Genomic DNA, 57,671 nt, shown 5'->3' with positions numbered 1-57,671 from the left:
TCGATGACGACGGGCATCGCCATCGGATCGGCTTCGGGCGTGATGCGGATTGCGCCGCGGGCGAGGCGGCCGGCGTCCTCGTCGGTGTCCATGACGGTGACGTGGGGATCGTCGAGCCGGAACGTGGCCGGGCGGCGCGTACGGTCGGTCATTGCAGCCTGTCTCCGATCAGGAACTGGAGCGCGCGGTCGAGGCGGATATGAGGCAGCGCCGGCTCCTCGCCGCCGTCGCGGGTGAGCAGCGGCGGACGGAAGCGCAGAAAGCGATAGTCGGCCTTGTCGGCGGCATCTGTCGAGAGGCCCTTGAAAGAACCGCCGGTGAACAAACCATCGAGATCGGTCGGCAGATCGCCGGGGAAGGTCGCGACTTCGGTTTCGCCGTCGAATGTCTCGCCATTGGCGACCTCGCCGGCGGCCGGCGTGCCCAATATCGACGGCAGTTTGTCGCGGCCGCGTTGCACCAGCGCTTCCCTGGTGGCGCGGACTGCCGCGATGGCGACCACGTCGACGGATGCACCGGCCAGTTCCGAGCGTGCAACGGCCTTGGTTACGGTGCGCCTGAGCACATCCTCCAGCCGGTCATGGCTGAGGTGATGCAGGTGATCGGCCTTGGTCGCCGCAAACAGGATGCGATCGACGCGCGGGCGGAACAGCGTGCTGAGGATCGTGCTGCGGCCGATGCGGAAACAATCGAGAATGCCGGCCAGCGCCGCTTCGAGATCGTGCAGCGCTTCGGGTCCCGCATTGAAGGCAGAGAGCGCATCGACGAGTACGATTTGCCGATCCAGCCGCGAGAAGTGATCGCGAAAGAACGGGCGGACGACCACATCCTTGTAGGCCTCATAGCGTCGCTTCATCATCGCCCACAGCGAACCATCCGGTGCGCTGCCATCGGCGGCGACGTCGAGCGGCGCAAAGGTCAGCGCCGGCGAGCCCGCAAGATTGCCCGGCATCAGAAAGCGGCCCGGTGGCAGCAGGCTCATGGCGAAGCGTTCGTCGCGGCAGGCGCGCAGATATTCGGTGAAGAGCTTCGCGGCGATCAGCGTCGCCTGCTCGTTTTCCGGCGCATTGGGATCGAGCGTGGCGAGATGCGCGTGAAACGCCGCAGCCAGCGTTGCGCGCGGTCCCTGCCGTGACAGCGCAAGGCTCTCCGCCGACCATTCCTCATAGCTCTTGTTGAGCAGCGGCAGATCCAGCAGCCATTCGCCGGGATAGTCGACGATGTCGAGCGTGAGCGTGCGGTCGGCGCCGCTCGCACGCTGATAGTCGATGACCAGACGCAGCTCGCTGATATCGGTGGTGGAGTTCGGCCAGCGCCGCTCGTCGATCAGCGTGCGCAGATGTTCTTCGTAGGCAAAACGGGGAACGGCATCGTCGGGCTGCGGCGCAAGGCGGGCCTTGGCAATGCGTCCGGTGGCGAGCGACTCGAACACCGGAAAACGCCCGCCGCGCGTCAGCCCATGCACGAGTGCGGTGATGAAGACCGTCTTGCCGGCGCGCGACAGGCCTGTGACCCCAAGCCGCACCGTGGGGTTGAACAGACCATCGCCATAATCGAGCAATGCGCGCGCGGACAGCCGTGCTTCTTCGACGAGTTCGGACAGGCTGGGCATCGTGCGGAAAAGCTCATCATGGTGAACGTGAAGGGTATTGGCCTGCCTTCAAAAATGGCGATTGTCTGGCTGAAATCAAGTTCGTCACGAAAGCGTCGTCACTTCGTCGTTTGGCGTTCGTTGACGATCTCCAACCTATGATCTATCGCTGATTTCAGGGGAAGTCACAGGCGGGCTTACGGGGCAAGCTCACCGCATCGCACCGGCCGGGTTGACGCCACCATGACCGTTTTCCGCATCAAAGAACTGACCACCAATTCCGCTCACATGGTGGCCGGCGCGATCCGCTGGAATTACGACCGTGCCGAACTGATTGCCGACGGCATCGTTCACGGTCTCGGCGTGTTCTCCGGCCTGATCGCTGCCACCGTTCTCATCGTGCTCGCCGCCGTTTTCGCCACCGCCTATGAAGTGGTGACCGTCTCGGTCTATTCCGTGGGCCTGCTGGCGATGCTGGTGCTGTCGGCCATCTATAATATGTGGCCGGTGTCACCGCGAAAGTGGTTCCTGCGCCGCTTCGATCACTCCGCGATCTATCTTCTCATTGCCGCCACCTACACGCCGTTCTTCGCGCAGATCGCCAACACACGGCTCGCGATCTCGCTGCTCGCTGGCGTGTGGAGCGTCGCCATCACTGGCATCGTCATCAAGCTCGTTTATCCCGGCCGTTTCGATCGGCTCGCCGTGGTACTCTATCTCGCCATGGGCTGGAGCGGCCTGATGGCTTATGATGCCGTGTTCACACCGCTGCCGCCGCTTACCATGTGGTTCGTCGCCGCCGGCGGCACGCTGTATACGCTGGGCGTCGTATTCCACGCCTGGCAGCGGCTGCGTTTCCAGAACGCCATCTGGCACGCATTTGTCCTGCTCGGCGCTGCATGCCACTATACGGCCGTGCTCGACATGGTGCTGAGCACCTAGAGCATGATCCCGAAAAGTGGGTAAGGGTTTTCGGATCAGATCATGCTCTAACAAGAAACAAAAACATCAAGGGGGAGTGCGGCATGCAGGTGACCGGCAAGGTCGTCGTCGTGACCGGTGGCGCCAATGGCATCGGCCAGGCGCTATGCGAGACATTTCATAAAGCGGGCGCAGCGAAAGTCGTCGTCGTCGATCTCGATGGCGAGCGCGCAGCCTCCGTTGCAGAGTCCATCGGTGGCGCTGCATTCCAGTGCGATGTCGGCAAGGAAAAAGATATCCAGCATGTGATCGAACTGACCGAACGGCATTACGGGCCGATCGCGCTATTCTGTTCCAATGCCGGCATCGGCGGCGGCTTCGATCCGATGAGTCCGAATGCCGGTGGCACATCGGATGAACCATGGGCGCGGAGCTGGGCGATCCATGTGATGGCCCATGTCTATGCGGCGCGGCATCTGATCCCGCTCTACAAGGCGCGTGGCGGCGGCTACTTCCTCAACACGATCTCGGCGGCCGGTCTGCTGTCGCAAGTCGGCAGCCCGGCCTATTCGACCACCAAACATGCCGCGGTTGGCTTCGCCGAAAATCTCGCGATCTCCCACCGGGCAGACAACATCAAGGTCTCGATCCTGTGCCCGCAGGGCGTCGATACCAACATGCTGAAGAACATCCCAAAGGGCCCGCAATCCAATGACGGCAATCTCTCGCCGGAGCAGGTCGCGCAGGATGCGTTGGCGGGGATCGAGGCGGAGACGTTCCTGATCCTGCCGCACAAGCAGGTCATCGATTACATGCGCAAGAAGACCGAGAATTACGACCGCTGGATCGGCGGCATGACCAAGATCCAGGCGAAGATGCGGGAGACATTTGGGAAGTAAGAAGTGTAGTTAGGGTGGCACCTGCGAGCGCTGGCTCTTATCCCTCCCCCCGCGCGAAGCGAAGCTTCGCTAGGCGGGGAGGGTGGCCGGCCGTCAGGCCGGTCGGGTGGGGGTGCCCCACGGTAGGTCGGCGCGTGGGGCACCCCCACCCCGGCCTATCGGCCGACCCTCCCCGCAAGGGGGAGGGAGCCCATGACCGCCTCAGCGCAACAAGTTCACAAGCTAAAGAACCAGCTTACTCCGCCGCTTCGAGCTTCGGAGGCCTTGGCCAGATCACCGGCACCGGGGGATCATAGGCCTGGATCGGCGGCAGGTTGCCGGTGAACTTCTCGACATTCACCACCGTGAGCTGTCCGGTGCAGCCCTGCGCGAGGCGCGACGTACCGGTGTCGCGCGTGAGCACGTTCGGATTGCCGTGCACGCAGAGCGGCTTTTCCTCGTTCGGATCCTCGGGATCGTAATAGGCGCCGGTCGGAAGCTGCACAACGCCGGCCATCACGTCCTCGGTGACGACGACGGAGGCGAGGCAGGCGCCGCGCTGGTTGAACAGCCTGATGATGTCACCGTCCTTGATGCCACGCGCATCGGCGTCGACCGGATGCATGCGCGCAACCTCGCGGCCGCGGCGCTTTTCGGCGCTGCTATGCCCACCAAAGTCGAGCTGGCTGTGCAGGCGTGACGCCGGCTGGTTGGCGACGAGCTGCAGGGGATTGGTTGCATCGACCGCGTCTTCCAGCGGCAGCCAGACCGGATGGCCGGGGCAGTCGTCGTAATTGAAGCTGGCGATGGTGTCGGACGTGATCTCGATCTTGCCGCTGGTGGTGGGCAGCGGTTTGCCCTCGGGATCGTCGCGGAAGGCGCGCAGCGTGCCGCCATCCAGCGGCAGTTGCGGCAACAGCACTTCGCCGGCTGCCCAGAAGGCGTCGAAGTCCGGCGCGTCCAAGCCCTTGGCCTTCAGCCCATCGTAAGTAGGCTGATAGAGATGCTGCAGCCACTCACGCGGCGTGCGGCCTTCGGTGAATTCATCGGCCTTGCCGAGACGCTCCGACAAGCCGGTGAAGATCGTATAGTCGTTGCGTGCGTCGCCGAACGGCTCGGCCATCTGGTGCATCGCGACCATCAGCGGATCGGTCTGCGACGAGCCGATGTCCTCGCGCTCCAGCGACATGGTGCAAGGGAGCACGAAGTCGGCATGGCGCGCCGACGCGGTCCAGGCGAGGTCGTGCACCACCAGCGTATCGACGCGCGCGAAGGCCTTGCGCAGGCGATTGAGGTCCTGATGGTGATGGAACGGATTGCCGCCGGCCCAGTAGACCAGCTTGATATCCGGATAGGTCATGTGCGCGCCGTTATATTCGAACGGTGCGCCGGGATTGAGCAGCATGTCGCTGACGCGCGCCACTGGGATGAATTCGCTGACGCCGTTCTTGCCCTGCGGCAGGCCGGCGATCGGCACCGCGTTCTGGCGGCGTCCGTAATTGGCGATGGCGCCGAGCGCATAGCCGAAGCCGCCACCGGGCAGGCCCGCTTGGCCGAACATCGCCGATAGCACCGAAGCCATCCAGACCGGCTGCTCGCCATGCTTCGCACGCTGCAGCGAATGCGCAACAACAAAGAGCGCGCGCTTGCCGGGCAGGCGGCGCGCGAGCGTGAGGATGGCGTCGGCCTTGAGGCCGGTGATGCCGGCAGCCCAGGCCGCATCCTTCGGTTGGCCGTCGCTGCGGCCCATCAGATAGTCTTCGAAAGTATCCCAGCCGTGCGTATGGCTGTCGAGGAAGGCGCGGTCATGCGTGCCATCCATCACCGCGGTGTGCGCGATGCCGAGCATCAGCGCCACGTCGGTGCCGGGACGCGCGGCGACCCAGTCCTGGTTTACTTCATCGGGCAGATCGCTCTTCAGCGGCGAGATCAGCACGAGTTCGCCACCGCGCTTGGACAGCGCCACCATGTCGCGATGTTCGGTATGCTTGCTGATGCCGCCGCCGGCGACGCGCGAATTCTTGGTGTTCATGCCGCCGAAGGCGAGAATGATATCGGTGTGCTCGACGATCTCGTCCCAGCCGATATTGCGGCGGGTCATGTCTTCGTAATTGCCGAGGATATGCGGGATCAGCACCGTCGATGCGCCGGCCGAGTAGCTGTTGACCGAGCGTACATAGCCGCCGAGCGCGACGTTCAGAAAACGATGGATCTGACTCTGTGCGTGATGGAAGCGTCCGGCACTCGACCAGCCATAGGAGCCGCCATAGATCGCCTTGGCACTGTGCGTATCCTTGACGCGCTTGAGTTCGCCGGCGAGCAGGTCGAGCACCTCGTCCCATTCCATCTCGACGAATGCATCGCGGCCGCGGCGGTCGTCCGGGCCGGGGCCGTTCTCGAGCCAGCCACGACGCACCATCGGCTTGGCGATGCGCGCCTTGTGGCGGAGCGCCTCGGGAAAATTCTGGATGATCGGATTCGGATCGGGATCGATCGGATGCGGTGTGATGACGAGCTTGCCGTCGACCCATTGTCCGGAAAAGGCACCCCAGTGGGAGCTGTGCGTTTTCTTCGAGGAGTCGCCTGCCTGCTTCGTCATGCCTGAGCTTCCGTTATGATCCCGTCATATCAGTGCTTCTGTCCATAAAGCACGGGAACGGCTGAGTCGACGATGACTTCGACAAGGCTGACGCCCGGATGTTGCAGAGACTGCGCGAAAGCACCCGCAAGTTCCGATGATTTGTCGACGCGGACGGCATGCGCGCCCATGCCTTCGGCCAATTTGACGAAATCCAGACCGGGCAGATCCAGCCCGGGAACATTGCGCACCTGCATCACCTGGCTGAACGAGCGCATCGCGCCGTAGCCGGAATTGTTGATGACCACTACAGTTAAAGGCAATTTGCGCTGTGCGGCGGTCCACAATGCCTGGATTGAATACATCGCCGAGCCGTCGCCGATCAGGCACACGGTGCGACGATCCGGGTAGCCCAGCGCCATGCCGACAGATGCCGGCAGTGAGTGGCCGAGGCCACCCGAGGTCATGGTGTAGAAACTGTTCGCACCACGCATCGGAAGATACTTCTGCATCGCCGGGCGATGCGACGGCGCTTCTTCCACCAGCATCGCATCTGCAGGCATGGCCCGCGATAGCGTGTGCAGCAGATAATCTATCGGGATCGGGTCACTGGCCACCGGCGGCGGCGGCAGGATGCGGCCCTTGGCGATTGCGCGTTTGGTATCAGGCAGCAGCTCAAGCAGCAGCGTCAACGCCGGCTTCATGGTCGCGATGATGCTGGTACCGATCGGCGCGACGGCCGCGGAGTCCGCATCATCCGTGATCTGGAAGATCGTGGTATCGCCGTCGAAGATCGCCGCATGGCCTTCGACGTGGAACGTGAAGACCGGCGCGCCGATCACGACGACGAGGTCGTATTCCTTGAGGGCATCCGAGAGCTGTGCCGGCGAGGCATGCAGGAAGCCCGCGAATTGCGGATGACGTTCCGGGAAACTGCAGCGCGCCGAGAACGGACTGACCCAGACGGCGGCTTTGGTCTTCTCTGCGACTGATACCATCAGATCGACAGCCTCTGCACGGTCGATCCCGGGGCCGACGATCAGCGCAGGGTTCTTGCTGTTGCCGAGTGCGGCGACCAGTTCCTGCATCGCCTTCGGATCTGGCCCGAGCTCGCGGCTCACATAACGCGCCTCAAGAGGTTGGGCCTGATGCGTCCAGTCGTCGATCGGCACCGATACGAAAGTCGGCCCGCAGGGCGGCTGCATCGCCACGTAATAAGCGCGGGCGATCGCAGCGGGCACATCCTCGGCACGCGCGGGCTCGACGCTGTATTTCACATAGGGCCGCGGAAATTCCGACGCGCGCTCGGCATAGAGAAACGCCTGCAGCGGCAAAATGCTGCGTGCCTGCTGGCCCGCGGTGATCACCATCGGCGTCTGGTTACGATGCGCGGTGTAGATATTACCCAGCGCATGGCCGACGCCGGCCGCCGAATGCAGATTGACGAAAGCGGCATTGCGCGTCGCCTGGGCATAGCCATCGGCCATGCCGATGACGGAGGCTTCCTGCAGGCCGAGCACGTAGTCGATATCGTCCGGCCAGTCGGAGAGGAACGGCAGTTCCGTGGAGCCGGGATTGCCGAACACTTTGCTGATGCCGAAGCCGCGCAACAGGTTCAGCGTGGCGTCCTTGACGGTCACGGGAGTACGGGCGGCGGGTTTGTTGCTGTCGCGGGCCAAGGCGGTTTCCTCACGTTATCGGGCAGTGGTCTGCCGTGTGCTGTTGACTCATCAACAGCAGGAGGGGGCGGGGAGTCAATCGGGGAGGGGGGGAACCGCGCCAACGGAGCGGAGGCGCGCCGTCGCTCCCTCTCCCCGCATCTTGCGCGGGGAGAGGGGTGGGGTGAGGGGCTTGGCGCCGAGCCTGCGAAATTCGCAGGATGCTCGGGTCGAAGAATTGAGCGCTCCGAAAGCGGAGTGAGTTGGGCTCTTACAGCGCAATGCCCCTCACCCGCCGCGAAGTCGCGGCGACCTCTCCCCGCCTAGCGAAGCTTCGCTTCGCGCAATGCGGGGAGAGGTTAGGTCAGAGCGTCGCTGCGATTACCAGCTCGCCGTCGCCTTCATGGTCGGCGCGCCCTTGTCGTTGGCGGTCCAGACCTCGAGTCCGTCGGCTGTCTCGTTCGCATTCACCGAAAAATTCGCGCCATCGAACAGCGGTGACACGCCGCGATAGCTGAATTTCGCTGGTGCCTTGCCACCCCTAAGCTTCGCCGCGAATTCCACCAGCATGGCCGCCTGCAGCGGCCCGTGAAACACCAGGCCCGGATAGAATTCGACCTTGGTGACATAGTCGCGATCGTAATGGATGCGGTGGCCGTTGAAGGTCAGTGCCGAGTAGCGAAACAGCAGAACGGGATCGGCATAATGCGTTTCCTGATGCTGGGCCGCGGGCACGTCCTTCGGCGCTGGCGCAGGGGGCGCCATGCTGGTCGGCATGTCCCTGTAGACGATGTCCTGGCGCTCGCGAATGGCGAGGCCGCGCTTGGTGGTGATCAGGTGCTCGACATTGACGAAGCACAGCGCACCGGTGGAGCCGGTCTTCAGATTGACGTCGAGGATCTTCGAGGAGCGCGTCACCTCGTCGCCGACAAGCAACGGCTCGATGAACTGCACTTCGCCGCCCGCCCACATGCGGCGCGGCAGCGGCACCGGTGGGAGAAAGCCGCCGCGCGCGGGATGACCGTCAGGCCCGAGCTTGTCCATCGCCGCCACCGGCTGCGCCAGGCACCACTGCGTGGTGAAGGGCGCGGCGTCGCCGGGCTTCGGCGTGTCGATGTCGAGAAACAATGTCGCGCGCAGGCCCTTCACGAGCTGCGCGGTAACCACGTCGGAAGCCTCGTCGGTGCGACCGATCCACTGCTTGAGATGATCGATGTCGAGCTTGTCGGTCATGATGACCTCCGTGTGATCTTGAAGATTATTTCTGCACTTCGCCGATGCCGGGCACGGCGCCGTAGCTGCGCGGCGCGTCGACCCAGATCGCGGCCGGTGCCGGATAGGACACTTCGCCATTCGGCGTATTGACGGTGATGCGGCGCAGATGCGGATGGGTGGTGAGGTCCGCCATGGTGTTCACCTCCGCAAATGCGATGTCGGCGTCGGTCAGGCGCTTCAGCAGTTCGTCGCGGCTGAGCGAGCCGAAGATGTCGCTGACGGTCTGGTCGGTGAAGGCGCGGTTGCGCACGCGCTCGACGCCGTTGACGAGGCGCGGATCGGCGGCGAGCTCGGCATTGCCCAGCACCTTGGCGCAGAGGATCTTCCACTCGCGCTCGCTCTGGATCGAGATCAGGATGTCCTTGCCGTCCCTGGAGCGAAACACGCCATAGGGTGCGATCGAGGGATGCGCGAGGCCCATGCGCTTCGGCTCGTTGCCCGCCTCGGCATTGAGCAGCGGTACGGTGAGCCAGTCGGCCATGACGTCGAACATCGAGATGCGGATATCGGCGCCTTCGCCGGTCACCGAACGCCCGATCAGCGCTTCCAGGATCGCCGCATGCGCGGCGGCGCCCGTGGCGACGTCGACGATGGAGACGCCGACGCGCGACGGGCCTTCGGGTCCGCCGGTGATCGACGCCAATCCGCTCTCGGCCTGGATCAGCAGGTCATAGGCCTTGCGATGGGCATAGGGGCCGGTGTCGCCATAGCCGGTGATGGTGGCGCAGATCAGCCGCGGATAATCCTTGCGCAGCCGTTCGCGGGTGAAGCCGAGCTTGTCCATCGAGCCGGGCTTGAGGTTCTGGATCAGCACGTCGGCGGTGGCGATCAGCTCTTCCATGGCCTTGCGGCCTTCGGGCGTGGCAAGATCGACCACCACGGAATCCTTGCCGCGGTTGAGCCAGACGAAATAGCTGCTCTGGCCCTTCACCGCGGCATCGTAGCCGCGGGCAAAATCGCCTTCGGGGCGCTCGATCTTGATCACATGCGCGCCGGCATCCGCGAGCCGCGAACTGCAGAATGGTGCAGCCACCGCCTGTTCAACGGCGATGACGGTCAGTCCCTTGAGCGGCAGCATGTGTCTATCTCAATACGAGCGCGGCATGCCGAGCACATGCTCGGCCACGAAGGACAGGATCAGGTTGGTCGAGATCGGCGCAACCTGATACAGACGCGTCTCGCGGAATTTGCGCTCGACGTCGTATTCCTCGGCAAATCCGAAACCGCCATGGGTCTGGATACAGGCATTGGCCGCCTCGAAGGACGCATCAGCCGCGAGCATCTTGGCCATGTTGGCCTCGGCGCCGCATTCCATGCCGGCTTCGTATTTGCGCAGCGCTTCCTTCACCATCAGCTCGGCTGCGCGCATATTCGCATAGGCCTTGGCGATCGGGAACTGGATGCCCTGGTTCTGGCCGATCGGGCGGCCGAACACCTGGCGCTCCTTGGCATAAGCGCTCGCCTTGGCGATGAACCATTTGGCATCGCCAACGCATTCGCTGGCGATCAGGATGCGCTCGGCATTCATGCCGGAGAGGATGTAGCGGAAGCCCTTGCCCTCTTCGCCGATCAGGTTTTCCGCCGGCACCTTCATGTCGGTGAAGAACACTTCGGTGGTGGCGTGGTTCATCATGGTGCGGATCGGGCGGATCTCGAGGCCGTTCTTCTTGGCCTCTTTCATGTCCACCAGAAACACAGACAGACCGTCGGTGCGCTTCGCGGCCTGTTCCTTCGGCGTGGTGCGCGCGAGCAGCACCATCAGGTCGGAATATTCGGCGCGGCTGGTCCAGATCTTCTGGCCGTTGACGATGTAGTCGCCGTTATCGTCCTTCTTCGCCACAGTCTTCAGCGAGGACGTGTCGGTGCCCGAGGTCGGCTCGGTGACGCCGAACGCCTGCAGGCGAACTTCGCCACTGGCGATCTTCGGCAGCCACTTGGCCTTCTGCTCGTCATTGCCATGACGCAGCACCGTGCCCATCGTATACATCTGCGCGTGGCAGCCGCCGCCATTGCAACCGGCGCGCTGGATCTCTTCGAGGATCGCCGCTGCAGCCGACAGCTTGAGGCCGGAGCCGCCATATTCCTCGGGGATCAGAACCGACAGGTATCCGGCTTCCGTCAATGCATCGACGAAAGCCTTCGGATAGGCCATCTCGCGGTCGAGCTTGCGCCAGTATTCACCGGGGAACTGTGCGCACAGTTTGGCAACGGCATCGCGGATATCGTGGAATTCGTCCTGTTCCGCGGGATGGTGTTTCGTCAAGGAATTGAGCTTCTCTTCTTGAGGGGAAAATTATGAATCCTGACCGGCATTACGAAATCCTCCGGTCTTACGTAATTTTAACCGGGAGGGTCTCGTAGCCTTTAACGAAGCTCGAATACACGCGCTTGGGTTCCCCCACAACTTCGATGTTCTCGAACCGTTTCAGTATCTCCTCCCAAACGATCCTCAATTGCAACTCCGCCAGGCGCATGCCCACGCAGCGGTGTATGCCAAAACCGAATGACAGGTGAATCTTCGGCCGCGCGCGGTCGATGATAAATTCGTTCGGGCGCTCGATCACCTCCTCGTCGCGGTTGCCCGAGACGTACCACATCACCACCCGGTCGCCCTTCTTGATGATCTTGCCGCCGAGTTCAGTATCCTGCATGGCGGTACGGCGCATATGCGCCAGCGGCGTCTGCCAGCGGATCACTTCGGGGACCATGGTCTCGATAAGCGACGGATTGTCGCGCAACTTCTGATACTGGTCGGGGTTCTCGTTCAGCGCCAGCACCGAGCCGGTCATGGTGTTGCGGGTGGTATCGTTGCCGCCGACGATGAGCAGGATGATATTGCCCATCAGCGTGTCGGGATCCATGAAGCGTGTGGCGTCGCTATGCGCCATCATGGAAATCAGGTCATTCCGCGGGTCGGAATTCACGCGCTCGTTCCAGAGCTTCTGGAAATAGGCGGCGCATTCATCCATCTCGCGGCGGCGCTCTTCCTCTGAGGACACGATTCCACTTTTTGGCAGCGCGGTGGACACGTCAGACCAGCGCGTCAGCTTGCGGCGCTCTTCCCACGGGAAATCGAACAGGGTCGCCAGCATCTGCGTGGTGAGTTCGACAGAGACGCGTTCGACCCAGTCGAAGGTCTCACCGCGCGGTAATCCGTCGAGCACCTTGCAGACGCGCCCGCGGATCAGCACCGCCATCTCGTCGAGATGTGTTGGCGTGAACATCGGCGTCACGGTCTTGCGCTGCGCGCTGTGCTTCGGCTCATCCATGGCGATGAAGCTCGGCCAGTCATAGCCTTCCGGCACGTCGCGGATCGCGATGCCGCCATGCTTCACGTCGGAGGAGAAGATGCCGTGATTGGTATCGACATGCATGATGTCGTGATACTTGGTCACCGACCAGTAGGGCTCGATCGGTGCATTGGTGCAGTAATGCACCGGCTCTTCCTTGCGCAGCCGTTCGAAGAACGGCCACAGCGTATCGGTCGCGAACAATTTCGGCGCGCCGGGATGGAAGTCCTTCAGCGGCGTCGAATAGGCGATCGCGCGCGCGACGCGCTGGATCTCAGCTTTGTCAGGATTGATCCTGGCTTGGATATTCATGGCGTCTGCTCTCCAAAAAATCGATCCTGAGCTGTTGCGGTCGCCGGTTCAGCCAGCGATCCGCACAGGCAGTGTCTCGTAGCCCTTCACGAAGCTCGAAAAGACGCGGCGCGGCTCGCCGACGACTTCGATCCTGTCGAACCGCTTGATGATCTCTTCCCACACAATCTTCAATTGAAGTTCGGCAAGTCTGAGGCCGACGCAGCGGTGGATGCCGAAGCCGAATGACAGATGGCGGTTCGGCCTGATGCGGTCGATGATGAATTCGTTGGGGTTTTCGATGACCTCGTCATCGCGATTGCCCGAGACGTACCACATTACGACCTTGTCACCCTTCCTGATCTGCTTGCCGCCGAGCTCGGCATCCTGCACCGCCGTGCGCCGCATATGCGCGAGCGGCGTCTGCCAGCGGATGATCTCTGGCACCATGCTCTCGATCAGCGCCGGGTTGGCGCGCAGCTTGTCATATTCGCTGGGGAATTGATTGAGTGCGTAGACGCCGCCGGACATCGAGTTGCGCGTTGTATCGTTGCCGCCGACGATCAGCAGAATGATGTTGCCGAGAAAACTCTCCGGATCGAGATGCCGCGTGGCCTCGCTATGCGCCATCATCGATATCAGGTCGCTCTTCGGCGGCGCATTGAGTCGCTCCTGAAACAACCGGCCGAAATACTCGCCGCATTCGCGCAGCTCTTTCTGCCGCTGCTGCTCGGCCTCTGGCGTGGGCGGCAACATTGTGGCGACATCCGACCAGTGGGTGAGTTTCCGGCGCTCCTCCCACGGGAAGTCGAACAGGGTCGCCAGCATCTGCGTGGTCAATTCGATCGACACGCGATCGACCCAGTCGAAGGTCTCGTTGCGGGGCAGGGAGTCCAGCACCTCGGCAGTACGACTGCGGATCAGACTGGAGAGCTCGTCCATGTGGTGAGGTGCGAACATCGGCGCCACCGTCTTGCGCTGGGCGCTGTGATGCGGCGGATCTGTGGCAATGAACATCGGCCGGCGAAACTGCACACCGGCATCGCGGATAGTGATGCCGCCGAAAGCCGCGGCGGACGAGTAGGTGGCGTGATTGGTCTCGACCTGCATGATGTCGTTGTACTTGGTCACCGACCAATACGGTCCGAACATGCTGTCCTTGCAGTAGTGGACGGGATCCTCGCGGCGCAGCCGTTCGAAATAGGGCCAGAACGTATCGGTGCGGAACAGTTCGGGATTGCCGGGATCGAACTCATCGAGCGACATCCCGTAAGCTTGGGCGTGAGCGGCGGCTTGGGCGGATTTGCTGCTGTCGGAATCCTGGACGCGATCGAGCATCGGTTCTCTCCCTGGCATGCCTTCCGTGGTTGGGTCCCGGAGGGCTTATTTGGATGAATTACAACCCGTTGCGCGGCCAAGAGCAAGGACCACTTTATGCCCCTTCTCAGCCCGTTCGGCCCGTGACATGGTGACTTCAATCAACAAGACCGGTGCGTTTGCGCGCCGTTCTGACCGGAGGCGACCCTTTGATTTCGAACGCTCAACGGATGTTTAATTTCGATCTCGGCGAGACGGCTAACGCGATTCGCGAGACCGTGCGTGATTTCTCGCAGAACGAGATCGCGCCGCGCGCCGAAGCCATCGACAAGACCAATCAGTTTCCACTCGATCTCTGGCCCAAGATCGGCGCGCTCGGCCTGCACGGTATCACGGTGGAGGAAGAGTTTGGCGGTGCCGGGCTCGGCTATCTCGAACACGTCATCGCGGTGGAAGAGATTTCGCGCGCTTCGGCGTCGGTGGGCCTGTCCTACGGCGCGCATTCGAACCTCTGCGTCAATCAGTTGCGTCGCAATGGTAACGAGGCGCAGAAGCGCAAATATCTGCCGAAGCTGATCTCCGGCGAACATGTCGGATCCCTTGCGATGTCCGAGCCGGGTTCCGGCTCGGACGTGGTGTCGATGAAGACCCGCGCCGACAAGAAGGGCGATCGCTACGTGCTCAACGGCAACAAGATGTGGATCACCAATGGCCCGGTGGCGCAGACGCTGGTGGTCTATGCTAAGACCGATCCGGCGGCCGGATCGCGCGGCATCACCGCCTTCATCATCGAAAAGGGGATGAAGGGTTTTTCGACGGCGCAGAAGCTCGACAAGCTGGGCATGCGTGGCTCGGATACGTGCGAACTCGTCTTCGAGGATTGCGAAGTGCCCGAGGAGAACGTGCTCGCGGAGGTCGGTCGCGGCGTCAATGTCCTGATGTCCGGCCTCGATTACGAGCGCGCGGTGCTCGCGGCAGGCCCGCTCGGCATCATGCAGGCCTGTCTCGATGTCGCGCAGCCTTATGTGCACGAGCGCAAACAGTTCGGCGAGCCGATCGGCAACTTCCAGCTCGTGCAGGGCAAGATCGCCGACATGTATGTGGCGCTGAGTTCGGCGCGCGCTTACGTCTATGCGGTGGCGAAAGCCTGTGATCGCGGCGAGACCACCCGCGAGGATGCCGCCGGCGCCATCCTCTACGCGTCGGAACGCGCCACGCAATGTGCGCTCGACGCGATCCAGCTGCTCGGCGGCAATGGCTATATCAATGACTATCCCACCGGCCGTCTGCTGCGGGACGCCAAACTCTACGAGATCGGCGCCGGCACCAGCGAGATCAGGCGGATGCTGATCGGGCGGGAGTTGTTTGCGAAGAACGGGTGAGGGGAGAGGCGAGCAATCTGAAGCTCTGATCTCTCCACTGTCATTCGGGACGCACGAAAGCGGCGAAGCCGCGAAAGTGCGAATCTCAGCCACTGCACTTGGAGTGGCGGGAATCCCGAATTGTTCAGCGTAAAACACATCGGGATTCCGGGTTCGGTCCCGCCGCCTGCGGCGTCGGTGCCGCCCTCAGGCACACCAATGGTGTGCCGGGGAATGACGAGCTTTGCCGCAACCATGACCCGCGGAATGACAGCGACCTACAGCAGCCCGCTCTCTTCGCCCTCGGCCTTCTCGATCATCTCTTCCGTCACCACCACCTTGCGCCGGGGCACCAGGAAGATCATCGCGGCTGCGCAGCCGCAGGACAGCACGACGAGCGCAATGTTGAGCGGCACCGGTGTCGCGAAATGGCCGCCGAGCCAGGCGCCGAATTGCGAACACAGCGAACCCAGGCCCATCTGCAGGAAACCCATCATGCCGGATGCCGTGCCCGCGGCCTGCGGCCGAATGCTGAGGGCGCCGGCAGCGCCGTTCGACATCACGAAGGCATTGCCGAACATCACGATCATATGGGTGAGGAACAGCCAGGCCGGATTCTGGTTCAGCCCGGTGAGACCCCAGACCACATTGAGCATCGCGCCGCCGAATTGCAGCGCGAGACCAAACCAGATCAGTTGTTCGATGGCCCGGCGCGGCGCGAAGCGCACGCAACACAGATTGCCGACGAGATAAGCCAGGCCGGAGGTCGCGAACCACGCGCCATATTCGGCCGATGTCCGGCCCATCTGCGTGACCACCACATAGGGACCGCCGCCGGCAAAGGTGAAGATGATCCAGGAAGCCACGACATAACAGAGGAGATAGCCGATAAACGTGCGGCTGCGCAGCAGGACGCGGGAGTCGGCGATGAAGCCGCCGCCGCTGCTGTCAGTGGCTGTGCGCCGTCTGGTCTCTGGCAGGAAGAATGCGATGGCCAGCGTGACGATCAGCGAGGAGGCGGTGACCACATAGAAGATCGCGCGCCAACCGAAGCCGGTTTCCAGGAGACCACCGGCCAACGGGCTCAGCATCTGCGCGATCATCATGACGGCGATGACGAGGCTGATCATCGCGCCGACGCGTTCGCGTGGATAAAGGTCGCGGATAATGGCGCGGCTCATCACCATGCCCGTCGCGCCGCCGAGCGCCTGGAAGAACCGCGCCGCGATCAGTTGCGGCAATGTGAGCGCAAAGCTGCTGCCGATGCCGGCGATCACCATCAGGCCGAGACCGGCAAGCAGCACTGGACGCCGGCCGAACTTGTCCGACAGCGGTCCCATGATCAGTTGCGAGAAGGCGAGGCCGACCATGTAGAGCGACACCGTCATCTGCGCGATCGAGATGTCGGCTTCGAAGGTGCGCGCGAGTTCGGGCAGCGCCGGCACCAGCATATAGAGTGAGATCGGCGCGATACCGGTCATCACCACCAGCAACAGCAGCATCACCCGCGATTTGGAGAGGTCGACGGTGTCGACTTTTGGAAAAGGCGGGCTGTAGTTCACGTGATGGCTGTTCTCTTGCTGTTATTGCGGCTGAACCAGCGGCTCGGTCGCGGCTTCGAGCCAGCTCCGCGTCGCTTCATCGTCGAGCAGTGGCATCACCTCGCGGCGGACGCGGGCGTGATAGTCGTTGATCCACTTGAGCTCGCGCTTGCTGATGCGATGCGCATTGATAAGCCGGCGGTCGATCGGCGCCAGTGTCAGCGTTTCGAATGCGTTCATCGGCTGCTCGGCGCCCTCGATATGGGCTTCGACAACCAGTTCGAGATTCTCGATGCGGATGCCGAAGGCGTCGGTCTTGTAGTAGCCGGGCTCGTTGGAGAGGATCATGCCACGCTTGAGCGGCGTGGTGCCGAGCTTGGAGATCCGTGCCGGGCCTTCATGGACCGAGAGATAGCTGCCGACGCCGTGGCCGGTGCCGTGGGCGAAATCGAGCCCGGCATGCCAGAGGAATTGCCGCGCCAGCGTATCGAGCTGCGCGCCCGTCGTGCCGTCGGGAAACGCGGCGCGCGCAATTGCGATATGGCCACGCAGCACGCGGGTGAAGCGGTCGCGCATCTCGTCGGTCGGCTCGCCAATCGCGATGGTGCGGGTGACATCGGTGGTGCCGTCTTCGTACTGCGCGCCGGAATCGATCAGCAGCAGATCGCCGAGTGCGATACGGCGATTGGTCTTGCGGGTGACGCGGTAATGCACGATGGCGCCGTTCGGCCCGGTGCCGGCGATGGTCGGGAACGAGACATCCTTCAGCGCGCCGGTCTGGCGGCGGAACGTCTCCAGCGCCTCGACGGTGTCGATCTCGGTGAGCTTGCCCTTCGGCGCCTCGCGGTCGATCCAGGCGAGAAAGCGCGCCAGCGCCACAGCATCGCGGCGGTGCGCGGTCTGCGTGCCCTTGATCTCGATGGGATTTTTTACGGCCTTGAGCAGCGCGACGGGGTCATTGCCGCGCACCGGCTTGCCGCCTGCAGCCGTGATCAGCCGGCTCAGTGCATCGGCGGCGGTAGCATTGTCGAGCGCGATGGATGCACCGGAGGAAGCGAGTTCGCTGAGCGCCGATATCAGCGCATCCCGCTCCTGCACATCGGCAGAGACTTCCAGATGGTTGCGCGCGCTGTTGGAGAGCTTGCGGTGATCGATGAACACCTGCGGGCGGCCGTGTTTCGGCACGAGCGCATAGGACAGCGGCAGCGGCGTATGCGAGACGTCGGCGCCGCGGATGTTGAAGGTCCAGGCCACCGCGTGGGAATCCGACAGCACCAGTGCATCGACGCGCAGGCGCTCCATCTCGCCGCGGATCTGGGCGAGCTTGTCGGCTTCGGGAACGCCGGCATAGTTGAGCGGATGAATCGATACGGCGCCGAGCGGCGGCGCCGGACGCTCGGCCCAAACCGAATCGAGCGGATTGCTGTCGACCGCCACCAGTTCGGCGCCGGCCTTGGCGCAGGCGGTAGCCAGCCGCTCCGCTGCCGCAGAAGTGTGCAGCCACGGATCAAATCCGAGGCGATCTTCGGGCTTCAGGTGATCGGCGAGCCAAGTCTCCGGCGGCGGCTCGACCAGCGACTGGATGCTCCACGCATTCACATCAACTTGTTTGGCCGCCTGCAGCGTATACCGGCCATCGACGAACACGGCGGCTTCCTGCAGCAGCACGATCGCCATGCCGGCCGATCCGGTGAAGCCGGTGAGCCAGGCCAGCCGCTCGTCGGAGGGCGGCACATATTCATTCTGCTGCTGATCGGCGCGGGGAATCACGAAGCCTGTGAGTTTCCGGCGCAGCAATTCCTCGCGAAATGCGGCCAGCCGCGCAGTCAGCGCCACGCCGCTTTCGGGCTCTTCGAACGTCTGGAAATGGGCTTCGAGCATCGCGGGATCATCCTATGGGTGCGCTGTCAGGCCTGCAATCGAGGGGCAGGGTTGCGCAGATTTGGCACAAGTTATGCTTGAAATCTGATGGTTGTGTTCAACCGGATGGAACAACGTCCCCCGGCTTGTGTTGTCGGTGCGATGCTTGGCCATTCAGAGTGTCTCAACTCAACGAAGAGGGGATACACAATGCCTGCTTTTACGTTCGAGAAAATTTCGCCACCCCCCACGCTTGGCCATTCCCAGCCTACCCAGGTGCAGTCCACCCAAACTCCGCCCAGTCAGCCAAATCAACGCAGCGGTATCATCCAGATTCTGGGCCGTTTCGTCGAAGCCCGCGTGACGCGCGTCGAGCGGCTGGAAAATGCAACGCTTCGTCGCCGCGACGTGCCGCCCCCGAAGTAGCAAACCCAACCGTCAGCTTTGGCCAGATCGCCCATCGTTATTCCGGAGTTCGGAAAATGACGACTAGCGTATCAGCCTGCGCGTTGCATCAATAGACTGCTCCAGCCCTCAACGATCTGATGCTTGCGTAGTACCAGCCCGCGGGCGCGATAGGCGGCGATCACGCTCATCGCCTGATGCGGCAACAGGCCGGACAGGATCACCATTCCGTTACGCGTGAGATGTCGGCTCATGTCGGTCGACATCGCGCGCAGCGGATTGGCGAGAATGTTCGCCAGGATCAGATCGAACGGCGCGCGATCACCGAAGGCTGGCGACGAGAAACCCGTTGCGCAGACGGTATCGACGAGATTGCCGACGCCGTTGAGCCGCATGTTCTCGCGCGCCACCTTCACAGACATCGGGTCGATATCGGTCGCGAGCACGCGGCGTTTCGTGGCCTTCGCAGCAGCGATGGCCAGCACGCCTGTGCCGGTCCCCAGATCGAGCATCCGTTTCGGCGCCTTCGCGCGCAGCACATAATCAAGATAGATGAGGCAGCCGCGCGTGGTGCCGTGATGGCCGGTGCCAAACGCCAGCGCGGCCTCGATCTCGATGCCCAGCTGATTGGGCCGCACCTTGTCGCGATCGTGCTGGCCGTGAACGATGAAGCGGCCGGCGCGGACCGGAACGAGGCCTTCGAGACTCTCTTTGACCCAATCCTTGGCCTCGATGCTGTCGAACACGATGCTCGCCGCCACGGCGTCGTCCGAGGCGAGGCTGACGAGGTCGCGGATCGAGGCCTCGTCCGGCGGGTCGGCGAAATGCACGGTGACGTCCCAGCGGCCCTCGGGGCTCTCGAATGCAGCAATCGCGGCCTGGCCTTCCTCAAAACTCTCGGTGAGGAGATCGACAATGCGCTTGGCGCTGAATTCGTCGCCGACGGCGAAGGTGGCGCGGCTGGTTCCTTGGGGCGTGGTCATCGCGGGTCCGGGTGGCGTCGTGAACAGGGTCTGCACATCTTAGGCGCGCTTGGTACAGGGTTTATACCGGCGGGGATACAGGGGCGATACAGCGGCTGCGCACAGGGTTATGAGCCGATTATACCCCCGTCCTCCCGAGCTTCCGCACAGGCTTGTTCAGGACTCATCCACCGCCTGTCCACAGGCTTATCCACAGGATGTCCTCAACCGAACAGCGCCCGGTGGTCCCTGAGGATCGCCTTGGCCGCATTGTGACCGGGGGCACCTGTGACCCCGCCGCCGGGATGCGCGCCGGAGCCGCAGTGATAGAGCCCCTTCAGCGGCCCGCGATAATCCGCATGGCCGAGCATCGGGCGGGCCGAGAACAACTGGTTCAGCGAGAGCGCGCCATGGAAGATGTCGCCGCCGAGCAGGCCGAAGTCGCGCTCCAGATCGAGCGGTGACAGCGCCTGTCGGCCGATCACGCTGGCGGCAAAGCCCGGTGCATAGTCATCGACGGTCTTGATCATCAGGTCCGCGACTTCGTTCCGATGGTCATCCCACGATGCGCCGTTGGGGAGTGTCGGCGCAACATGCTGGCAAAAGAGACTGGCGACGTGCTGGCCCGGTGGGCTGAGGCTGTCATCGAGAGTGGAGGGGATCAGCACTTCGACAATCGGCTGGCGGCTCCAGCCGTGCTGCTTCGCATCCAGCCAGGCGCGGTCCATGTAGTCGAGACTCGGCGCGATGATAATGCCGGCCGAGAGATGATCGCCGTTGCCGGGCAATGCGGTGAATGAGGGCAGGGCATTCAGCGCGACATTCATGCGGAATGTGCCGGAGCCGTTGCGCCAGTTGCTGATACGATCCAGGAACGGCTTGGGCAGCGCATCCACCGGCATCAGCCGCGTATAGAGCAGCTTTGGATTGACGTTGGAGGCGACATATCTGGCGCGGATGCTTTCGCCGTTGTCGAGGATGACGCCGACGACCTTGTCGCGCTCGACCAGCACTTCGCGCACGCCATTGTCGAGTTCGATCTGCACGCCGTGCGATCGTGCCGCGGCGGCCATGGCCTGTGTGATCGCGCCCATGCCGCCGATGGCATGACCCCAGACGCCTTTCTTGCCGTTCACCTCGCCAAAGGCATGATGGAGCATCACGTAGGCCGAACCCGCCGCATAGGGACTGGCATAGTTGCCGACCACGGCATCGAATCCGAACAGCGCCTTGACCAGATCATGCTCGAACACGTCGTCGAGCATATCGCCGGCGGAGCAGGTGAACAGATCGAGCAATACGCGCTGCTGTTCGATGGTCAGGGCGTTGAGAATTTTCGCTGTGCCGAGCGCATTGATGGCTTCGTTGATCGCGCCGAGACCGAAACCTTGCATGACGTTCGGCGGTGAACGCAGCACGAAATCCCTGAGCACATCGGCGATGACCTCGAGTTCATACGAGAACGCGCCGATCCGCTCGGCATCGCGCGCGCTGAGTTTGGCGACCGACTGCTGCGTGCGGCCTTCGCCGGTCAGGAGATAGCTGCCGTCCGGCGCGGGGATGAAGTTCTGCGCCTTGCGCTCGACGATCCGCAGGCCGTGCTCGGCGAGCTTCAGATCAGAGGCGATCTGCGGATTGAGCAGGCTGACGGTGTAGGCCGCGACCGAATTGCGGAAGCCGGGATGAAACTCCTGCGTTACGGCAGCGCCGCCGACCATATGGCGGCGTTCGACGACCTTCACGCGCAGCCCGCTCATGGCCAGATAGGCCGCGCAAGTGAGGCCGTTATGGCCGGCGCCGATGATCAAAACGTCGGTGTCTGACATGTCCGCTTCAACAAAGCCTGTGAGAGCGTTTTCGCGCGAGGTGGCGACCGGTTCGCATGAAGAAAACGCGTCAACGAAAATAGGGCCCTCTTTATCGAAGAGGCGCGCGCGCGGCACAAGGCCGCCCATCACGATTGTGGGTCCATAGTTAGCGCGCATTGCCCGAAACGGTGCCATATGCTCCATTCCCGCCTGCCGGTTACCGGCCGGATTCTCGCTTTTCTGCCGCGCAATATGCTGGAGCCTTCATGAGTTCGTCGCAGCCCGTCGCCGCCCCAAACTCGGCCTCCCGCAATCGGCTCCTTCTGGTGGTTTACACCGCGGCGATCTTCACCAGCGCACTCCTTTTATTCTCGGTGCAGCCGCTATTCACCAAGATGGTGCTGCCGCGGCTCGGCGGGTCGCCGGCGGTGTGGTCGGTGGCGATGGTGTTTTTCCAGTCGTTGCTGCTCGGCGGCTACGCTTATGCCCACTACCTGATGCAATTGCGAAGCCGGCTGGTGCCGATCGTCGTTCATCTCCTGTTGCTGGTTGTTGCGCTGCTGACGCTGCCGCTGTCCATCGCATCGGGCTGGGGCACGCCGCCGGAGAGTGGCTATGCGTTCTGGCTGCTCGGCCTGTTCGCGGTGTCGATCGGTCTGCCGTTCTTTGCGCTCGCTGCGAACAATCCGCTGCTGCAGGCCTGGTTCGTGCGCACGGGTCATCCCAATGGGCACGATCCCTATTTTCTCTATGCCTCCTCCAACATCGGAAGCTTCCTCGCGCTGCTGTCTTATCCGGTGCTGCTGGAGCCGATGTTTTCGCTGCGGACGCAGAACGTGATCTGGACATCGGGTTATGGCCTGCTGATCCTCCTGATCGCCGGCTGCGGCGTGTTGCTGCTGAAGTCGCCGCCGGTTGCCGTCGCTGCGCCGGGTGCTGATGTCGTCGACGCGCCGGCGCCGAGCTGGGCGTTGCGTGCCCGCTGGATCTTCCTCGCGGCTGTCCCATCCGGCCTGCTGATCGCGGTCACCGCGCATATCTCGACGGACGTCGCTGCCGCGCCGCTGCTCTGGGTGCTGCCGCTGTCGTTGTATCTCTTGACCTGGGTGCTGGTGTTCCAGTCGCGACCGCTATTGCCGCATAGGCGGATTCTGACGTTACAGCCGCTAGCGATCGCCGGCGTGGTTGTCCTGCTTGCGGTCGGCGGCGAGCAGAACTTGCTGCTGACCCTAGGCGGTCACCTGCTATGTTTCTTCATCATCGCCATGGCCTGCCACGGCGAGCTGGCCCGGCAGCGTCCGGCAGCCCGGTATCTTACAGGCTACTATGTCGCGCTCTCATTCGGCGGCATGGTCGGTGGTCTGTTTGCCGGCCTGATCGCGCCGTTCACATTCTCGTGGATCGCTGAATATCCGATCCTGATTGCACTGGCCGTGCTGTGCCGGCCGTCTTTGCCGGAACGCTATTCCGGCTGGGCGCGCTGGTACTGGATCGCGCTCGTGGTTGCCGCAATCGCGTTGATCGTGCCGAGCTATACGACCGGCAAGCTGTTTACCTGGATCGATACCCAGCGCGTCTATGTGGTCAGCACCGTTGCCGTTGTCGGCATCATCGCGGCGATCCTGCTGCGCGCCGATCGGCTGAAGCTCCTGGCGATCGCTGCCCTCGCTCTGGCGCTGATCCGTTTCTACCCGGCGGATGATGGCCGGGTTGAAACCGTGCGCAGTTTCTTTGGCGTGCACAAGATCGTGGTGACGCCGAACGGGCAGTATCACGTGCTGATGCACGGCACGACCATTCACGGCGCCGAGAAGTATCTCAACGACGACGGCACGCCGGTCACCGGACGGCCGGAGCCGATCTCCTATTATTACAAGGACGGTGGCATCGGGCAGGCCATCACGGCCATGCGTGCGCGCAAGGGAGCGCCGCTGCGCGTGGCGGTGATCGGGCTGGGCTCGGGGTCACTGACCTGTGCGTCAGCGCCCAGCGAGGATTGGAAGTTCTTCGAGATCGACCAGTCGATGGTTGATACCGCCAAGGATCCGAAATATTTCAGCTACATCCAGAAGTGTGAGCCGGACGTCAAGCCGGTGATCGGCGATGCGCGGCTGACCTTCGCGAAAGAGCCTGACGGCGTCTACGACCTTATCATCGTCGACGCCTATTCGTCGGACGCGATCCCGATCCATCTGGCGACCGAGGAGGCGATGGAGATCTACAAGGAAAAGCTCGCCCCGCAGGGCGCGGTCGTCATGCATGTTTCGAACCGGCATCTCGAACTCGCCAGCGTCGTCGTCGGCATCGCCGATGCGAATGACATGAAGAGCTGGGTGTATTCCGAGGATTCAGGCCGCGACAACGAATATATCTTCTCGACCAATGTGGTCATCTCAGCCCATGACGCTACCGACGTCGGCTCCATCGCGACGTCATCGCAATGGGCCCTGACCGAGGCGAACGACAATCAACGGGTCTGGACCGACGACTATTCCAACGTGCTCGGCGCCGTGTGGCGCCGGCTACGGGACGGGGACAACTAACCCTCAGTAATCGCCGAAGAAGCCGCGCGGCTGATAAGGCCGCGGCGCGTAGGCTTGCGGCGGATACTGCCGGCTGTAATAGCCGCGATTGGCGTAATACTGCTGCGTCTCGGCTTCGGTCATGCGGCGATAACCGGGAGGGGCCGGATAGCGCTGACCGTCATTGCCATCGGCCGGATAGATGTAACGATCATCATCCGCGGGCTGGACCTGACGCGCGACACGGCGGCTTGGTGCCACGGCCTGGGGCGTGAGATCCATGGGATTGCCGGCGGCGTCATAGGATGGTGAGGCAGGAGCGATATCGCGGCGGGCGACGGCAGACGGCTTCGCCGGGCGCGGGTTGCGGGCAAGGGCGACCTGCGAGGAGCCGGTCAGCGTAACCGTAGTGTTGAGCACTCCGTCGGCCTTGACCATGGCAAACAAGGTCGCGGCGTTCTCGCGCGACAGTCGCACGCAGCCATGGGAGGCCGGCGAGCCCAGACGGCTCACGGAATCGGTGCCGTGGATGGCGTGGCCCTTCTTCGTGAAGAAGATGGCATGGGGCATCGGTGCATCATCGAATTCCTTGGAGAAGTGATCCTCCTCCATACGGAATGTCTGGAAGCTGCCATTCGGGGTCTCATAGGAGGGAATGCCTGACGACACCGGCCAGCGATATTTCTCGACGCCGTCCTGAACGACGGTGAGCTGCTGGGCATCCTTGTCGACGGTGATGGCAATCTTGGCTTGCGCAGTGCTGGTGGCGGCGAAAAAAGCGAGACCCGCAAGGGTCATATAAAACGAACGCATCTTGCTTGGCCTCCGGGCCGCAACCTGTTGTACCGCCTGCCGTCCCACTCCCAATATGCATATCGGGTCGCCCGGGTGCCAGTGACAGTTTCGTGCATCCTTAATGTTCGGGCTAGGCGGCACCAAGGCGGCGAACGGGCCGAAAGACGGCTCCGGCTTCGGAGCCGGTGCGCGATAGGAAGCTTCTATTGGCGGCAGATGGAACCGGTTCCTGGGTCGCGCGTTGCCCTCCCACAATCGCAAGCGGCGAATTCTTGCCGCTCAGAGGGAAGCTCCAGATGACCGTTAAGACCACTGTGTTGCCGATAAGTTCGTCGATGAAGACCCGCCTGGCATTCGCCGCGGGCATGCTGGCTCTGGTCGCCATGCCGCATTTTGCGCAGGCGCAGGGCGTTTTCCGGGGTGGTGAACAGGGTGCCAACCAAGGTTACCGTGACGGCAATCGCGCTGCCGGACCGGTCGGCGGTGTGGTCGGTGGGGCAGTTGGCCTCGGCGTCGGTGCGGCCGTGGGCGGCGTGAAGGGTGTGCTTGGAATTCCCGAAGGCCGACGGACACAGTGCCGCGGCTATTACAACCGCCATGGCAAATTCCGCTGCTATCGCTAAGCAGTCATTGATTTGAAATGAAAATGGCCCGGTTCAAACCGGGCCATTTTTGTTATCAGCGATTTCAGTTCTTCAGCTTGTAGCCGGTTTTGAATATCCACCAGACGGCGAACATGCAGAGCACCAGGAACATGAAGGTCACCGCAAGACTCCACACCACGCTAACATCCGAAATTTCGTAGAAGCTCCAGCGGAAGCCGCTGATCAGATACACGACCGGATTGAGTAGCGTGACGGTCCGCCAACCCGACGGCAGCATGCTGACGGAGTAGAAGCTACCGCCCAGGAAGGTCAGCGGCGTCACCACCAGCAGCGGAATTGCCTGCAGCTTTTCGAAGCCGTCGGCCCAGATGCCGATGATGAAGCCGAACAGGCTAAACGTCACTGCCGTCAGCACCAGGAAGGTCAGCATCCACCACGGGTGCAGGATGTGCAGTGGCACGAACAGTCCGGCAGTGGCCAGAATGATCAGGCCCAGCAGTATCGACTTGGTCGCGGCGGCGCCAACATAGCCAAGCACAACTTCCACATAGGACACCGGCGCCGACAGCAATTCGTAGATCGTACCAGTGAATTTGGGGAAGTAGATGCCAAACGAGGCGTTGGAAATGCTCTGCGTGAGTACCGACAGCATCACCAGACCGGGCACGATAAAGGTGCCGTAGCTGACGCCCTCGATGGAGGTGATGCGCGAGCCGATCGCGGCGCCGAACACCACGAAATACAGCGAGGTGGAGATCACCGGCGAGACGATGCTCTGCAGCACGGTACGCCAGGTGCGCGCCATTTCGAACAGATAGATCGCGCGGACAGCCCTGAAGTTCATGTTACTTCCTCACCAGGCTGACGAAGATGTCTTCGAGCGAGCTCTGCGTGGTGTCGAGATCGGAGAAGCGGATGCCGGATTCACGGAGGTCACCGAGCAGGCTTGTGATGCCGGTGCGTTCGCTCTTGGTGTCATAGCTGTAGATCAGCTGATTGCCGTCGGCAGCGAGCTCGAGTTTGTAGGGCGCGAGGCTTGCCGGGATTTCCGTGACCTTGGTTTGCAGATGCAGCTTCAGCTGCTTCTTGCCGAGCTGCTCCATTAGCTTGGTCTTTTCCTCGATCAGGATGATCTCGCCCTTGTTGATGACACCGATGCGGTCGGCCATCTCCTCGGCTTCTTCGATGTAATGTGTGGTGAGAATGACGGTGACGCCGGCAGCGCGCAGCGTGCGCACGACTTCCCACATGCCCTTGCGCAATTCGACGTCGACGCCGGCAGTGGGCTCATCGAGAAACAGGATCTGCGGTTCGTGCGACAGTGCCTTGGCGATCATCACGCGGCGCTTCATGCCGCCGGACAGCGTCATGATCTTGTTGTCCTTCTTGTCCCACAGCGAGAGGTCTTTCAGGATTTTCTCGATCAGCGCCGGATTCTTCGGCTTGCCGAACAGACCGCGGCTGAAACTGACCGTGGCCCAGACCGATTCGAAGGCGTCGGTGTGCAGTTCCTGCGGTACCAGGCCGATCAGCGACCGCGCGGCGCGATAGTCCCGGGCGATGTCGTGACCATCGACCATGACCTTGCCTGAGGTGGCATTGGCGATGCCGCAGATGATGCTGATCATCGTCGTCTTGCCGGCGCCGTTAGGCCCCAGCAGCGCGAAAATCTCGCCGCGATTAATGTCGAGGTCGATACCCTTCAAGGCCGTAAAGCCCGAGGCATAGCTCTTGGTCAGGTTGGAAACGGAAATGATGGGGGACATCGGCGATATGATCGTTCGAAAAGGGGAAGGCAGAGGACCGGGCGGTCATACCGGGACACACGAACGGCGCAGCCGAAACGGCTTTGTCGGGCGCGGGGTGCGTACATAGGAATGGCAATGCGCCAGCGCAATCGCGGAACAGGCGATTTTGGGGCTATTCTGCGGCTTCGTAGTCGATCTCGACAATGGTACCACCGTCGGCCGCATCGGCAAATGCAGGGTCGCTGGTTAATTGCTCGATGGTGCGCGGTGTCGGAAGGCCTGTCGAGCCGTCCGGATTGCGCCAGTCGCCGGCGGCGTATTCGAGCGTTTCCTCGGCTTCCTCGATCGCTTCATCAAGGGTGTCGCCGGCAGTCACGATGCCGGGCAGGTCGGGAAAGGAAACGTTGAAGGTGCCGCTGGCGTCCTCCTGAATGAGCGCAATATAGACCGGCATTGTCAGACGCGTTCCACGAAACTGTCGACCACCTTCTTCTCACCCGCCTTCTCGAAGACGATCGTGAGCTTGTTGCCGTCGATCTTCGTCACATTTCCGTAGCCGAACTTCTGGTGGAAGACGCGATCCTGTAGCGCGAAGTCCGACTCCGTGCCGGTGGATTTTGCAATCAATTTGCCTTCGATGGTCATCGGCCGTTTATTGCGCGACGACGATCCACCGAACGATCCACCGCCGAACGGCGACTGGCCTTCGCTGAAGCCGCTGCCGCCTTGTCCGCCGCCGCGCGAGCGGTTGGCCTGAGCGCGCTGCCAGCCGGGCGTCGAATAGCTTGAGCCGAAGGACTCCACATTATCGAAGCGCGATGCGCCGTAGCCGCCGGCACCGCCCCAGCCCGAACCGCCCTTGGATTCCGTGATCTCGACATTGGCGGCCGGCAACTCGTCGAGGAAACGCGACGGCATCGTCGTGTTCCACGTGCCGTGGATGCGCCGGTTGGTGGCGAAATAGAGCTTGGCGCGGCGGCGTGCGCGGGTGATGCCGACATGGGCGAGGCGGCGTTCTTCTTCCAATCCTGCGCGGCCCTGATCGTCGAGCGCGCGCTGATGCGGAAACAGGCCTTCTTCCCAACCGGGCAGGAACACGTTGTCGAATTCGAGCCCCTTGGCCGAATGCAGCGTCATCACCGACACGGCATCCTCGTCAGCTCCGCCTTCGCGGTCCATCACCAGCGAGATGTGTTCGAGGAATCCTTGCAGGTTCTCGAACTCTTCCATCGAGCGCACGAGTTCCTTGAGGTTTTCAAGGCGACCAGCGGCGTCGGCGGAGCGGTCCTTCTGCCACATATCCGTGTAGCCGCTCTCGTCGAGCACGACCTCGGCGAGCTCGGTATGCGGCATCACTTCGTTTTGCTTGCGCCAGCGTTCGAAGCTGATCATCAGGTCGCGCAGGCTGCCGCGTGCCTTCGGCTTCATCTCGTCGGTATCAACGACCTGACGCGCGGCTTCCGACAGCGGGATGCGGCGCCGACGGGCATGGTCGTGCAGCATCTGCACCGTGGCATCGCCGAGGCCGCGCTTGGGCACATTGACGATGCGCTCGAAGGCGAGATCGTCGGCCGGCGAATTGATCACGCGCAGATAGGCCAGTGCGTCGCGGATCTCGGCACGTTCATAGAAGCGCGGGCCGCCTATGACCCGATAGGGCAGGCCGAGCGTAACGAAGCGATCTTCAAACTCGCGCATCTGAAACGAGGCGCGCACCAGGATCGCGATGTCGTTGAGCTTGTTGCCCTCGCGCTGCAACTGTTCGATCTCCTCGCCGATCGCGCGGGCTTCTTCTTCGGAATCCCACGAGCCGGTGACGGTGACCTTCTCGCCGTCGACGTCCTCGGTGCGCAACGTCTTGCCGAGACGGCCTTCGTTATGCGCAATCAGATGCGAGGCGGCGGCGAGGATATGGCCGGTCGAGCGGTAGTTGCGCTCCAGCCGGACGACCTTCGCGCCGGGAAAATCGTGTTCGAAACGCAGGATGTTGTCGACTTCGGCGCCGCGCCAGCCATAGATCGACTGGTCGTCGTCGCCGACGCAACAGATGTTTTTGAGCGGCACGGCCGGTTTGCTGTCTGCCGATGGCGCGTCCGCTTCCGGCAGTACACGCTGCCCCGGCGCCTGCGACAGCAGCCGCAGCCACAGATACTGCGCGACGTTGGTGTCCTGATATTCGTCGACGAGGATATACTTGAAGCGCTGCTGATACTGTTTCAGTACATCCGGATGCTCGCGGAACAGCCGGATACATTCCAGCAGGAGGTCGCCGAAATCCGCGGCGTTGAGCGTCTTCAGCCGATCCTGGTAGGCGGCATAGAGCTTGCCGCCTTTGCCATTGCCGAACACGGCGGCTTCGCCCGATGGCACCTGCGATGGGGTGAGGCCACGATTTTTCCAGCCGTCGATCAAGTTGGCCAGCATCCGTGCCGGCCAGCGTTTGTCGTCGATATTGTCGGCTTGCAAGAGCTGCTTGAGCAGCCGGATCTGGTCGTCGGTGTCGAGCACCGTGAAGTTCGACTTCAACTGCACGAGTTCGGCATGGGTACGCAGGATGCGGCCGCCGATCGAGTGGAAGGTGCCGAGCCACGGCATGCCCTCGACGGCCTGACCGAGCATGATGCCGAGGCGGTGCTTCATCTCGCGCGCGGCCTTGTTGGTGAAAGTCACCGACAGGATTTCACCCGGCCGAGCGCGGCCGGTATTGAGGATATGGGCAATCCGCGAGGTCAAAACCTTGGTCTTGCCGGTGCCGGCACCCGCGAGCACGAGAACAGGGCCGTCGAGCGTCTCGACGGCGTCGCGCTGCTCCGGATTGAGGCCGTTCAGATATTGTGCCGCTGGCGCCGCAGCAGCGCGGGCACGCGCGCCAATGCCACCCGCCGCCGGCTGGTAGGCAGGGAGATCGTTGGCGGCCATTTTGCGTGCGTCACTCATGCGAATCGTATTCCGCCCACGTTGGCACCGCGGGGCCTTAAAGGGGAGCCTTCTTAGCAGGATAGGACGGCATATAGGAGCAGCGGTCGTCTGGCGACAGACTTATCCCCGCATGAGGCCCATGTAATGCGCGGTCCGGCACGCCTGGACGCTCTCATTTCGTTGATGCAGGCCGGTACATGGGTCGGGAACTTTCGTTCCTGCCCCGGCTTGTTTCAGCATCAAGCGCGACGGCGAATGCCGCGTCAAAAGCCAAAAACTGAGGTTTGTGTCATGTTCAGCTGGGTCGTTACCTTCCTCGTTATCGCTCTCATTGCCGGCGTTCTCGGCTTCGGCGGTATCGCCGGCGCTTCCATCGAAATCGCCAAGGCAATCTTCTTCATCGCCATCGTCCTGTTCCTGATCTCGGCCGTTGTGGGCCTCGTCCGCGGTCGCACGCGCGTCTGACGGTTATTTCTTCGAGGGCATCCCGATTGATCGGCCGATGCCCTCGGGGCGATCTACGGATCGGTGCGCATCGGCCAGCGCCTGCACGCGGGCGCCGATATCAGGCGGAAACGGCGCAACACGGTTATTTCTTCGAGGGCATCCCGATTGATCGGCCGATGCCCTCGGGGCGATCTACGGATCGGTGCGCATCGGCCAGCGCCTGCACGCGGGCGCCGATATCAGGCGGAAACGGCGCAACCTTGCGGGCCGTCATGTCCATGTGGAGCGTCATGTTCTCTGAGGTCGCCGATAGCCATCCCTCGGTGGCATGGCGTAACTCCTTGAAGGTGTGAATGCGCTTGTCGTCCGCGGCGACAACCAGGATCGACACTTGCGCGGGATCCCCGAGATGGATCTCCCTGACATAGCGAACATGACATTCGGCGGTGAAGGTCGAGTTGTTGCGCGCCTTCATATATTCGGGACCGATCCCGATCTTGAGCCACAGATCGTCGATCGCCCGGTCGAACAGCACGTTGTAATAGGCCATGTTGAGATGGCCATTATAGTCGATCCATTGCGGTTCGATCTGCATGACATGCGCCCGGAAAGGGACGGGGTGCTGCAGCAGATCGTTGGTTGGCTCAGTCATCGGTAATTCCTGTCCCGCTCTCACGTCTCTTGACCCGTTATACAACCTTTGCCACGGTCCCGCCGCGTCGGAGGGACTGCTGTGGCTACCATTGCGAACAATTTGAAACGACCGGAGCCGAAGGCCTTGGCCACGGCGCTTGAAGCGCTGACGGCGCGTTTTGGCAATCGACTGGTGATGTCGCAGGCGGTTCGCGAGCAGCATGGCCATACCACGACCTGGCTTGCCAACCAGCCGCCGGATGGCGTCGTGTTCGCGCAAGAAACTGCGGATATCCAGGACGTAGTCCGGATTTGTGCAGCGAACAAAGTTCCGGTGATCGCATTCGGCACCGGCACGTCGCTGGAGGGGCAGGTCAATGCGCCGGCCGGTGGCATCTGCATCGACATGCGCGACATGAACAATATCCTCGAAGTACATAGCGAAGATCTTGACTGCGTGATTCAGCCGGGCGTAACGCGCAAGGCGCTCAACGAAAATCTGCGCGATCAGGGCCTGTTCTTCCCGATCGATCCCGGCGCCGATGCGTCGCTTGGCGGCATGGCGTCGACGCGCGCCTCCGGCACTAACGCCGTGCGTTACGGAACGATGCGCGACAATGTGCTCGCACTCAAGGTCGTGCGCGCTGATGGTGAAATCATCAAGACCGGCACCCGCGCGAAGAAGTCTTCGGCTGGCTACGATCTGACGCATCTGTTTGTCGGCGCCGAGGGCACATTGGGTATCATCAGCGAGCTGACCATCAAGCTGCGCGGCATTCCTGAAACCATGGCTGCCGCATCATGTTCGTTCGCCACGGTGGCGGGCGCCTGTCAGGCGACGATTCTCGCGATTCAGACCGGCATTCCCGTTGCTCGGATCGAGTTGCTGAATGAGGCGCAGGTGCGTGCCTGTAATGCCTATTCGAAACTGACGCTGCCCGAGACGCCGCTGCTGCTGCTGGAATTCCATGGCAGCGAGGCCGATGTCGCCGAGCAGTCGCGAAATTTCCGCGAGATCGCACTGGAATGCGGTGGCGGCGATTTTTCGTGGACGACAAAGCCGGAGGATCGCACCAAGCTTTGGCAGGCCCGGCACGATGCTTACTGGTCGGTGAAGAGCATGCGGCCGGGCTCCGACGTCGCGGCTACCGACGTCTGCGTGCCGATCTCCAAACTCGCCGAATGCGTTGCAGCGACGGAAGAAGACCTCGCACGGCTGGGTCTGCTGGCGCCGATCGTCGGTCACGTCGGGGATGGCAATTTCCACTGCTCGATGGTGTGCGATCGCAATGACGCCAACGAGGTCGCCCGCGCGGAGGACTTCATGCATCGTCTCGCTCAACGGGCCCAGGCGATGGGGGGGACCTGCACGGGCGAGCACGGCATCGGGCAGGGCAAGCAAAAGTACATGCAGGCCGAATTGGGCAATGAGGCGCTCGACGCCATGCGGGCGCTCAAGAAGGCACTCGATCCCGACAACATCTTCAATCCGGGAAAAATCCTGCCGGAGGCGTGACGCAAGGTTGCGGCATCCGGTCAGGTCGAATGCGGACGGGAAAACTCGGCAGCAGCAACAATGCTTAACTATTCTTAAAAATTTTAAAGTTGTAGATATAATTATATACCAGCATGGATTGCGTTTTTCGGTTACGGAAGATGCGATCGAAAAGCTTTGACGCAGAATGCGTCCAATAAAAAAGGCATCATCCGATGCGGCTGCCGTTTTTCTATGGTTGGGTCATCGTTGCCGTTACGTTCGTTTCCATGGCCATCGGGGTCAATGCGCGGACATCGTTCTCACTGTTCTTCCCGCCAATTCTCCAGGAGTTCGGTTGGGACCGTGGCGTCACCGCCGGCGCCTTTTCATTCGGCTTCCTGATTTCCGCGATTATGAGCCCGCTGATGGGCAAGCTGATGGACCGCGGCGGCCCGCGCGCGGTGATGGAACTGGGCACCGTGCTGATGGCTGCCGGCCTGTTGCTGGCGCCGCTGACGACGCAGCCATGGCATCTCTACCTGACCATAGGCGTTCTGGTCGGAGCGGGCAGCGTCTGCCTTGGCTATTCCGGCCAATCGCTGTTTCTACCGAACTGGTTCAGCCGCAAGCGCGGCCTTGCGGTCGGTCTCGCATTCGCCGGCGTCGGCATCGGGTCGGTGACGGTGCTGCCCTGGGTGCAGGTGATGATCGAGCAGACCGGCTGGCGCGCCGCCTGCACGGCCGTGGGGCTCCTGGTGCTGGTTGTACTGGTGCCGATCAATCTGCTGCTGCGTAAACGCCCGCAGGATATGGGGCTGCTGCCGGATGGCGATCCGGCGCCGACATCGTCGACAAAGCATATATCCAATGTGGTCGATCCGGTCTGGGCCAGTATCGATTGGACGTTGGCGCGCGCCGTGCGCACGACACGGTTCTGGTGGCTGGCGCTTGGCCTGTTCGGCGGGCTGTATGCTTGGTACGCAGTTCAGGTTCATCAAACCAAATATCTGCTCGATATCGGCTTCACGCCGGGTGTCGCCGCTTGGGCGCTCGGCATGGTCAGCCTGTTCGGTGTGCCCGGTCAGATTTTTCTCGGTCATCTCTCCGATCGCATCGGCCGTGAATGGATCTGGACCGTCAGCGGTGTCGGTTTCGCAATCTGCTTTGCGTCCCTGATTGCGCTGGAATTTATGCCGAGCCTGGCGTTGGTTTATGTCATGGTGATCTCGCAGGGCTTGCTGGGCTACGGCGTGACGTCGATCATGGGCGCCGTGGTTTCCGAGATTTTCCAGGGTGAGCATTTCGGCAGCATTTTCGGCACGCTCATGCTGGCGGCGCTGGCCGGCGGCGCTGCCGGTCCTCTAGTGACAGGCGTTCTGCACGACCATTTCGGCACCTATACGCCCGCATTTGCTCTTGGAATAGCAGTCAGCTTCCTCGCAACCTTCGCGGTTTGGATGGCTTCGCCAGGCAAGGTGAGGGCGGTAGCCGGACGTTTGCACCGCGCCCATGGCGGCGCAAAACCGTTGGAGCAGGGTGCTTCGATTTGATCGAAGCCGGGCGATTTGCCGCGAGTGGATGGCATTGGATGGCTGATCCGGCCATGTATTGCGTGCTGTGACTTCGCCACAGTTGGCTCTATAAATAGATGCGTTCCCGCGTATTTCAGCGTGGCCGTGCAACGTCTGTAAGGCGTATTGCCCGGTAGTGCGCTGCAATGCGCTTTGCCTGGCAGGCGGTGGACATTTCGCTGGAACGTTCGAGGGGAGATTCGGTGCAGACGACACTGCTCGGCCTAGCGATTGCATTTATCCTGGCGCTGGTTGCTGCTCTGGTCGGGCCCTATTTCATCGACTGGAATCAGTTTCGCCCTCAATTCGAGGCGGAAGCCACGCGCGTGGTTGGCGCGCCTGTTCGCGTGGGTGGCGGGCTGGAGGCGCGGTTGCTGCCAGCGCCTTCGCTGCGGCTGCAGTCGATCACTGTGGGCAGCCCGAATGATCTTGGCAGGATCCGGGCAGACAATCTCGACGTGGAATTCAGCCTGAGTTCGTTGATGCGCGGCGAATGGCGCGCGACAGAACTCACCATCGGCGGCGCTGCGGTCGATCTCGGCCTCAATGCGCAGGGGCGTATTGAACTTCCAGCCTCTACCGGGCCGTTCAATCTTGGCGCGCTGGCGATAGACCGGTTGAACGTCACCGGCCGCGCCGCACTCCATGATGCTGCGAGCAAGAGCACGCTCGAACTCTACGACGTTGCCTTCAGCGGCGATGTCCGCTCATTGGCGGCCGGCGCCATGCGCGGTGATGGCAATTTCCTGTTGTCGGGCGCGCGCTATCCGTTCCGTTTGTCCTCCGGGCCGACCGGTGACGGCAACGGGACGCGCATTCGTTTCACCGTCGACCCCGGCGAGAAGCCCTTGTCCGTCGATCTCGATGGCGTTCTCAACTTCGACAATCGCACGCCACGCTTCGATGGTGCACTGACTCTCGCAAGCCCGGCCGGCCTGAAGGCGAACGGCGCGGGCGATCAACCGGCGACGCCCTGGCGCGTCTTCACCAAGATCAAGGCCGATCCGGCGGCTGCTCACATGGAAGCGCTCGAGGCGAGCTATGGTGCGGAGGACACCGCGTTCAGATTTGCTGGTCTCGCCGACATGCACTTTGGCGCATCGCCGCTGCTTCATGCGGTGCTATCGGCAAAGCAGCTTGATGCCGATCGGCTGCTCTCCAGGGATCAAGCGACCAACGATGCCGTCACACCGTTGCCGGTGCTACGCAGGCTGCTGGCGAGCATTCCGTCTGCGCCCTTGGCGACACAGATCGAGATTGGCGTGGAGCAGATCATGCTCGGCGGAAAGCCCGTGCAGAATATCGGCGCTGACCTGCGCAGTGACGCAGCTACCTGGACGGTCGATCGTCTTGAGTTCCGCGCGCCAGGCGCGACCCGCGTCACGTTGAGTGGCGGCGCAGCACAGCCAGGTACATCGGATGGCTTCAAGGGCGCCATCGCGGTCGAGTCGTCCGATCCGGATACGCTTGCTGCGTGGCTCAAGGGCCGAACCGACATCGGCTTGCGCAATCAGAAGCCGCTACGCATTCGCGGCAATATTACTTCGATGTCCAATCGCGTGGCCATCGAGGCACTCAAGGCGGAGATCGACGGTGGAACGGTCGAAGGTCGTGCCGCATATTCGTATCCGTCAGCCGCTGGCGGTTCCCGCTTCGATGCCGACCTGAAGGCCGACCGGCTCGATCTCGACGCGGCGGTGGCTTTGATCCGATCGCTTGGCGAACCGCAGGCTGAGTGGCCAGATGCAGGGCAGATGTCACTCGATATCGGGCGTGCTGTGTCAGCCGGGCAGGAGATGCGCCCGTTTGTGGCGCAACTGGCCTACACCCCAAAGATGATTTCGGTCGATCGTTTCAAAGTCGGTGAAGCCACTGGTCTGATGCTCGACGGCCGTGCTTCGTTCGATCGCATGGAAGCCACGGGCGGACTGACACTCAACGCCACATCCGCGTCGATGAGTCAGATCAGCAACATGCTCGCGCCGCTGGCGCCGTCCGTTGCGTCAAGACTCAACTCCATGGCGGCGGCGCCCGGCGCGGTTCGCGTCAAACTGTCGCTCGATCTGACAAAGGATCAACAACGCGCCGATCACACGAATGTGCGCGCCGTGTTCGATATCGATGCGCCGCAAGTGAAGGGGACGACGACGCTGACCGCATCTCCTCCCATCGCGGCGATGCGTGGCGTCGATCTCAATGAGCTGTCGCGCAGTGATGTGCTGCTCGAATCCAAATTGGCCGGGCAGGGCGGACAACTTCTTGCATTGCTAGGTCTGAGTCATGCGATCGCTGCAAGCGATGCCATCGTATATTTCGAAGGATCGGCAAAAGGGCAATGGCGCACGCCATTGCGCGTCACGGCAAAACTGTCCGGCGCGGACGTCGATGCCGATGTTCAGGGCAGTGCGGAACCTTGGGCGGGATCACCGAAAGCATCGCTCGCGCTTGCGATACGTCGCGCCAATCTGGCGCCGCTGATTGCTCTCAAGCCGTCGGATGCGGTCGCGCAGAATGTGAGCCTGTCATCGCGGCTCACATTGAACGGTGACAAGGTTTCATTGGAAGATATCGACAGCACGCTGGCTGGCTCGCGGGTCCGCGGCCGTATTGCATTGACCCTCGGCGCCGAGAAAGCCATCGACGGGCAGATCGGTATGGATGCCATCGAACTTGGGCCCGCCTTTGGTCTCGCTGTGGGCACGCGAGGCCGCGACGCCACGGACCCGCTTGGGCGGGGAGTACTGCAAGGATGGCGCGGTCAGCTGGCGTTTCAGGCGCTGAGCGGGATGTTGCCTGGCGGTGTTGAATTGCGTCCTGTCAGCGGCATCGTGAAGAGCGACGGCCAGACGCTGATGATCGATACGATCAAAGGGTCTGTTGGTGGCGGCGAAATCACGGCTGACGTCGATCTCAAGCCTGCGACCACCGGATATTCGCTTGGGGCCCGCGTGCAATTCTCCGGCGTAGACGGAGCAGCCTTGCGCTATCGCTTACTGGCAATGCCCGCGGGCAAGACGTCGCTGCGGATGACGCTGGCCAGTCAAGGCCGCAGCGCCTCGGCGCTTGAAGGCGCATTGTCCGGCAGCGGATTGCTGACGATCGACGCGGCGCGCATCAACGGTCTCGACCCACGAGCGTTCGACACTGCCATTCGCGCCAGCGATTCCGGGCAGGCCACGAATGACGCCAAGTTGCGCCAGATCGTCGATACGGGGATCGCCGCCGGTGCATTGTCCGTATCTTCGGTGCAGGTTCCGTTCAGTATCAAGGATAGCCGCCTGCGCGTTGGTGCGACGACACTCGATGGTGAAGGAGGGCGTGCGGTCGTGTCCGGAGGTTATGATATCGTCGCCGACCAAGTGGATATGCGGGCGACATTGACCGGCACGGCCGCGGGGACGTCGAGCGTTCGACCGGAAGTTCAGATCTTTGCGGTGGGAACACCGGACAAACTTGATCGCACGCTCGATGTGGCGGCGTTGTCATCCTGGCTTGCGGTGCGCGCGATCGATCGCGAGACGCGTCGGCTTGATTCACTCGAACGCGGTGAGTTGCCACCGACGGCTGTGCCCATCGGTGTTCCCGCGCCGTCCGCCTCACTGCCTGTCGACACACCGATACCGGCAATCGATCCGCCCACGGCCTCGGCGCCCTCAGATGTGGTACTTCCCAGTCGAGATCCGCGCCGTTCCACGCTAAAGCCCGCGGCACCTCGTTCCGCCGTGCCGCCAGTCGCGAGTCAGCAGGTGGCGCCGCTTCCCGCGCCCATCGAAGTGCGTCCCGCGCCTGGCGCTGCGCGCACGCCAAGGCCGAGGCCCGCGCCTCCACTCATGCTGACACCGCCGGCCGCGAGCTCAGCGCGACCGACGTTCTGACGATGACTCAGCAAACAAACACGACCGACAGCGAAGGGATTCGTTGAAGATCTGTTGTGTTTATGCCGACAGATTGTGCTCCGGCATCCGCTGTTGCGGAACGGCACGTGTACGGAAGTAATCGAGCACGAACAGCCGAATCGCGGATGATAGATTGCCCTGCTGACGGTTTGTGTCGATCTCACCAACCAGCTCTGAAAGCGTCATGTCGCGAAGGTTCGAAATCTCCTTCATGCCGTTCCAGAACGCCTCTTCGAGACTCACGCTGGTTTTGTGACCCGCAACAACGATCGATCTCTTAACTACGGGCGATTTCATGATGCGTCCTCGCCATCGATGTGGTGCTGATCCAGCATGGTGTTCGCACGGACTGTGCGTTGCTCCTGCAATGTTCGTTCGGATTTAGTCCGTCCGAAGCGCGCACGGTTTATATCAGCCTGTTTTGCTGATTCCTCTCGTGCAGTGCGCTTCTTGAAGCGATTGAGATTGATCAGGTCACCCATGATCGCTCCTGTCTTTTAAAAAAATGATGGGGCGGGAAACGTCGTCTTCACCATCCAGTAGTTGTACGAGACGAGGGTGAATTTAGTTTCGGTATCCATCCTAAAAATATTCTCCGTAGTTCCAAACAAGCTCCGCAGAAAAATGAAATCAATTACGAAGCGTAACCGGATCACCTTCTGCTGTATCACAAGGAAAAACGTGTCTGATATGAGACCATTCTAACCATTTAGCAGATATAAATTATAACTATTTCCTTCTGGAGTTATTCTCAACAAGCTGTGAGCAAAATTCTTACTCACCCAGGGTGTATCATTTTGACCGGCTGAACAAGAACATCGAACTCTGCAGCACTAACAAAACCGAGCCGCAGCGCTTCCTCTTTCAGAGTCGTTCCGTTTGCATGAGCAACCTTCGCGACCTTCGCCGCGTTATCATAGCCGATTTTCGGTGCGAGTGCAGTCACCAACATTAAGGATCGCTCCATCAACTCTTGAATTCGTTTTTCATCGGCGCGGATTCCATTGATGCAGTGCTCTGTGAAGGATCGCGCAGTGTCTGCAATCAATTGGATGGACTGCATCATACAATTGGCCATCACCGGCTTGTAAACATTGAGTTCGAAGTGACCCTGGCTGCCGGCCACCGTAATTGCCGTGTGGTTGCCGAATACCTGACAGCATACCATTGTCATTGCTTCACATTGTGTCGGATTCACCTTCCCAGGCATGATCGATGAGCCAGGCTCATTCTCCGGAAGTAGCAATTCGCCAAGTCCCGAACGCGGGCCGGAGCCGAGCAGCCGGATATCATTTGCAATCTTAAATAGACCCGTTGCAACCGAGTTGATCGCTCCGTGTGCAAACACATAGGCGTCGTTTGATGCGAGTGCTTCGAATTTGTTCGGTGCAGTGATGAAAGGGAGCTTGGTGATTGTTTCTGCGTGCTTCGCGAACAACTTCGCAAAACGAGGCTTGGAGTTGAGGCCGGTCCCGACTGCAGTTCCGCCCTGGGCGAGCGGGTAGAGATCCTTCACGACGCTTCGCAAGCGTTTGATGCCGCTTTCGATCTGTGCGGCATAGCCTGAAAACTCCTGCCCGAGCGTGAGCGGCGTCGCGTCTTGTGTATGCGTGCGTCCGATCTTCACGATCTTCGCGAAGGCTTTTTCCTTCTTGCGCAACGCAGCATGTAGCTCGCTTAGTGCGGGGATGAGGTACTCCACAATACCCTGCGTCGCCGCAATATGCATCGCAGTCGGAAACGAATCGTTGGACGATTGACTCATGTTGACATGGTCATTGGGATGCACAGGCTTCTTGGCGCCGCGTTCACCGCCAAGAAGTTCGTTCGCACGATTGGCAATGACCTCGTTGAGATTCATGTTGGTCTGCGTGCCGGAGCCCGTTTGCCAGACGACCAACGGGAAGTGATCATCCAGCTTCCCGTCGATGACTTCGCGCGCTGCGCTCACAATGGCTTTTGCAAGCTTGGGCTCGAGAAGTTTGAGTTCGCGATTGGTTTCGGCCGCTGCCAGTTTGACGATGCCGAGCGCGCGAATGATCGGTGTCGGCATACGATCGTGACCGATCTTGAAATTCTGTCGCGACCGTTCCGTTTGCGCGCCCCAATAACGATCCGCTGCGACCTCGATCGGACCGAAGCTGTCGGTTTCGGTCCGGGTGGCGGAGGAGGCGGAGGTCTTGGAGGATTTTGCCATGGGTACAGTCCTTGCGATGCCGCGGTCCCTGCGGGGAATTCTGGCAGAGGTGGCGCATAAGAATGGGGCCGCGCGAACGCGGCCCCGGCACCTTACAACGTCTTGCGATTATTTTTTCCGGAAGCGGTCTAAACGGACGACTTCTGCACCTTCGCCCGGTTTCGGCGGCTCCTCTTCCGGCGTGGCTACGGGTGGAGCTGGAGGAGCGGCCAGAGCGGACGCCGCAGTGGCTGCGGACGTCGCACCGGCAGCCGGGGTCTCGGCGGCGGCCTCGGTTTCGAACTGCAGGCCAAACTGCACAGAAGGGTCGTAGAAGCTCTTGATGGCGTTGAACGGCACGACGAGGCGCTCAGGGATGCCGTTAAAGGACAGGCCAACTTCGAAACGATCTTCGGTGACCACCAGATCCCAGAACTGATGCTGAAGGATCACAGTCATTTCCTCTGGATACTGGGCCAGCAGGCGCGGCGATAGTTTGACGCCATCCGCGGTCGAGACAAAGGTGATGAAGAAGTGGTGCTCGCCGGGTAGGCCATGCTCGGCAGCGTCGATCAGCACGCGGCGCAGCACGCCACGAAGGGCGTCGCGCGCCAGCACATCGTATCGAATATGATCGGTTGCCATCGGTCGGTTCCGTCGCTTGTCTTGGTCGTGGCCATCTATGGAGTGAAAAGCGAGGCCGGGAGCCGACTCGCGTCATCATCCATCCTATCCCGGCGGAGACCCGAGGTCAGCAGCCGGAAAGCTGGCGCTCTCTATATATGACGTAGATTGGACGCGATACAGCCGGGCTGCAATTTCAACTGCCGATTGGCGTGGAAACAGGCGAAAATCGGTTGGCCCAATTGCCGGATGGCCCTAGTTCTGGACCATGCATCCGAGTTCACCACAGGCCGATGCTCCCATCGCGGAACTCGCGTCGGCCTCGCCGCCGGGATTGCTGACGCTATTTCTCGCCTTTGCGAAGATGTCCCTGGCCGGTTTCGGTGGCGTCTTGGTCTGGGCCCGCCGGGCAATCGTCGAGAAGCATGGCTGGATGACGCCCGAGGAATTCAACGAGACTTTTGCGCTTTGCCATTTTTTGCCGGGGCCGAATATCGTCAATCTGTCGGTGGTGTTCGGGTCACGGTTTCGCGGTGTGCCTGGCGCCATTGCAGCCTTTGCGGGATTGCTGGGGCCGCCCGTGGTCATCGTGACCGTCCTGGCAATTTTATATGCACGCTTTGGGGATATCGAAGCGCTGCGGCGCACACTGGCCGGCGTATCTTGCGCTGCGGTCGGACTGCTGTTCGCTGTGATTTTCCGAATGATGCTGCCGCTTCTGAAGAAGCGTGACCCGGTCAGTTTGGCGCTGCTGGTCGCCGTTTTCGTCGCAGTTGGTGTGATGCGATGGCCGTTGCCGACCGTCCTTCTGGTATCGATACCCATCAGCGTCACCCTGACCATGTTGATGCGACGACGGGCCGCGGCATGAGCGATACTGGCTCCGGATCACTGTTTACGCTGGCCTGGTCGTTTGGGCTGATGTCACTCTTTGCTGTCGGTGGCGCCAATTCGGCGATTCCCGAGATTCATCGGCTCGCAGTCGAGGTAAACCATTGGATGTCCGACAAGCAGTTCGCCGACGTGTTTGCGATCTCGCAGCTGTCGCCGGGGCCGAATGTTCTCATTGTAACGCTGATCGGCTATCAGGTTGCCGGCATCATGGGCGCATTGGTCGCAACGCTGGCGATGTGCGGGCCGACAGCTGTGTTTGCTTATTATGTCAGCCAGTTGCTTTCGCGTTCGGGCAACGCACGATGGCCCGGAATCGTGCAGGCGGCACTCGTCCCCCTATCAATCGGTCTAATGAGCGCCAGCGGGCTGGTTCTGCTGTTCACCTCCAATACCAGTTGGACGGCGTTTCTGGTGACCGGGAGTGTCGCCGTTTTGGCGTTTGCCACGCGGCTTAACCCGCTATGGTTGTTAGTTGCCGGAGGTCTCATTGGTTTCGCTGGCGTTCTCTGACGAAAATCGCTAGCAAGCTTGACCACGGAGCCGTTGGGCGGTCTCCGAACGATGTTGTTTGGGCTACAAGCTCGTAACGAGGGAACGTACCAATGAGTGATGCGCCGAGCCATGCGCCGGAGAAATCTATCTTACCGAGCTGGGTCAAAGGCCCTCAGGACTTTATCGGCGGCCTTGCTTTGGTGGCGATTGCTGCATTTGCTCTGTGGGCATCCAGCGATCTGCAGGGTATGCATGGCTTCTCGTTCGGTGCAGGTACCGCGCCGCGGATGTTCGGCATTCTGCTGCTGGGTCTTGGTGCAGCTGTGACCGTAGTCGGTATTTTCACGGAAGGCGCGACGCTCTCCAAGTTCCACTGGCGTGGACCGCTCTTCGTCTCGCTTGCGATCCTGTGCTTTGCGCTTTCCATTCGCCCGATGGGGATGATTTTCTCCGCGATGGCGAGCTTCCTGATCGCGGCGCTCGGTTCGACCGAGACGCTCTGGAAGGAAACCTTCATCGTCGGCGCCTGCCTCACGGCAGGCTGCGCTTTGCTATTTCCGTACGCGCTTGGTCTGCCTCTGCAGATGTGGCCGACGTTTCTGATCCGCTGAAGGCGAGGGCGCTATGGGTGATCTGTTCTCCAATCTTGGTCTCGGCTTCGCGACCGTCTTCCAGTTTGTGCAGTGGGCACCGCCGTTGCTTGGCGGCATGTCGATTCCAATTCCCATCAACATTCTGCTCTGTCTGATCGGTGCGCTGGTTGGCACGCTGGTCGGCGTGTTGCCCGGTATCGGCACCATCGCCACGGTGGCCATGCTGCTGCCGATTACGTTCGGTCTGCCGCCTGTCGGCGCGCTGATCATGCTTGCCGGCATCTATTACGGCGCGCAGTATGGTGGTTCGACCACGTCGATCCTCGTCAATATTCCTGGTGAAGCCGGTTCGGTCGTCACCGCGCTCGATGGCTTCCAGATGGCCAAGCAGGGCCGCGCCGGTCCGGCACTCGCGATCGCGGCAATCGGCTCGTTCTTCGCTGGTTGTGTCTCGACGGTACTGATCGCTGTGCTCGGCGCACCGCTGACCAAGCTCGCGCTGGCTTTCGGACCTGCCGAATACTTCTCGCTGATGGTCCTGGGTCTGATCTTCGCGGTGGTGCTCGCCAAAGGCTCGGTACTGAAGGCGATCGCGATGATCGTGTTCGGTCTGCTGCTGTCGATGGTCGGTTCCGATATCGAGACCGGCGCCTCGCGCATGTCGTTCAACATCCCCGAACTTGCCGATGGTCTTGGCTTTGCCACGGTCGCCATGGGCCTGTTCGGCTTTGCCGAAATCATCCGCAATCTGGATGCTGGTGGCGAGGAAGATCGGCAACTGGTTCAGCAGAAGGTCACGGGCCTGATGCCGACCAAGAAGGATATGAAAGACTCCGCGCCGGCCATTCTGCGCGGCACCGTGCTCGGTTCCATCCTCGGCATTCTGCCGGGTGGCGGCGCGGTCATCGCGTCTTTCGCGGCCTATACGCTTGAGAAGAAGCTGTCGAAGCATCCGGAGCGGTTCGGCCGTGGTGCCATCGAAGGCGTTGCCGCACCGGAAAGCGCGAACAATGCTGCAGCGCAGACATCGTTCATTCCACTGTTGACGCTCGGCATTCCGCCCAATGCCGTGATGGCGCTGATGGTTGGTGCGATGACCATTCATGGCATCGTGCCCGGTCCGCAGGTGATGCAGAAGCAGCCCGAGCTGGTCTGGGGCATGATCGCCTCGATGTGGATCGGCAACCTGATGCTGCTGGTCATCAACCTGCCGATGGTCGGCATCTGGGTCCGACTGCTACGCGTGCCGTATCGGCTGATGTTCCCGTCGATTGTGGTGTTCTGCAGCATCGGCATCTATTCGGTGAACAACGCTCCGATGGACGTGGTGCTTGCCGGCGTATTCGGTTTGCTCGGCTACTGGCTGATCAAGCATGACTTCGAACCGGCGCCATTGCTGCTCGGCATGGTGCTCGGCCCGCTGATGGAAGAAAATCTGCGTCGTGCTCTGCTGATCTCGCGCGGCGATGCGACGGTGTTCTTCACCCGTCCGTTGTCGGCCACCCTGATGGCGATCTCGGCGTTCCTGCTGATCCTTGCGGTGCTTCCCGCACTGCGGAAGAAGCGCGACGAAGTCTTCGTTGAATCTGAGAGCTGACAAGCTTCACCACGCATCTGCGTCGTTACGCCACGGCCCGAAGTCGAATAGACTTCGGGCCTTTGCATGTATTCAGTCCCGCGACTGTCGGCATTTTCGCGGCAAAAACATTTTCGGAGGAAATCAAATGAAGTTGTTCAATCGCAGAGTTGCGATCAGCGGCCTGGCGGCAGTCGCCGGCTTCGGCGTGTTGGCAACCGCTGCTCAGGCGCAGGAGTACCCAACCCGCAACATCACCATGATCGTGCCGTTCGCGGCCGGTGGCCCCACCGACGTCATCGCGCGCATCGTCGCTGCCGATATGTCGAAGACGCTCGGCCAGCAGATCATCATCGAGAACGTTGTCGGTGCCGGTGGCACGACCGGCGCGACGCGTGCGGCGCGTGCGGCCAATGATGGCTACACGATCATCACCGGCCACATGGGCACCCATGCTGCGGCCGTGCCGCTATATCCGAAGCTCGCTTATCACCCCGAGAAGGATTTCGAGCCGGTCGCGCTGCTGGCCGGCACGCCAATTCTAATCCTGGCAAAGAAGGATTTCGCGCCGAAGGATCTCAAGGAATTCGTCACTTATGTGAAGGCGAACAGCGACAAGTTGAACATGGCCCATGCCGGCGTCGGCTCGGTGTCGTATTCGTCGTGCGAACTGCTCAGCTCGGTTCTGGATATCAAGCCGACCGGCGTGCCGTTCAACGGTACCGGTCCGGCGATGAATGCGCTGGTCGGCGGTCAGGTCGACTATATGTGCGACCAGATCGTCAACGCCGTTCCGCAGGTCAAGGGCGGCACGATCAAGGCCTATGCCGTCGCAACGCCGGAGCGTAACCCGTCGTTGCCGGATCTTCCGACCACTGCGGAAGCTGGCCTGCCGAAGTATCAGGCCTCGGCCTGGAACGCGATCTTTGCGCCCAAGGGCACGCCCGCGGCGATCACCGCCAAGCTGAACGCCGCCGCCGCCAAGGCGCTGGACGACGAGAACGTCAGGAAGCGTCTCGCTGATCTGGGCTCGGACATTCCGAAGCCGGAAGCGCGCACCCAGACGGCGCTCGGCACCCTGGTGAAGAGCGAAGTCGAGAAGTGGTCGGCTGTGCTGAAGCCCGCCAACTGATCGGGAACCGGTTCACCGGTTGGTTTCAGGGCCGGATCCCTAGGGGGATCCGGCCCTTGTCGTTTGCGGGGCAGGAACACACTTTTCCGGGTATAATCCGGGAATCGGCGTGTCCGACCACCGGCGAAGGCGATAAGTTCGTCCGCTCACAAGCCCGCAAGATCGACCATGAACCAGTATCACGACCTGCTAGAGCGAATCCTGAGCGACGGCGCCGAGAAGCACGATCGCACCGGCACAGGTACGCTGTCCGTGTTTGGGCATCAGATGCGTTTCAAGCTCAGCGATGGCTTCCCCGTCCTGACCACCAAGAAGCTGTCGCTCAAAGCGATCATCCACGAGCTGCTGTGGTTTTTGGCGGGCGACACCAACATCAAATACCTCAAGGACAATGGCGTCTCGATCTGGGACGAGTGGGCGGATGCCAATGGCGATCTCGGTCCGGTCTACGGTTCGCAGTGGCGTTCATGGCCCACGGCCGACGGGCGCACGATCGATCAGATCGCCAATGTCATTGACATGATCAAGCGCAATCCGGACTCGCGCCGGCTGATCGTTACGGCATGGAATCCCGCCGAGATCGACAAGATGGCGCTGCCGCCGTGCCACTGCCTGTTTCAGTTCTACGTCGCCAACGGCAAGCTCTCCTGCCAGCTTTATCAGCGCTCCGCCGACGTGTTTCTGGGCGTGCCCTTCAACATCGCGTCCTACGCGCTGCTGACGATGATGATCGCGCAGGTCACGGGCCTGAAGGCTGGCGACTTTGTCCATACGCTTGGCGATGCGCACCTCTATTCCAACCATCTGGACCAGGCGCGGCTGCAATTGACGCGGCCGACGCGTGTGCTGCCGGTGATGAAGATCAATCCGGACGTGAAGGACATCTTCGCGTTTCGCTTTGAGGATTTCACCCTCGAAGGCTACGATCCGCATCCTCATATCAAGGCCGAGGTCGCGGTGTGAGCCTTCTCATTCGCGCGGCAAGGGACGATGAATCCGCGCTTGTTTTCAGTTTCGTGCGTGAATTGGCGGAATATCAGAAGCTCTCGCACCAGGTCGATGCCACAGAGGCTGTAATCGCCGCGGCGCTGTTCGGTCCGCAGCCGCAGGTCTATTGCGACATCGCGGAATGGGATGGCGAGCCCGTCGGATTTACACTCTGGTTCCTCAATTTTTCGTCGTTCCGGGGACGTCACGGCATCTACCTTGAAGATCTGTTCGTGCGCCCCGGGCACCGCGGCCATGGCATTGGCAAAGCCCTGATGGTCAAGCTGGCGCAGCGCTGTGTCGACAAGGGCTGGACGCAGTTCGAGTGGTCGGTGTTGAACTGGAATGCGGCATCGATCGCGTTCTACAAATCGATAGGCGCGAAGATGATGGACGAGTGGACGGCCTGCAAAGTGAGCGGCGACGCGCTTCGTGAACTGGCGTCGCGTGGCACCACGTCATGAACATCGTCCTCATCTATGCCATCGCCGAGAACGGCGTGATCGGGCAGGGCAATGCCATTCCATGGCGGCTGAAGTCGGACATGCAGCGCTTGAAGGCGCTGACGATGGGTAAGCCGATCGTGATGGGGCGCAAGACATACGAGTCGTTTCCGAAGCGACCGCTGCCGGGACGCACCAATATCATCATCACACGCAATGCGGGCTATCAGGCCGCAGGAGCCGTAGTCACCACGTCGCTTACCGATGCACGCGCGGTGGCAACTGGCGATGCGCTGCGGCGTTTGGTCACTGAGATTGCCGTGATCGGCGGCGCCGAGATCTATGCCCAATGGATGGGGATCGCCGACCGTCTCGAAGTCACCGAAGTTCACGCGAAGCCCATCGGTGATACCTTTATGCCGCCGGTAGATCTCGCTGTGTGGGAAGAAGTGGCGCGCGTCAGGAACGCGGCGGCGGGCGAGGACAGCGTCGATTTCTCCTATGTGACATATTGCCGGAGAGAGCCTCGTTAACTGCGTTTTCCGCCCGTTAACATTGACTTTTGCGGCCTCGGGCATAGCTCCAGCAGTCAAGAACCCCGCGTTGTAAGAGCTGGGGTCGTCCCCTATAAAGCCATGCAGACGTGGCGAGACCGGTATGTCCGGCCGCGCAGAGGAGAGTGTTGTATGCCGTGGAAGAATCAAGGCGGAGGCCCATGGGGCTCTGGTCCAAAGGGACCTTGGGGTTCTGGTCCGCAATCGTCCGGACCGAGGCCGCCTGATCTTGAGGATCTGCTGCGCAAGGGGCAGGACCGTCTGCAGTCGATGCTGCCGGGCGGTTTCGTCAGCGGCATGGGCATCGCACTCGTGCTCGTCGTGGCGCTGGTGATCTGGGGGCTGTCTGGTTTCTTCCGCGTGCAGTCGGAAGAGCTCGGTGTCGTTCTCCGTTTTGGCAAGCATGTCCGCACTGTGCAGCCCGGCCTGAATTATCATCTGCCTTATCCGATCGAGACCGTGCTCTTGCCGAAGGCGCTGCGCGTATCGACCCTGTCGGTCGGCATGTCGATCCTGGAAGACACCGGTCGCCGTGGCCGCACCATCCGGGATGTGCCGGAAGAGAGCCTGATGCTGACCGGCGACGAGAATATCGTCGATGTCGACTTCACCGTGCTGTGGCGTATCAAGCCCGACGGTGTAGGCAACTTCCTGTTCAACATCCAGAACCCCGAAGGCACCGTGAAAGCGGTCGCCGAAAGCGTGATGCGTGAAGTTGTTGGCCGCGCCAACATTCAGCCGATCCTCACCGGCGCACGCACCACCACCGAAACCCAGGTGCAGGAACTGATGCAGAAGACGCTCGACGGCTATAGCGCGGGCGTCCTGATCCAGCAGGTCCAGCTGCAGAAGGTCGATCCGCCGGCACAGGTGATCGATGCGTTCCGTGACGTGCAGGCGGCTCAGGCCGACGCCCAGCGCCTGCAGAACGAAGCCCAGACCTATACCAACCGCGTCGTTCCCGATGCGCGCGGTCGTGCTGCGCAGATCCTGCAGGTCGCCGAAGGCTATCGCGAACAGGCGATCGCCGAAGCCAAGGGCCAGAGCGCGCGCTTCCTGAAGGTCTATGACGAGTACAAGAAGGCGCCGGACGTGACCCGTCAGCGTATCTATCTCGAAACCATGGAGCGGATCCTCGGCGGTGCCGAGAAGCTGGTCTATGACGGCGGCCAGGGTGCCGGCGCTTCGCAAGGCGTTGTGCCTTATCTTCCCTTGAATGAACTGACGCCACGGCGTCAGCCTCCGGCGCCATCTGGTCAGCCTCAGCAGAGCGGGAGCACCCGATGAAAACCGGCATCTCAGGTATCGTTGCACTGATTGTAGTGCTGGTGCTGGTCATCGTGGGCTTCGGCTCGATCTATACGGTGCGCCAGACTGAACAGGCCCTCGTGGTGCGACTCGGCGAGCCCGTCCGCGTGGTCACCGAGCCAGGTCTGAACTTCAAGATCCCGTTCATCGACAGCGTGATCTCGATCGACAAGCGTATCCTCGATCTGGAAAACCCGGCGCAGGAAATCATCGCCAATGACCAGCGTCGTCTGGTGGTCGATGCCTTCGCCCGCTACAAGATCAAGAACGCGTTGCGCTTCTACCAGAGCATCGGCTCGATCCAGGCGGCCAACATCCAGCTCACCACGCTGCTCAACGCCGCGATGCGTCGTGTGCTCGGCGAGGTCACCTTCATCCAGATCGTGCGCGACGAGCGCGAGAACCTGATGAACAAGATCCGCGAGCAGCTCGACAAGGAAGCCGACGGCTACGGCATCTCCGTCGTCGACGTTCGTATCCGCCGCGCCGATCTGCCGGAGGCCAACAGCCAGGCGGTGTATCAGCGGATGCAGACCGAGCGTCAGCGGGAAGCTGCCGAGTTCCGCGCTGGCGGTGGCCAGAAGGCGCAGGAGATTCGCTCCAAGGCCGATCGTGAAGCAACGGTCATCATCGCCGATGCGAACTCGACGGCTGAACAGACCCGTGGTGCCGGCGACGGCGAGCGCAACCGCCTGTTCGCCGAATCTTACGGTCAGGATCCGGAGTTCTTCGCGTTCTATCGCTCGATGACCGCCTACGAGAACGGATTGAAGAGCAACGACACCCGCTTCCTGCTGCGGCCGGATTCGGAGTTCTTCCGCTTCTTCGCCAATCCGTCGGGCAAGCCCCCCGCGGCAAAGCCCCAGTAACGACGTCGTCAATTAAGCTTACACAGATACCCGTTTTGCGTTCGCTGCCACTCTGATCTAAGGATGAGGCGTACCGTCACACGGTGCGCCTCATTTGTTTTCAGAAAAGCGCCAAGAAAACTGCCAAGAAACTGCGGCCAGGGTGCGAAGGTTCGGGAGTGGAAGTCGGATGAGGTCCATAGCGTTTGCCGACTTCCTCATCGGCATCGGCGTCTTGCTCGTATTTGAAGGCATCCTGTTCCTGGCATTTCCTGGATGGATGCGCCGCGCCATGAAGAGCGCGTTGCAGAGCCCTGACAATATCCTGCGTATCGCCGGCCTGGTCTCGGCGGTCGGTGGTCTGATCCTGATCTGGGCGATCCGACGCTAGCGGCGGTCCCCGATCATTCAAAAAAGCTGTTGCCGATCAACGAGATCGTGCACCTTTGTGTCTGCATTCCGCCGCAATCCGCGTTCCAGATGGGGCACCCGGATGGCCCGCGCGAAGACTTGCGCGATGTCGCCGTTCGGGCGCACTCTCAATGAAATTTGCCGACTCTCTTTTGGAGACGTTTCCGACATGTCCATCGCTCACCCCACTCTGAGCCCTGTCTCGCGCCGTGCGTCGTATGGCGGCCTGCGTCCGCTCCTGACGGCTCTTTGTTTTTGCGCTGCGGTTGCCGCATTCTCCGCGCCGGCCTCGGCCCGCGGCCCGGATGGGATTGCTGATGTCGCCGAGAAAGTGATCGATTCGGTGGTCAATATCTCGACCACCTCCACCGTCGAGGCGAAGAACAGCGACAAGGGCGAGGGCGGTGGCCGCGGGGCGATGCCGCAATTGCCGCCAGGGTCGCCGTTCGAGGAGTTCTTCGACGACTTCTTCAAGAACCGCGGTGGTCGCCCCGGTGGCGAGAAGAATGGCGGCATGCAGCCGCGCAAGACCAATTCGCTCGGCTCCGGTTTCATTATCGACGCATCCGGCATTGTCGTCACCAACAACCACGTCATCGATGGCGCCGACGAGATCACCGTCATCATGAATGATGGCACCAAGATCAAGGCGGAGCTGGTCGGCGTCGACAAGAAGACCGATCTGGCCGTGCTGAAGTTCACCCCGGTGAAGCCGGTTGTTGCCGTGAAATTCGGCGATAGCGAGAAGCTGCGCCTCGGCGAATGGGTGATCGCCATCGGCAATCCGTTCTCGCTCGGCGGCAGCGTTACTGCGGGCATCGTCTCAGCGCGTAACCGCGAGATCAGCAATAACAGTCCCTATGACAGCTACATCCAGACCGACGCCTCGATCAATCGCGGCAATTCGGGCGGTCCGCTGTTCAACCTCGAAGGCGAAGTGGTCGGCGTAAACACGCTGATCATCTCGCCCACCGGCGGCTCCATCGGCCTCGGCTTCGCCGTGCCGTCGAAGACCGTGGTCGGCGTCATCGAGCAGTTGCGCGAATACAAGGAAGTCCGCCGCGGCTGGCTCGGCGTACGCATCCAGCCGGTCACCGACGAGATCGCCGAGAGCCTGAACATCAAGCCGGCGCGTGGTGCGCTGATCGCCGGCGTCGACGACAAGGGCCCGGCCAAGCCTGCCGGCCTCGAGCCCGGCGATGTGGTCATCAAATTCGATGGCCGTGACGTCAAGGAGCCGAAGGACCTGTCGCGCATCGTCGCCGGCACCACAGTCGGCAAGGCGGTCAATGTGCTGATCATCCGCAAGGGCAAGGAAGAGACCAAACAGGTCACCCTCGGCCGCCTGGAAGACGACAAGCCGGTGCAGGCGTCGATCAAGTCCACGCCGGAAGCCGAGAAGCCGGCGACCCAGAAGGCGCTGGGTCTCGATCTCACCGGCCTCAGCAAGGATCTGCGCACCAAGTACAAGATCAAGGACAGCGTGAAGGGCGTGATCGTGACTGGTGTGGACGCCGGCTCCGACGCGGCCGAGAAGCGCCTGGCCGCCGGCGATGTCATCGTCGAGGTCGCGCAGGAGGCAGTGACCAATGCCGCCGACGTCAAGAAGCGCGTCGATGCCTTGAAGAAGGACGGCAAGAAATCGGTCTTGCTGCTGGTATCAAATGCCGAAGGTGAGCTGCGCTTCGTGGCGCTGAGCGTGCAGTAGGGCGGTTCTTCTCCCTCCCTCCCTCAAGCAGCGCAGCTGCGCAGTGCTTGAGGGAGGGATCCCTCTGACGCCTGCGCGTCGTTGCTGATGTGAATTTCAAACAGCCACTGCTCTTCAGACATGCGACATCACCCCCATTATTTACGGCGGGGGGGGCGCCGTCATCTCTTGCATTCCCGCCCTCCTGTGAGAGGGCGTGCGGAACGCCGGGTGCCCGTTGCACCCTTGGGCCTGATGCCGATGCGGTCTTCCGCAAGGTTATGCATCAGGACTTTCGGAGGCGCCGAGCAAGTGCCCAGCGTTCCGCACGCGGTGTTTTTTCGGCTTGCCTGCACATCTGCCTTGGTGAACGATCCTAATCACCATTTTTCTGTGCCCAGGGAACGAAGGGCAAGGGTAGCCTCAAGCGCTTGGGCCGAACGCGTTTTGAGTTGGTCGTCCGTCACTTGATCTGCAGGTTACTTCCGTCTCAAGACAAACCGTGCCGCCTGTCCCAGTGGTATCCTGACCACAGACGATCCGGCCTGCCCGAAGACAGCCGTCCCCCACATCTCCCGTGACGCCGCATCTCCGGCGTCCACCGCATCCCACCCCGCGAACGTGACGATCGCGATCGCCCCTCTCGGTGGGGCAGGACGGGAGGAATATAATCAAAATAGGTGTATTGTCAATAAAGATAGGAAAATATGTTCGTTGTCGCCCGCATGAGCGCAGTGATTAGCGGATTTCTCACCGCGTGCCACAGCCCCGCATGTGGCTGCGCTCATCGAACTACCAACCGATGCCCGCGCCTGCCTCAGACCGGTTCCTTTTCGGGATAGCGCTGTTCGATCAACCAGTCGGCGGTCAGCAGCACAGCGAGTGTCGCGAACAGCAGTAGAACCAGCGTGCGAAGCGATATCGCCTGCTGCCTGTAAGCTTGCTGGAGAACGAGAATCATTGTCAGCCATGCGCCAGCATGGAAGCTTCGCCAAGCGGTATGGAGAAGCTGGCGCGCGGAAAGCGGCCCGCCGGCCTGGAAAGTCCGCACGAATTCCATCAGTGGTACGAGAAGCCAAAGCAGGGCGAAGAGCGGAACGAGATCCGACAAATCCAACGGCGGCATGATGACCGGTGCTATCATAATTGAAGACCGGTCGTTTGACGCTACGACTGCCGCAGCGGTTCAACTGCGTGTAGACTTGGCTGTGCCTACGCGCTCACAAACTCTGAGCGCTTGTAGCCTTGCGCATAGAGCAACGCCGTGAGATCGCCGTGATCGATCCGCGCATGCGCCGCGGCAGCCACCGTCGGCTTGGCGTGATAGGCGACGCCGAGGCCTGCGTCCTGGATCATGGCGAGATCGTTGGCGCCATCGCCGACGGCCATGGTGTCGAGATTGTCGAGATCGAAGGACTCGCGCAGCTCGACCAGTGTCGCGAGTTTCGCAGCCTTGCCGAGGATCGGCTCTGCCACCGTGCCGGTCAGCTTGCCATCAGCGACATGCAATTCGTTGGCGCGATTTTCCTGGAAGCCAATGAGCTCCGCGACCCTGGCTGTGAACAGCGTGAAGCCGCCGGAGACGAGGCAGGTATAGGCACCATTGGCGCGCATGGTCTGCACCAGCTCGCGGCCGCCCGGCGTCAGTGTGATGCGTGAGGCCAGCACCTCATCGACAACGCCGACCTTCAGATCCTTCAGGAGCGCGACGCGTTCGCGCAGTGCCGGCTCGAATTCGATCTCGCCGCGCATGGCCCGTTCGGTGATGGTGGCGACATGGGCCTTGAGGCCGGCGAAGTCGGCGAGCTCGTCGATGCATTCCTGGCCGATCATGGTGGAATCCATGTCGGCGAGAAAAAGCTTCTTGCGCCGGTCGAGGCGAGGCTGCACGACAACATCGATCGGCATATCACCGCGGGCGGCGCGCAGGCGATCGGCGAGTGCGAGCATGTTGTGGTCGCTGGTGAACAGGATGTCGGCAGCGACTCCGTCAGAGAGCCAGTGCGCCTCGGTGTCGCCCGGCAAGATTGCGCGCATGCCGTCGATCACCGTGCTATCGAGAGCGGGATCGGCGGGGTTGCAGATCAGGGTCGCAACGAGAGACATGGTGTGAGTTCCAGGCCAGACAACAGAGCGCTGCTTATCGCAGGGCCGACCGCCAGCGGCAAGTCGGCGCTGGCGCTGGCCGTGGCGCGCGCGCAGGACGGCGTGGTGATCAATACCGACAGTATGCAGGTCTATCGCGACCTGCGCGTGCTGACGGCGCGGCCGTCCGTGGAGGAAGAGGCGCAGGCACCGCACCGGCTCTATGGGACCGTCGATGCCGCGGTGAATTTCTCGGCCGGGGCATGGGTCGCAGAGGCCGCGACCGTGCTCGCCGAGGTGCGGGCGCAGGGCAAGCTGCCGATCTTCATCGGCGGCTCCGGATTGTATTTCAAGGCGTTGACACGCGGGCTCTCGGCAGTGCCGCCGATCGCAGCCGAAGTGCGCGACGATGTCCGCGCGCGGCTGGAAAGGGCTGGACCGGAGGCGCTGCATGCGCAGCTCGCTTTGGTCGATCCGGTCTCCGCTGCACGGCTCAATCTGCGCGACCGCACGCGTATCGCCCGCGCGCTGGAAGTGGTGGAGGCGACAGGTCGTTCGCTCACCGACTGGCACGGCGAGGGCCTGCCGCCGCTGTTGCCGCCGGAGGGCATAACCGCGTTGTTTCTGGCGCCGGAGCGTGAGGAGCTTTATGCGCGGATCGATGCGCGGTTCGAGAAAATGCTGGATGAGGGAGCGTTGGACGAAGTCGCAGCGCTCGCCGCGCGAAATCTCGATCCGCTGCTGCCGGCAATGAAGGCCCATGGCGTGCCGGCGCTGATCCGGCATATCCGCGGCGAGATCTCGCGCGAGGAGGCCGCGGAGATCGGGCAGGCGGATACGCGACACTATGCGAAGCGGCAGTTCACCTGGTTTCGGCATCAACTGCCGGAGTTCGCGTGGATGACGGCGGAGGAGGCGAGGGTGAGGGTGCAAGGTCCGCTCGCAATTAACATCCCGTCATTCCGGGGCGCATGAACGCGGCGAAGCCGCTGGAATGCGAACCTCAGCCACTCCACTTGGAGTGGCGGGGAATCCCGAAGTGTTCAGCCATGTCGAGATTCCGGGTTCGCGTCCGGCAAGAGCCGGCCGCGCCCCGGAATGACGGGCTAGAATTCTGGCGTTCTCCGGAATTGACGGCGGAGGGTTTGCCAGCTTCGCCAAGCGGGCGCATATCAGCCCGCCGGTTTTTTCCGCTCGCCGAATGCGAAAGACCCGGCTAGGCTCTGAAATCAGCGCGATCACGGCAACTTCCCTTGACATCCCGGGTTTGCCGGCTATGTTCCGCGCAAGTTATGAAAAGTCGGACCAATCTCGTGCGCAATAAAATTACTAACCTCCTTATTACCGTAGTACCCTGGCGCACCGCCGGGGGTAGCTGACGGCTACCCACGAACCGAGCGGTGTGCACAGGGTCCTGAACGGGCCCTTTTTTATTGCCTGAACGTCAAGTCTTCCGAACCCAGCGACCATCCAGACCAAGCCGCGCCGCAGAGCGCATCCGGAGCGAACCATGAGCGACAGCAAGCCTCACGATCCCAATCAGATGACCGGCGCAGCGATGATCGTGCGCGCGCTTGCTGATCATGGCGTCAAGCACATCTTCGGTTATCCCGGCGGTGCGGTGCTGCCGATTTATGACGAGATCTACCAGCAGAGCGAAGTAGAGCATATTCTGGTCCGCCATGAGCAGGGCGCCGGCCATGCCGCCGAAGGCTATGCACGCTCGACCGGCCTGCCGGGCGTCGTGCTGGTGACCTCGGGTCCGGGCGCCACCAATATGGTGACGCCGCTGGCCGACGCGTTGATGGATTCGATCCCGCTGGTCTGCATCACCGGGCAGGTCCCGACGCACCTGATCGGCAATGACGCGTTCCAGGAATGCGACACCGTCGGCATCACGCGGCCCTGCACCAAGCACAACTGGCTGGTCCGCGACGTCAATGATCTCGCCAAGGTGCTGCATGAAGCCTTTTACGTTGCGACCACCGGCCGTCCGGGTCCGGTCGTCGTCGACGTGCCGAAGGATGTTCAGTTCGCCACCGGCACCTATCATCCGCCGCGCAAGTCAGATGTTCACATCTCCTATTCGCCGCGCGTGAAGGGCGATGCCAACGCGATCCGCAAGGCGGTGTCGATGCTGGCGGGTGCGAAGAAGCCGATCATCTATTCAGGCGGCGGCGTCATCAATTCGGGCCTCGCGGCGTCGAAGCTGCTGCGCGAGCTGGTCGAGGTCACCGGCTTTCCGATCACCTCGACGCTGATGGGCCTCGGCGCCTATCCGGCATCGGGTCCGAACTGGCTGGGCATGCTGGGTATGCACGGGACTTACGAGGCCAACATGGCGATGCATGATTGCGACGTCATGCTGTGCGTCGGCGCGCGCTTCGACGACCGTATCACCGGACGTACGGACGCGTTCTCGCCGAATTCGAAGAAGATCCACATCGACATCGATCCGTCGTCGATCAACAAGAACATCCGTGTCGATATCCCGATCATCGGCGATTGCGGCAATGTGCTGGGCGACATCCTGCAGGTGTTCAAATCCGAGGCGAAGAAGCCGGACACCAAGGACTGGTGGAAGACCATCGCCACCTGGCGCGCGCGCAATTCGCTGGCCTACAAGACGAACAATGATGTGATCCTGCCGCAATTCGCGATTCAGCGGCTGTTCGAGGCGACGCGCGGCCACGACACCTACATCACGACCGAAGTCGGCCAGCACCAGATGTGGGCGGCGCAGTTCTTCGGCTTCGAGGAGCCGCATCGCTGGATGACGTCGGGTGGTCTGGGCACCATGGGCTACGGCCTGCCGGCGGCTTTGGGCGTGCAGGTCGCGCATCCGGATTCGCTGGTCATCGATATCGGCGGCGACGCCTCGGTGCAGATGACGATGCAGGAAATGTCGGCGGCGGTTCAGCACGAGCTGCCGATCAAGATCTTCATCCTGAACAACCAGTATATGGGCATGGTGCGCCAGTGGCAGCAGCTGCTGCATGGCAACCGGCTGTCGCACTCCTATTCCGAAGCGCTGCCGGACTTCGTCAAGCTGGCGGAAGCCTATGGCGGCGTCGGTTTCCAGTGCAGCAAGCCCGGGGATCTCGACGGCGCGTTGCAGGAGATGATCAAGGTGAAGAAGCCGGTGCTGTTCGACTGCCGCGTCGCGGCGCTGGAAAACTGCTTCCCGATGATTCCGTCCGGCAAGGCGCATAACGAAATGCTGCTGCCGCTGGAAGCGAATGATGAAGCCACCGCGGCGGCCTTCGCCGGCGGCAAGGCGCTGGTCTGATTGAGCTCTGGAAAGACAACGACAATGGAACAGCCTGCCTCCGCCTATTTCATGGAAGAGCGTCACGATCCCAACGAGACGCATACGCTGACGGTGCTCGTCGCCAACGAGCCGGGCGTCCTCGCGCGCGTGATCGGGCTTTTTTCGGGCCGCGGTTACAACATCGAAAGTCTCACGGTGTCGGAGACCGAGAGCCACAAGCACGTCTCGCGCATCACCATCG

The 57,671-nt window shown here is 61.8% G+C and carries 50 protein-coding genes (2 of these 50 cut by a window edge); 25 read left to right on the top strand and 25 right to left on the bottom strand.

Features of this window, described 5'->3' with window-relative positions; genetic code table 11:
- A protein-coding gene (locus CIW50_RS20030) for a YcjF family protein (RefSeq protein ID WP_149532950.1) crosses the window boundary here: on the bottom strand, positions 1–152 show its 5' portion. 877 nt of this gene lie to the left of the window's left edge; 152 of the gene's 1,029 nt are visible here — the first part of the coding sequence; it begins with the start codon at positions 150–152; its stop codon lies beyond the left edge, outside the window.
- Complete coding sequence (locus tag CIW50_RS20025; protein WP_149532949.1) at positions 149–1,612, bottom strand: YcjX family GTP-binding protein; 1,464 nt, start codon at positions 1,610–1,612, stop codon at positions 149–151. The genes CIW50_RS20030 and CIW50_RS20025 overlap by 4 nt, the downstream gene beginning before the upstream one ends.
- Positions 1,613–1,834: 222 nt before the next feature.
- Here CIW50_RS20025 and trhA point away from each other — a divergent pair, with 222 nt between their 5' ends.
- Together trhA and CIW50_RS20015 are read left to right on the top strand one after the other, a co-directional pair.
- A complete protein-coding gene (gene trhA / locus CIW50_RS20020) occupies positions 1,835–2,533 on the top strand; it encodes a PAQR family membrane homeostasis protein TrhA (protein ID WP_149532948.1) in 699 nt (232 codons plus the stop codon).
- Between the two features lie 83 nt (positions 2,534–2,616).
- Positions 2,617–3,411: an SDR family oxidoreductase gene (locus CIW50_RS20015; RefSeq protein ID WP_149532947.1), complete on the top strand. Its 795-nt coding sequence runs from the start codon at positions 2,617–2,619 to the stop codon at positions 3,409–3,411.
- 235 nt (positions 3,412–3,646) lie between these two features.
- Here the strand turns inward: CIW50_RS20015 and CIW50_RS20010 are convergent, their stop codons facing one another.
- From CIW50_RS20010 to CIW50_RS19980, 7 genes are all read right to left on the bottom strand, one after another.
- Positions 3,647–5,989, bottom strand: a complete 2,343-nt coding sequence (locus CIW50_RS20010; RefSeq protein WP_149532946.1) for a molybdopterin guanine dinucleotide-containing S/N-oxide reductase — start codon at positions 5,987–5,989, stop codon at positions 3,647–3,649.
- A gap of 29 nt (positions 5,990–6,018) precedes the next feature.
- A complete protein-coding gene (gene mdlC / locus CIW50_RS20005) occupies positions 6,019–7,647 on the bottom strand; it encodes a benzoylformate decarboxylase (RefSeq protein ID WP_149532945.1) in 1,629 nt (542 codons plus the stop codon).
- 360 nt (positions 7,648–8,007) lie between these two features.
- Positions 8,008–8,859, bottom strand: coding sequence for an HTD2 family dehydratase (locus CIW50_RS20000; RefSeq protein ID WP_149532944.1), 852 nt, complete (start codon positions 8,857–8,859; stop codon positions 8,008–8,010).
- Positions 8,860–8,884: 25 nt separating this feature from the next.
- On the bottom strand, positions 8,885–9,979 hold the full coding sequence (locus CIW50_RS19995) for a CaiB/BaiF CoA transferase family protein (protein ID WP_149532943.1): 1,095 nt from the start codon (positions 9,977–9,979) through the stop codon (positions 8,885–8,887).
- A 9-nt stretch (positions 9,980–9,988) separates the two neighbouring features.
- A complete protein-coding gene (locus CIW50_RS19990; RefSeq protein WP_089265293.1) occupies positions 9,989–11,164 on the bottom strand; it encodes an acyl-CoA dehydrogenase family protein in 1,176 nt (391 codons plus the stop codon).
- Positions 11,165–11,231: 67 nt separating this feature from the next.
- Positions 11,232–12,503 carry a cytochrome P450 gene (locus CIW50_RS19985; RefSeq protein WP_149532942.1) on the bottom strand — a complete coding sequence of 424 codons (1,272 nt, stop codon included), beginning with the start codon at positions 12,501–12,503 and terminating at the stop codon, positions 11,232–11,234.
- A gap of 48 nt (positions 12,504–12,551) precedes the next feature.
- Positions 12,552–13,748: a cytochrome P450 gene (locus tag CIW50_RS19980; RefSeq protein ID WP_149533107.1), complete on the bottom strand. Its 1,197-nt coding sequence runs from the start codon at positions 13,746–13,748 to the stop codon at positions 12,552–12,554.
- 260 nt (positions 13,749–14,008) lie between these two features.
- Between CIW50_RS19980 and CIW50_RS19975 the strand changes: the two genes are divergently transcribed.
- A complete protein-coding gene (locus CIW50_RS19975) occupies positions 14,009–15,181 on the top strand; it encodes an isovaleryl-CoA dehydrogenase (protein ID WP_149532941.1) in 1,173 nt (390 codons plus the stop codon).
- 257 nt (positions 15,182–15,438) lie between these two features.
- Here the strand turns inward: CIW50_RS19975 and CIW50_RS19970 are convergent, their stop codons facing one another.
- Positions 15,439–16,662, bottom strand: coding sequence for a multidrug effflux MFS transporter (locus tag CIW50_RS19970; RefSeq protein WP_149533106.1), 1,224 nt, complete (start codon positions 16,660–16,662; stop codon positions 15,439–15,441).
- An 81-nt stretch (positions 16,663–16,743) separates the two neighbouring features.
- Positions 16,744–18,582, bottom strand: coding sequence for an aminopeptidase P family protein (locus CIW50_RS19965; RefSeq protein ID WP_149532940.1), 1,839 nt, complete (start codon positions 18,580–18,582; stop codon positions 16,744–16,746).
- 189 nt (positions 18,583–18,771) lie between these two features.
- Between CIW50_RS19965 and CIW50_RS19960 the strand changes: the two genes are divergently transcribed.
- Positions 18,772–18,987, top strand: coding sequence for a hypothetical protein (locus tag CIW50_RS19960; RefSeq protein WP_139285921.1), 216 nt, complete (start codon positions 18,772–18,774; stop codon positions 18,985–18,987).
- A gap of 71 nt (positions 18,988–19,058) precedes the next feature.
- Here the strand turns inward: CIW50_RS19960 and CIW50_RS19955 are convergent, their stop codons facing one another.
- Both CIW50_RS19955 and CIW50_RS19950 read right to left on the bottom strand, forming a co-directional pair.
- Complete coding sequence (locus tag CIW50_RS19955) at positions 19,059–19,949, bottom strand: 50S ribosomal protein L11 methyltransferase (RefSeq protein ID WP_149532939.1); 891 nt, start codon at positions 19,947–19,949, stop codon at positions 19,059–19,061.
- Between the two features lie 203 nt (positions 19,950–20,152).
- Positions 20,153–21,754, bottom strand: coding sequence for a phytoene desaturase family protein (locus tag CIW50_RS19950; RefSeq protein ID WP_149532938.1), 1,602 nt, complete (start codon positions 21,752–21,754; stop codon positions 20,153–20,155).
- A gap of 248 nt (positions 21,755–22,002) precedes the next feature.
- Here CIW50_RS19950 and CIW50_RS19945 point away from each other — a divergent pair, with 248 nt between their 5' ends.
- The gene (locus CIW50_RS19945) at positions 22,003–24,279 is read left to right on the top strand and encodes a spermidine synthase (RefSeq protein WP_149532937.1); all 2,277 of its coding nucleotides are present in this window, start codon (positions 22,003–22,005) and stop codon (positions 24,277–24,279) included.
- Positions 24,280–24,282: 3 nt separating this feature from the next.
- On the opposite strand, the gene CIW50_RS19940 is transcribed toward CIW50_RS19945, so the two are convergent.
- The gene (locus CIW50_RS19940) at positions 24,283–25,071 is read right to left on the bottom strand and encodes a L,D-transpeptidase (protein ID WP_149532936.1); all 789 of its coding nucleotides are present in this window, start codon (positions 25,069–25,071) and stop codon (positions 24,283–24,285) included.
- A 278-nt stretch (positions 25,072–25,349) separates the two neighbouring features.
- On the opposite strand from CIW50_RS19940, the gene CIW50_RS19935 reads away from it, so the two are divergent.
- Complete coding sequence (locus CIW50_RS19935; RefSeq protein ID WP_149532935.1) at positions 25,350–25,676, top strand: hypothetical protein; 327 nt, start codon at positions 25,350–25,352, stop codon at positions 25,674–25,676.
- A 64-nt stretch (positions 25,677–25,740) separates the two neighbouring features.
- Here CIW50_RS19935 and CIW50_RS19930 read toward each other — a convergent pair whose 3' ends face one another.
- From CIW50_RS19930 to CIW50_RS19915, 4 genes are all read right to left on the bottom strand, one after another.
- Positions 25,741–26,502: an ABC transporter permease gene (locus CIW50_RS19930; protein ID WP_149532934.1), complete on the bottom strand. Its 762-nt coding sequence runs from the start codon at positions 26,500–26,502 to the stop codon at positions 25,741–25,743.
- Between the two features lies 1 nt (position 26,503).
- Positions 26,504–27,424 (bottom strand): ABC transporter ATP-binding protein, encoded by a 921-nt coding sequence (locus CIW50_RS19925; protein ID WP_149532933.1) that lies wholly within the window; start codon positions 27,422–27,424, stop codon positions 26,504–26,506.
- Between the two features lie 154 nt (positions 27,425–27,578).
- Positions 27,579–27,860: a type II toxin-antitoxin system HicB family antitoxin gene (locus tag CIW50_RS19920; RefSeq protein ID WP_149532932.1), complete on the bottom strand. Its 282-nt coding sequence runs from the start codon at positions 27,858–27,860 to the stop codon at positions 27,579–27,581.
- 2 nt (positions 27,861–27,862) lie between these two features.
- Positions 27,863–30,343, bottom strand: a complete 2,481-nt coding sequence (locus CIW50_RS19915; RefSeq protein WP_149532931.1) for an ATP-dependent helicase — start codon at positions 30,341–30,343, stop codon at positions 27,863–27,865.
- A gap of 273 nt (positions 30,344–30,616) precedes the next feature.
- On the opposite strand from CIW50_RS19915, the gene CIW50_RS19910 reads away from it, so the two are divergent.
- Positions 30,617–30,790: a DUF1328 domain-containing protein gene (locus CIW50_RS19910; protein ID WP_115033412.1), complete on the top strand. Its 174-nt coding sequence runs from the start codon at positions 30,617–30,619 to the stop codon at positions 30,788–30,790.
- A 124-nt stretch (positions 30,791–30,914) separates the two neighbouring features.
- Here the strand turns inward: CIW50_RS19910 and CIW50_RS19905 are convergent, their stop codons facing one another.
- Positions 30,915–31,424, bottom strand: coding sequence for a thioesterase family protein (locus CIW50_RS19905; RefSeq protein WP_149532930.1), 510 nt, complete (start codon positions 31,422–31,424; stop codon positions 30,915–30,917).
- Between the two features lie 81 nt (positions 31,425–31,505).
- Between CIW50_RS19905 and CIW50_RS19900 the strand changes: the two genes are divergently transcribed.
- The 3 genes from CIW50_RS19900 (at position 31,506) to CIW50_RS19890 (ending at position 38,328) form a co-directional block, all read left to right on the top strand.
- Positions 31,506–32,921 carry an FAD-binding oxidoreductase gene (locus CIW50_RS19900; protein WP_149532929.1) on the top strand — a complete coding sequence of 472 codons (1,416 nt, stop codon included), beginning with the start codon at positions 31,506–31,508 and terminating at the stop codon, positions 32,919–32,921.
- A 194-nt stretch (positions 32,922–33,115) separates the two neighbouring features.
- Entirely contained in the window at positions 33,116–34,432 is a 1,317-nt protein-coding gene (locus CIW50_RS19895) for an MFS transporter (protein WP_149532928.1), read from the top strand.
- Positions 34,433–34,656: 224 nt separating this feature from the next.
- On the top strand, positions 34,657–38,328 hold the full coding sequence (locus tag CIW50_RS19890) for an AsmA family protein (RefSeq protein ID WP_149532927.1): 3,672 nt from the start codon (positions 34,657–34,659) through the stop codon (positions 38,326–38,328).
- Between the two features lie 60 nt (positions 38,329–38,388).
- Here CIW50_RS19890 and CIW50_RS19885 read toward each other — a convergent pair whose 3' ends face one another.
- The 4 genes from CIW50_RS19885 to CIW50_RS19870 form a co-directional block, all read right to left on the bottom strand.
- Entirely contained in the window at positions 38,389–38,646 is a 258-nt protein-coding gene (locus tag CIW50_RS19885) for a ribbon-helix-helix domain-containing protein (RefSeq protein ID WP_068734045.1), read from the bottom strand.
- Positions 38,643–38,831, bottom strand: coding sequence for a DUF4169 family protein (locus CIW50_RS19880; RefSeq protein ID WP_149532926.1), 189 nt, complete (start codon positions 38,829–38,831; stop codon positions 38,643–38,645). The genes CIW50_RS19885 and CIW50_RS19880 overlap by 4 nt, the downstream gene beginning before the upstream one ends.
- A gap of 296 nt (positions 38,832–39,127) precedes the next feature.
- Entirely contained in the window at positions 39,128–40,546 is a 1,419-nt protein-coding gene (gene fumC, locus CIW50_RS19875) for a class II fumarate hydratase (RefSeq protein ID WP_149532925.1), read from the bottom strand.
- 108 nt (positions 40,547–40,654) lie between these two features.
- Positions 40,655–41,170, bottom strand: coding sequence for an SspB family protein (locus CIW50_RS19870; protein WP_149532924.1), 516 nt, complete (start codon positions 41,168–41,170; stop codon positions 40,655–40,657).
- Between the two features lie 247 nt (positions 41,171–41,417).
- On the opposite strand from CIW50_RS19870, the gene CIW50_RS19865 reads away from it, so the two are divergent.
- The 12 genes from CIW50_RS19865 (at position 41,418) to CIW50_RS19810 (ending at position 52,095) form a co-directional block, all read left to right on the top strand.
- A complete protein-coding gene (locus CIW50_RS19865; protein ID WP_149532923.1) occupies positions 41,418–42,020 on the top strand; it encodes a chromate transporter in 603 nt (200 codons plus the stop codon).
- Positions 42,017–42,553: a chromate transporter gene (locus tag CIW50_RS19860; protein ID WP_149533105.1), complete on the top strand. Its 537-nt coding sequence runs from the start codon at positions 42,017–42,019 to the stop codon at positions 42,551–42,553. Before CIW50_RS19865 ends, CIW50_RS19860 begins: the two co-directional genes overlap by 4 nt.
- 92 nt (positions 42,554–42,645) lie before the next feature.
- A complete protein-coding gene (locus CIW50_RS19855; RefSeq protein ID WP_149532922.1) occupies positions 42,646–43,146 on the top strand; it encodes a tripartite tricarboxylate transporter TctB family protein in 501 nt (166 codons plus the stop codon).
- A 13-nt stretch (positions 43,147–43,159) separates the two neighbouring features.
- Complete coding sequence (locus CIW50_RS19850; RefSeq protein ID WP_149532921.1) at positions 43,160–44,725, top strand: tripartite tricarboxylate transporter permease; 1,566 nt, start codon at positions 43,160–43,162, stop codon at positions 44,723–44,725.
- A 127-nt stretch (positions 44,726–44,852) separates the two neighbouring features.
- Positions 44,853–45,836 carry a tripartite tricarboxylate transporter substrate-binding protein gene (locus CIW50_RS19845; protein WP_149532920.1) on the top strand — a complete coding sequence of 328 codons (984 nt, stop codon included), beginning with the start codon at positions 44,853–44,855 and terminating at the stop codon, positions 45,834–45,836.
- A 168-nt stretch (positions 45,837–46,004) separates the two neighbouring features.
- On the top strand, positions 46,005–46,799 hold the full coding sequence (locus CIW50_RS19840) for a thymidylate synthase (protein ID WP_149532919.1): 795 nt from the start codon (positions 46,005–46,007) through the stop codon (positions 46,797–46,799).
- Positions 46,796–47,287 carry a GNAT family N-acetyltransferase gene (locus CIW50_RS19835; RefSeq protein ID WP_149532918.1) on the top strand — a complete coding sequence of 164 codons (492 nt, stop codon included), beginning with the start codon at positions 46,796–46,798 and terminating at the stop codon, positions 47,285–47,287. The genes CIW50_RS19840 and CIW50_RS19835 overlap by 4 nt, the downstream gene beginning before the upstream one ends.
- Positions 47,284–47,799: a dihydrofolate reductase gene (locus CIW50_RS19830; protein ID WP_149532917.1), complete on the top strand. Its 516-nt coding sequence runs from the start codon at positions 47,284–47,286 to the stop codon at positions 47,797–47,799. The genes CIW50_RS19835 and CIW50_RS19830 overlap by 4 nt, the downstream gene beginning before the upstream one ends.
- A gap of 153 nt (positions 47,800–47,952) precedes the next feature.
- On the top strand, positions 47,953–49,107 hold the full coding sequence (hflK, locus tag CIW50_RS19825) for an FtsH protease activity modulator HflK (RefSeq protein WP_149532916.1): 1,155 nt from the start codon (positions 47,953–47,955) through the stop codon (positions 49,105–49,107).
- A complete protein-coding gene (hflC, locus tag CIW50_RS19820) occupies positions 49,104–49,997 on the top strand; it encodes a protease modulator HflC (protein ID WP_089268264.1) in 894 nt (297 codons plus the stop codon). Before hflK ends, hflC begins: the two co-directional genes overlap by 4 nt.
- Positions 49,998–50,166: 169 nt before the next feature.
- Positions 50,167–50,367 (top strand): DUF2065 domain-containing protein, encoded by a 201-nt coding sequence (locus CIW50_RS19815; RefSeq protein ID WP_149532915.1) that lies wholly within the window; start codon positions 50,167–50,169, stop codon positions 50,365–50,367.
- Between the two features lie 189 nt (positions 50,368–50,556).
- Positions 50,557–52,095, top strand: coding sequence for a Do family serine endopeptidase (locus CIW50_RS19810; RefSeq protein WP_149532914.1), 1,539 nt, complete (start codon positions 50,557–50,559; stop codon positions 52,093–52,095).
- Between the two features lie 796 nt (positions 52,096–52,891).
- Here the strand turns inward: CIW50_RS19810 and CIW50_RS19805 are convergent.
- Together CIW50_RS19805 and serB are read right to left on the bottom strand one after the other, a co-directional pair.
- On the bottom strand, positions 52,892–53,218 hold the full coding sequence (locus CIW50_RS19805) for a hypothetical protein (RefSeq protein ID WP_149532913.1): 327 nt from the start codon (positions 53,216–53,218) through the stop codon (positions 52,892–52,894).
- A 68-nt stretch (positions 53,219–53,286) separates the two neighbouring features.
- Positions 53,287–54,180 carry a phosphoserine phosphatase SerB gene (gene serB, locus CIW50_RS19800; RefSeq protein WP_149532912.1) on the bottom strand — a complete coding sequence of 298 codons (894 nt, stop codon included), beginning with the start codon at positions 54,178–54,180 and terminating at the stop codon, positions 53,287–53,289.
- A gap of 3 nt (positions 54,181–54,183) precedes the next feature.
- Between serB and miaA the strand changes: the two genes are divergently transcribed.
- The 3 genes from miaA to ilvN form a co-directional block, all read left to right on the top strand.
- Entirely contained in the window at positions 54,184–55,134 is a 951-nt protein-coding gene (gene miaA / locus CIW50_RS19795; protein ID WP_149532911.1) for a tRNA (adenosine(37)-N6)-dimethylallyltransferase MiaA, read from the top strand.
- A 535-nt stretch (positions 55,135–55,669) separates the two neighbouring features.
- Complete coding sequence (locus CIW50_RS19790) at positions 55,670–57,448, top strand: acetolactate synthase 3 large subunit (RefSeq protein WP_149532910.1); 1,779 nt, start codon at positions 55,670–55,672, stop codon at positions 57,446–57,448.
- Between the two features lie 24 nt (positions 57,449–57,472).
- Positions 57,473–57,671: the beginning of an acetolactate synthase small subunit gene (gene ilvN / locus CIW50_RS19785; RefSeq protein WP_116660748.1), read on the top strand. 344 nt of this gene lie beyond the right edge of the window; 199 of the gene's 543 nt are visible here — the first part of the coding sequence; the start codon lies at positions 57,473–57,475; its stop codon lies off the right edge, out of view.

It is taken from the genome of Tardiphaga sp. P9-11 (genome assembly GCF_008329525.1).
In the GTDB taxonomy this organism is placed as follows: Bacteria; Pseudomonadota; Alphaproteobacteria; order Rhizobiales; family Xanthobacteraceae; genus Tardiphaga.
This window is presented reverse-complemented; position numbering and strand designations above follow the sequence as displayed.

Bases quoted from the DNA above. Each gene is read 5' to 3' on its own strand.
- CIW50_RS20025 (WP_149532949.1), bottom strand. From the start codon at position 1,612: ATGCCCAGCCTGTCCGAACTCGTCGAAGAAGCACGGCTGTCCGCGCGC.
- trhA (WP_149532948.1), top strand. From the start codon at position 1,835: ATGACCGTTTTCCGCATCAAAGAACTGACCACCAATTCCGCTCACATG.
- CIW50_RS20015 (WP_149532947.1), top strand. From the start codon at position 2,617: ATGCAGGTGACCGGCAAGGTCGTCGTCGTGACCGGTGGCGCCAATGGC.
- CIW50_RS20010 (WP_149532946.1), bottom strand. From the start codon at position 5,989: ATGACGAAGCAGGCAGGCGACTCCTCGAAGAAAACGCACAGCTCCCAC.
- CIW50_RS20000 (WP_149532944.1), bottom strand. From the start codon at position 8,859: ATGACCGACAAGCTCGACATCGATCATCTCAAGCAGTGGATCGGTCGC.
- CIW50_RS19995 (WP_149532943.1), bottom strand. From the start codon at position 9,979: ATGCTGCCGCTCAAGGGACTGACCGTCATCGCCGTTGAACAGGCGGTG.
- CIW50_RS19985 (WP_149532942.1), bottom strand. From the start codon at position 12,503: ATGAATATCCAAGCCAGGATCAATCCTGACAAAGCTGAGATCCAGCGC.
- CIW50_RS19980 (WP_149533107.1), bottom strand. From the start codon at position 13,748: ATGTCGCTCGATGAGTTCGATCCCGGCAATCCCGAACTGTTCCGCACC.
- CIW50_RS19970 (WP_149533106.1), bottom strand. From the start codon at position 16,662: ATGCTGCTGTTGCTGGTGGTGATGACCGGTATCGCGCCGATCTCACTC.
- CIW50_RS19965 (WP_149532940.1), bottom strand. From the start codon at position 18,582: ATGCTCGAAGCCCATTTCCAGACGTTCGAAGAGCCCGAAAGCGGCGTG.
- CIW50_RS19960 (WP_139285921.1), top strand. From the start codon at position 18,772: ATGCCTGCTTTTACGTTCGAGAAAATTTCGCCACCCCCCACGCTTGGC.
- CIW50_RS19955 (WP_149532939.1), bottom strand. From the start codon at position 19,949: ATGACCACGCCCCAAGGAACCAGCCGCGCCACCTTCGCCGTCGGCGAC.
- CIW50_RS19950 (WP_149532938.1), bottom strand. From the start codon at position 21,754: ATGTCAGACACCGACGTTTTGATCATCGGCGCCGGCCATAACGGCCTC.
- CIW50_RS19945 (WP_149532937.1), top strand. From the start codon at position 22,003: ATGAGTTCGTCGCAGCCCGTCGCCGCCCCAAACTCGGCCTCCCGCAAT.
- CIW50_RS19940 (WP_149532936.1), bottom strand. From the start codon at position 25,071: ATGCGTTCGTTTTATATGACCCTTGCGGGTCTCGCTTTTTTCGCCGCC.
- CIW50_RS19935 (WP_149532935.1), top strand. From the start codon at position 25,350: ATGACCGTTAAGACCACTGTGTTGCCGATAAGTTCGTCGATGAAGACC.
- CIW50_RS19930 (WP_149532934.1), bottom strand. From the start codon at position 26,502: ATGAACTTCAGGGCTGTCCGCGCGATCTATCTGTTCGAAATGGCGCGC.
- CIW50_RS19925 (WP_149532933.1), bottom strand. From the start codon at position 27,424: ATGTCCCCCATCATTTCCGTTTCCAACCTGACCAAGAGCTATGCCTCG.
- CIW50_RS19920 (WP_149532932.1), bottom strand. From the start codon at position 27,860: ATGCCGGTCTATATTGCGCTCATTCAGGAGGACGCCAGCGGCACCTTC.
- CIW50_RS19915 (WP_149532931.1), bottom strand. From the start codon at position 30,343: ATGAGTGACGCACGCAAAATGGCCGCCAACGATCTCCCTGCCTACCAG.
- CIW50_RS19910 (WP_115033412.1), top strand. From the start codon at position 30,617: ATGTTCAGCTGGGTCGTTACCTTCCTCGTTATCGCTCTCATTGCCGGC.
- CIW50_RS19905 (WP_149532930.1), bottom strand. From the start codon at position 31,424: ATGACTGAGCCAACCAACGATCTGCTGCAGCACCCCGTCCCTTTCCGG.
- CIW50_RS19895 (WP_149532928.1), top strand. From the start codon at position 33,116: ATGCGGCTGCCGTTTTTCTATGGTTGGGTCATCGTTGCCGTTACGTTC.
- CIW50_RS19885 (WP_068734045.1), bottom strand. From the start codon at position 38,646: ATGAAATCGCCCGTAGTTAAGAGATCGATCGTTGTTGCGGGTCACAAA.
- CIW50_RS19880 (WP_149532926.1), bottom strand. From the start codon at position 38,831: ATGGGTGACCTGATCAATCTCAATCGCTTCAAGAAGCGCACTGCACGA.
- fumC (WP_149532925.1), bottom strand. From the start codon at position 40,546: ATGGCAAAATCCTCCAAGACCTCCGCCTCCTCCGCCACCCGGACCGAA.
- CIW50_RS19870 (WP_149532924.1), bottom strand. From the start codon at position 41,170: ATGGCAACCGATCATATTCGATACGATGTGCTGGCGCGCGACGCCCTT.
- CIW50_RS19865 (WP_149532923.1), top strand. From the start codon at position 41,418: ATGCATCCGAGTTCACCACAGGCCGATGCTCCCATCGCGGAACTCGCG.
- CIW50_RS19860 (WP_149533105.1), top strand. From the start codon at position 42,017: ATGAGCGATACTGGCTCCGGATCACTGTTTACGCTGGCCTGGTCGTTT.
- CIW50_RS19855 (WP_149532922.1), top strand. From the start codon at position 42,646: ATGAGTGATGCGCCGAGCCATGCGCCGGAGAAATCTATCTTACCGAGC.
- CIW50_RS19850 (WP_149532921.1), top strand. From the start codon at position 43,160: ATGGGTGATCTGTTCTCCAATCTTGGTCTCGGCTTCGCGACCGTCTTC.
- CIW50_RS19845 (WP_149532920.1), top strand. From the start codon at position 44,853: ATGAAGTTGTTCAATCGCAGAGTTGCGATCAGCGGCCTGGCGGCAGTC.
- CIW50_RS19840 (WP_149532919.1), top strand. From the start codon at position 46,005: ATGAACCAGTATCACGACCTGCTAGAGCGAATCCTGAGCGACGGCGCC.
- CIW50_RS19830 (WP_149532917.1), top strand. From the start codon at position 47,284: ATGAACATCGTCCTCATCTATGCCATCGCCGAGAACGGCGTGATCGGG.
- hflK (WP_149532916.1), top strand. From the start codon at position 47,953: ATGCCGTGGAAGAATCAAGGCGGAGGCCCATGGGGCTCTGGTCCAAAG.
- hflC (WP_089268264.1), top strand. From the start codon at position 49,104: ATGAAAACCGGCATCTCAGGTATCGTTGCACTGATTGTAGTGCTGGTG.
- CIW50_RS19815 (WP_149532915.1), top strand. From the start codon at position 50,167: ATGAGGTCCATAGCGTTTGCCGACTTCCTCATCGGCATCGGCGTCTTG.
- CIW50_RS19810 (WP_149532914.1), top strand. From the start codon at position 50,557: ATGTCCATCGCTCACCCCACTCTGAGCCCTGTCTCGCGCCGTGCGTCG.
- CIW50_RS19805 (WP_149532913.1), bottom strand. From the start codon at position 53,218: ATGATAGCACCGGTCATCATGCCGCCGTTGGATTTGTCGGATCTCGTT.
- serB (WP_149532912.1), bottom strand. From the start codon at position 54,180: ATGTCTCTCGTTGCGACCCTGATCTGCAACCCCGCCGATCCCGCTCTC.
- CIW50_RS19790 (WP_149532910.1), top strand. From the start codon at position 55,670: ATGAGCGACAGCAAGCCTCACGATCCCAATCAGATGACCGGCGCAGCG.